Source organism: Paenirhodobacter sp. CAU 1674 (genome assembly GCF_029222945.1).
Lineage (GTDB): Bacteria > Pseudomonadota > Alphaproteobacteria > Rhodobacterales > Rhodobacteraceae > Rhodobacter.
In genome coordinates, this window is sequence record NZ_JARHUH010000013.1 from 1 (window position 1) to 44,577 (window position 44,577).

Below are 44,577 nucleotides of genomic sequence, written 5' to 3' on the forward strand. Positions count from 1 at the left end.
AATCCACGGTGTAAATCCCCCAACCCTCCCCTCTCGGAAAGGGCAAAAGTGGACGACTTTTACGCCGCCCGCGACACCACAACGGCGCCGCTACCGTGGCCGAGTATTGCTCCGCCGTTCACAGGGACGCATCCATGCCGCCATACTTCGCCCGCCATTTGTAAAACGCGGCGGTGCTCATCCCATGCTCACGGCACAGCTCGGCCACCGGCACACCGCCTTCGGCTTGCCGCAGGATAGCGATGATCTGCGCCTCAGTGTATCTGCTTGTCTTCATTCGAAATCTCCTCGTCCATCTTGCCGAGAAAATTCTACTTATGCAGCCCCTTACTTTCGGGGGGGATTACCCCCTCAAACTCGACGGCGAGGCCCGCCGGGCTGAAGGCGTCTCTCGCTTGCCAGTGCCCGGCGAGTTAGTTGACAAAGCTGCGCAGAATGCGGAGCTATCAGCTTCCATCCATTTCTTCTACGATGCCGTGATTGCGATAGGCATCAAGCATCATGCGCGTGTATTCGACCGTGCTTTGGGTCACGGTGCCCAAGCCGGGCCATGCGAACAGCGGATCCGTCCAAGAAACCTCAAGCTCAATCTCGATCCCAAGCAGTGCAGCCAGTTCAATTGCAGAGATCGGCTCCTTTTCTTCAGGCCAGTAGTGATCCTCGAAGGAAACAAGCACGTCGAGATCGTCATCCACCCAGATTTCCGCCAGACTCGCTCCCATGCGCTCACTGGCGTTGGTCGCATCCTCGAAGAGGGCTGCCCGGATCAAATGCGTCACCTGGTCCTTGTTCAGATCAAGTCTTGGCCGTGGATCGACGATAGAGACGATCGGCTCAATCGCTGGCCTTTCGCTGCGGGCCTGGACCGGCACTGGCCTTTGCTCGTTTGGCCCCAGCCAGAAAGCTTCTGGAAAAATGTTGATCGGGGATGCGCCGCAGCCGGGGCAATGCCAATGGTTTCTGGCGATTTGTGGGCCGGTGATTTCTGCGTCGCAGTGCAGGCAGTACCAGAGGCTTGATTCCTCCATCTCCAAGAATGGATGGCGCACTTTTCCCTCTGCATCGGGTTTCGTGGCGCGTCGTGGCCAATCGGAAAATCGTTGCGCCTTCACGCTCTGCATCAAGGCCTTGGCAGTTTGGACTGCCTCAGCTAGCAGCGCTCGATCGTTCATCGGGCTGTTCTGCGCGTGACTAATGTCGATCTCGACACGAGGTGCAGCCAAAGGGTTTTCTGGCAGCACTATTCGCCACCCATCACCTTCCATGCTAACGTCGCCAAGCATTGTTTTCAGCTCATACGAATGCCCCTTCACCTCTCCTCGCGTGATGGATTCGGGCCCCCCGAAGATATGGTCAAAGGTCGTGCCCTCGTGGGTCGTGATCCGTTCCACGAAGGCCTTGATAGTGGCGACTTGTGCTTCGGAGGGAGCCCACTCTCCTTTGGCGCTCCCCGCCAAAGCATTCCAATGGGGAAAGCCCAATCGATTGGCAACGAAGTCGAGTGCCAAGTGCTGCGGCTGAGCCGTCGCCCTCGCATAGCGCTTCGCCAGAGTTTTCAACGTTTTTAGCTTATCGTTCTTTGTCATGATCCATGTCCAAACTGGATCCGACTAGGTGCCCGCTGCTAATCAGACCCGCCATTGGCATGAAGTCTGCTGTTCGAAGTCAGGATCGCTGCAAAGCTTCGCGTGGCGGGCACACCGGCCTGCGAGTTAGGCCATACCCAACCTCCGCCATTTTCGAACGCTGGTCAACACCTATGAATTTCAGGGGCAGGGGCCCAACACCTAATGCGGTAGTTCGCTTGTTCGGATTGTCGCCTGCCACAGGAAGCTTAGTGGCAAAAAAGGAATACTACCGTGGCATTCCACAACGGGATAATTGGTCGGAGCGAGAGGATTCGAACCTCCGACCCCCTGCTCCCGAAGCAGGTGCGCTACCAGGCTGCGCTACGCTCCGACCGTGAGCGCGGAGTTACCGGGTCACCGCGGCTTTTGCAAGGGGTTATCTGAATTTTCCGTCACGCGCCGCATGCTCAGGTTCAAGGTGCGTTGCAACAGTGACGACCGGGGAGAGGTGGCCATCTCTACCCGGCCGCGGGTGCGCAAAACCGGGGTATTTTGCGAGACATCCCCGCGGCTTTCGCGGAACACGATATACATGCCTGAGGCGATCACCAGTGCCGCACCCAGCAGGGTCGGGGCGTCGAGCGTTTCGCCGAACAGCACCCGACCGTAGAACACCGCCCACAGGATCTGCGAATATTGCATGGGCGCGATGATCGCGGCCTCGCCTGCGCGGTAAGCCAGAATCATCAGGAAGGATGCGATCAGGCCAAAGCCCGCAACGACACCCAGCAGGCCTAGGTCGACCAGTTGCAGCGGTTGCCAGACGAAGGGCAGGGCGGCCCCCATTGCCAGGAAATTGCCCAGGAGTGGCGCCAGCAACAGCACCACAGAGCGTTCCTTATGGCCGATCTTGCGCACGGCAATGGCGGCAAAGGCCCCCGTGCCCGCCGAGGCCAGCGCCGCCAGATGTCCCAGCCCCAGAGCGGCCTGTCCGGGGCGTACCACGATCAGAACACCGATCAGCCCCAGCAGCACGGCGGCCCAGCGATGCAGGCCGACCTTCTCGCCCAGAACCGGGATTGCCAGGACCGTGATGAACAGCGGTGTGGCAAACAGGATCGGATAGACCTGCGCCAGCGGCAGGTTGACGAAGGCGAAAAACGCCAGAACCCCGCTGGCGACCGTCGCGGCCGAGCGGGCGATGACCCACCAGGGATGAACCGGGCGCAGGTTGCCCTCGTGGTGGTCGTTCAGAAGGATCAGCGAAATCGCCGGGAAGCTGAGCAACGACGCCATGAAGACGATCTGGATCGGCGAATAGGTATCGCCCAGCCCCTTCACCACGGCGTCGTGCGAGGCATAGATCGCCATTGCCAGCAGCGCATAGAGCGCGCCCTTGATGTTCGAATTCCGATGCGACATGGGCGCCTCCGTTACCGCCAACATATGGGGCGGGGTGGTGGGCCAACAAGCCAAAACAAAACGGCGCGGCAAAGATCCGCGCCGTTTCAACTATTTGCACAAAGCTTACGCCCGAGGGGCGCGCCGCGGGCAGATCACAGGCTCGCGTCGAGCGCCGCGATGATCTTGTCACCCATCTGCGCGGTCGAGACCGGGGTGCCGCCTTCGGGGCCCATCAGATCGGCAGTGCGCACGCCGTCCGACAGCACCTTCTCGATCGCGCTTTCCAGCCGGGTGGCCTCGTCGCCCTGATCGAAGCTGTAGCGCAGCGCCATGGCGAAGCTCAGGATGCAGGCGATCGGGTTGGCCTTGCCCTGACCCGCGATGTCGGGGGCCGAACCGTGCACGGGCTCGTACATCGCTTTCGGGCGACCGTTCTCCATCGGTGCCCCAAGCGAGGCCGAGGGCAGCATGCCCAGCGAGCCGGTCAGCATCGCCGCGCAATCCGACAGGATGTCGCCGAACAGGTTGTCGGTCACGATCACGTCGAACTGCTTGGGCCAGCGCACCAGCTGCATTGCGCCGTTGTCGGCATACATGTGCGACAGTTCGACCTCGGGGTATTCCGCGTCATGGATGCGCTGCACGACCTCGCGCCACAGAATGCCCGATTCCATGACGTTGGCCTTCTCCATCGAGCAGACCTTGTTGTTGCGGCGTTTCGCCAGCTCGAAGGCCGAGCGGGCGACGCGTTCGATTTCGCTTTCGGTATACCGCTGGGTGTTGATGCCCACACGCTCGCCGTTTTCTTCGAAGATCCCGCGCGGTTCTCCGAAATAGACGCCCGAGGTCAGTTCGCGCACGATCATAATGTCGAGACCGGCGACCACATCCTTCTTCAGCGACGAGAAGTCGGCCAGTGCGTCAAAGCACTGCGCGGGGCGCAGGTTGGCGAACAGGTCCATTTCCTTGCGCAGGCGCAGCAGGCCGCGCTCGGGCTTCACGCTGAAATCCAGCACGTCGTATTTCGGCCCGCCCACGGCGCCCAGCAGAACGGCGTCGGCCTCTTGCGCCTTGGCCATCGTTTCATCGGCCAGCGGCACGCCATGCACGTCATAGGCGGCACCGCCCACAAGGTCTTCGCTCACGTCGAACGCCAGCCCGCGCTTGTCGCCAAACCAGGTGATGATCTTCTTCACCTCGGCCATGACTTCGGGGCCGATGCCGTCGCCGGGAAGGATGAGGATAGAGGGGTTGGCCATGCGTTTTCTCCAACGAATATGGGTTGAAAGGGGCCTATCCAATGGGGGCCGCAGGGTCAAGCGTGGCGGCGCTCAGGGCAGGGTAATATCGACCCAGACAAGGTGGTGACGCGATGCGGCGGCGGTGCCCGGGTCCGCAGGCCAGACGACGCCAGCGTCGGCGACCGCCAGATCGCGCGAAGGCAGCACATAATCGACGCGCAGATTGCCGGGCGGATCATCGTAATCGGCGGTATCAAGCGCAGGGTCGCCCTGATGGCCCGGATCGGCGGCGGCGCGCCCGCCCGCGCTGGCGGGGCGTGGGTCTTGCAGCCGCGGATGCGTCAACAGGGCGACCAGCGCTTCCGACCGGCCCTCGCCATCGACCGGGTCCAGATTGGCATTGCCCAGCAGCACGAAGGGCCCCGCTGCCGGATGCCGGGACAGGCGCCCTTCCAGATAGCGCAGCCAGAGCGCTGCTTCGTCATGGTTACGCCGCCCGTTACGGTCTTCGGGCCCGTCGAACACGGGCGGCGTCGCGGCCCAGGTCCACAGATGCAGGCGTTGACCGTCGGGCAGCAGAACCGGCAGATCCCAATGCGCGGTGGTGGACAGGCGCTGCGCCGCCTCGGCCCAAGGCGACAGGTCCGCGCCCGCGATCAACGCATCGGGCAGATCGCGCCACAGCATCGCCGAGAAATCGCGTGCCTCGTCGGCCAGCAGCGGATAGCGCGACAGCACCGCCATGCCGTCTGCGCCGCTGAACCGGCCATAGCCCTGGGCGTCGCGCGGTTCTCCGGTGCGCCCGTTGCCGTCCATGTCTTGCCCGGTCGCCATGCCCGTATTGGGGCGCGATGCGAACAGATAGGGATAGCCCGCGCCTGCCGTTGCGAGCTGCGCCTCGAAAGCCCGCAGGGCGCGGCCCTCATAGTCCCAGTCGAAGCCGGTCAGCAGCAAAATATCGGGATCGGCCTGCGCGATCACCTGAACCGCCGCCGCGATCTGCGCATCCTTGCCCGATTGCAGATCGCGCCACAGCAGGCCGGGGCCCTGGCGGGTCAGTTCTGGATTCCAGGTGGCCATGCGCAGGGTCTCGGCACTGGCAGAGCTTGCGGCGCAGATCAGCGCCGCGATCAGGCCGGTGCGAAGTCGGAGATGTCGCTGTGGCGCCGCTTCTCTTCGATCATGTTGGCAATCCTCCCCATCGCGATCCCGCGCATGAAAAGGCTTGCCGGAAGAAATGCCCATGCCGTCACCGTCCAGATCAACGTGTGCGGCGCTTGCAGCGTCACCGGGGCAAAGCCCAGCGAAATCGCCTTGAGGGCCGCGGGAATAAGGAAGGGCAAAAGGAAGCCCAAAGCAACATTGAACCGCGCATCGCGGCGCAGGCGCGCGACCACATCGGCACCGGCGGTCGGCTCGAACGTCGGCAGGTTGACCCAGACGTTGAAGCTGCCCTGCGCATTGGGCCAGCCGAGCATGCGCATGATCAGGACGAAATACCCCAGCGTGATCAAAGAGATCATATAGGCCAGACCGCCAGCTGTGCGCACCTGCACCACATGCTCGGGGGTTGCCTCGGGTGGCAGCATCAGCACCAAAAGCCGCACCGGACTATAGGGCAAGTCGATCGAGCGCGCCATCGAACCGCCCAGCACCTCGACGAACCGGGTCAGCGTGCTTGGCGCGTCACCCGCCGCCACCACGGTCGACAGCAGGAAGACGGTCAGAAACAGCGAGGCGAAACGAATGCGGTTGAACGGCGGGGCATCGCGAAATTCGACCAGTCCGGGATAGACGGCCATGTATTCAAAGAATGTCAGCGCGCCGACGCACAGGGCGATCAGGGCCACGATCTGTGCGGTATCGGCGCTCAGGCTCGGAAGCATGAGCGACGGGGTCGCGATCAGTGTCACGACCAGAAACGCACGTGCCAACGCTCCGGTAAAGCGTGCAATCACAGCCCCATCCTTCAACTTGGCTGGTTCCGATACGTTGCCGGAGCCTTGTCCCAGTTTATATCCGTCAACTATGACGGCCTGCCTCATTCCTGCCATGATTTTTGCCCATCTGCAGCCGTTCTGGCAATCTTCGGTTAACCTTAGGGATTTCTTTCGGGCGTTTTGTGGAAGGAACTGGTGCGCGATTGCATCAATTTCAGCGCAAAAGTAAGGCCGCCCAGTGGGCGGCCCTAAATGTTGTAGATCAGAGGCTTAGCGCCACTACGGTCTCAGACCCAGGGACGCGACTGCGCGGCCTGTGCCTCGAACGTGTCGATGGCGGCCACTTTCTCCAGCGTCAGGCCGATGTCGTCCAGACCGTTCAGCAGGCAGTGCTTCTTGAACGGATCGACGTCGAACTTGATGACGGTGCCGTCCGAGGTGGTGATCTCTTGCGCTCCCAGATCGACGGTCATGCGCGCGTTGGCGCCTTTCTCGGCATCCTTCATCAGCAGATCGACCTGTTCCTGCGGCAGCACGATCGGCAGCATCCCGTTCTTGAACGAGTTGTTGAAGAAGATATCCGCGAACGAGGTCGAGACGATCGCCTTGATCCCGAAGTCGGCCAGCGCCCAGGGGGCATGCTCGCGCGACGATCCGCAACCGAAGTTGTCACCCGCGATCAGGATCTGGGCGTTGCGGTATTGCGGCTTGTTCAGAACGAAATCCGGGATCTCGTTGCCCTGCCGGTCATAGCGCATCTCGTCGAACAGGTTCACGCCAAGGCCCGACCGCTTGATCGTCTTGAGGAAGACCTTGGGAATGATCATGTCGGTGTCGATGTTGACCAGCGGCATGGGGGCGGCGATGCCCGTCACTTTGGTGAACTTTTCCATTGTCGTTGGCTCCTTACATCATTTCACGGACATCGGTCAGGTGACCGGTGATCGCCGCGGCGGCCGCCATCGCGGGGCTGACCAGGTGGGTGCGGCCCTTATAGCCCTGGCGCCCCTCGAAGTTGCGGTTCGAGGTCGAGGCGCAGCGCTCACCCTCGGACAGCTGGTCGGGGTTCATCGCCAGGCACATCGAGCACCCGGCCAGACGCCATTCGAAGCCGGCGTCGATGAAGATCTGGGCGATGCCTTCTTCCTCGGCCTGCAGGCGGACCAGACCCGACCCGGGCACGACCATCGCGCGCATGCCGTCCTTGATCTTCTTGCCCTTCAGGATTTCCGCCGCGGCGCGCAGGTCTTCGATGCGGCCGTTGGTGCAGGACCCGATGAACACGGTGTCGATCTGGATGTCGGTCAGCTTTTGGCCGGGGGTCAGACCCATGTAGTCGAGCGAGCGACGCGCCGCCTCGACCTTGCCGCCCTTGAAATCCTCGGGCGCGGGGACGACGCCGGAAATCGGCAGCACGTCCTCGGGGCTGGTGCCCCAGGTCACCACGGGCTCGATCTCTTCGCCCTTCAGCGTGACGACCTTGTCGAAATGCGCGCCTTCATCGGTGTAGAGCGTTTTCCACCAGTTCAGCGCGGCCTCGAACTGCGCGCCTTTGGGGGCGTGCGGGCGGCCCTTGACGTATTCAAAGGTTTTCTCGTCCGGCGCGATCAGGCCGGCGCGGGCGCCGCCCTCGATGGCCATGTTGCACACGGTCATGCGGCCTTCCATCGACAGATCGCGGATCGCTTCGCCGCAATATTCGATGACATAGCCGGTGCCGCCCGCGGTGCCGGTCGCGCCGATCACCGCCAGCGTGATGTCCTTGGCGGTGACACCCGGACGCAGCTTGCCGGTGATCTCCACCTTCATGTTCTTGGATTTCTTCTGGATCAGCGTTTGCGTGGCCAGAACGTGCTCGACCTCCGAGGTGCCGATGCCATGGGCCAGCGCGCCGAAGGCGCCATGCGTCGCGGTGTGGCTGTCGCCGCAGACCACGGTCATGCCCGGCAGGGTCCAGCCCTGTTCGGGGCCGACGATATGGACGATGCCCTGACGCACGTCGCTGACGGGGTAGTAGTTGATGCCGAAATCCTTGGCGTTCTTGTCGAGCGCCTCGACCTGAATGCGGCTTTCTTCATTGGCGATCACGCCCGACACGCGGTCCAGCGTGGTCGGCACGTTGTGGTCCGGCACGGCGATGGTCTTTTCGGGGGCGCGCACCTTGCGGCCCGCCATGCGCAGCCCTTCAAAGGCTTGCGGGCTGGTCACTTCGTGAACCAGGTGACGGTCGATATACAGCAGGCTGGTGCCGTCGGCGTCTTCGGACACGACGTGGGCGTCCCAGATTTTATCGTAAAGGGTCTTCGGAGCGGACATGGCTCTCACTTTCCAAGGATGGCTGTTCGGGTGGATGAGCGGTGGTGCGGATGCGCAAAGGCACCCCGCGCGTCACAGTCGCGCAAGGATGGAGCGGCTTTCGCCGTAGAAGCGCTCGCGCAGGCGGGCACGATCATCCATATCGAAAATTCGGCTCATGGCGCGCTAGATAAGCGGTTTGTCCGAGTCTCGCAAGCGCCGCGCGCGTCCTTGGGGTTGACAATCGGCGCGAACTGGCAGACCCGGACGGGAAATCCGCACCCGGTCGTTGAGATTTGACGACTCGGGTGTTACCTTTATTCCATGCCCTGCGCCGGGGCGGATGCGGCGCGTGGACCCCAGGAGGACAATGTCCTGTCTCATTTCTCAGTCGCGGCCGGTGATGCGGGCGCAAAGGTGGCACGCATGACGGCCGATATGACCGCCGGTGCCGAGGTGTCGAGCGACCAGATTCTGGAACGCATCATTGCCTCTCTCGAAGACGACAAAGCCGAGGATATCGTCACCATCGACCTGCGCGGGCGCTCGTCGATTGCCGATTACATGGTGATCTGTTCGGGGCGCAGCTCGCGTCAGGTCGGCGCCATCGCCGAAAAACTGACCGAGCGGCTGAAGGAAAGCTTCGGCCGTCTGTGCAAGATCGAGGGCAAGGATCAGGGCGACTGGGTGCTGATCGACACGGCCGATGTGATCGTGCATGTGTTCCGCCCTGAAGTGCGCGAATTCTATCAGCTTGAAAAGATGTGGATGCCTGCGGGCGGTCCCGTCTGATCCGACATGAAGGTCACGATTGCGGCGGTGGGGCGGTTGCGCAAAAGCCCCGAACTGACCCTGATCGAGGATTATCTGGAACGGTTTGGCAAGGCCGGTCGGGCGTTCGGGCTCGGGCCGGCCTTCGTCGTCGAGGTCGAGGACAAGAAGAACCTCGGCATGGAGGCAGAGGCCGCGCTGCTGGAACGCGCGCTGCCTGCGGGGGCCGTCATGGTCACGCTGGACGAACGCGGGGCGTTGCTGTCCTCGCCTGAATTCGCCGAAAAGCTGGCCGGTTGGCGCGATGGCGGCCGCGACGTGGCCTTCGTGATCGGCGGTGCGGATGGTATCGCGCCCGCCCTGCGCGCGAAGGCGGATTTCTCGATCTCGTTTGGCAAGATGGTCTGGCCGCATATGCTGGTGCGGGTGATGCTGGCCGAACAGATCTATCGCGCGGGGCAGATCCTGGCGGGCACGCCCTATCACCGGGTCTGAGGGGGGCTCAGATCCGGCGCAGGGCGGCTGCGGCCACCAGCGGCCCGGTAGCAACGCCGGTCGGCGACCCACCCGCGGGTTCATCGGTGATCGCCAGCGTCGCATTGGCGACCAGCGCGGTCAGTTCCGCGGGGATCGGCATTGCCGCCTGCCCCTGATGCGGCATCACGCCCAGCGAAATTGGCGCGCCATCGCCCTGAATGAGCCAAAGTTCGAAATCGCGCCCTTCGGCGGGGGCCGCGCCGCCCATCGACACGCGCATCTCGCCCGAGGCCTCGTCATACAGCGCGGCCAGGCGCACGCTGCCATCTTCGGACACCATGTCGGAAATCCACAGCGGGCCAGGCGCGGGCGGCATCGGCTGACCAAGCCACAGCACCGCGGCCAGCATGGCGGTGGCAAGCCCCGAAGCCCCGGCGAACCAGCCCCAGAGTGACGCCTTGCGCGCAGGCATTCCGAACAGCCGCCGCTCCACATCCGCCCAGACCCGGGCGGGCGGCGCGATCGGGCGCACCTCTTCGGCGAGCGGGTCGAAGCGGGCTTCCCAGCGGGCCACTTCGCGGGCGAAATCGGCATCGCGGTGAATGCGGCGCGTCACGTCCTGCCGTGTGGCCAGATCCAGCGTGCCCAGCACATATTCGCCGGCCAGGGCGATGTCGTCTTCGGTCAAGGGGTTGCGCGGGTCGGTCATGGCGACAGGCACTCCCGGAGTTGGAGCAGGCTGCGCCGCAGCCAGCTGCGCATCGTGTTCAGCGGCACGGCGAATCGCTCGGCCAGTTCCTGATAGCTGTCACCCTCGACATAGGCGCGGCGCACGGCTTCGGCACGGGCGGGTTCCAGCGTTTCCAGGCAGGTTTCGATCCGGCGTCCTTCGGAGCGGGTGATCGCCGCGGCCTCGGGGCCCGGCGTCGGGTCTGGCACGGCGTCCGCGGCCTCCAGCCCGACGGCGGCCGTGCGCCGTGCCCGCAGCCGGTCGATCGCGTGGTTGCGCGCGACCGCGTTCATCCAGGCCGTGGGGCTGGCGACGTCGGGAAGATAGCGATCGGCGTTGTTCCAGATCTTCACGAAAACCTCCTGCAGCGCGTCTTCGGCCTCTCGGCGGTCCTTCAGAAGACGCATGCAGATCGCAAAAAGTTTCGGGGACAGCGCGGAATAGAGCGCGGCAAAGGCCGCCCGGTCCTTCAGGGCAATCCGGGCCAGCAGGGCTGCAACCTCTTCCGTCTGGACTGCCATCTGACCTTTCGACGCCTCTTCGCGGGATTTTTCTGGCGCGTATGCAACCTTTTGTGCGGTTGCAACGTCTCTTCCACAGTAACAATGGCAGAGCGAGGCACAGGTGACAACCGAGGGATTGAATATCGCCGTGATCGGCAGCAGGATTTCACGTTCGCGGACGGGGGTTTGCATCCGTGCCCCGCGCCGTCTGACCTGGCCGCTGAAACCGGTGCGCGCCTTGCCCTGCGGCCCGGCGCTGCCCCTGACCCGGAGGTTCGCCCGATGATCCGCCCCCTGCTGGCACCGCTGGTGCTGATCCTGACAGTGGCCTTCGCGCTGTCGCCGCTGGCAAGCAATGGCTTCAACGGCTTTACCCCCGGCCAGTTTCCGGTGGTGCAGGACAGTTGGCCGGTGCAGCCGGTCGGTTGGGCGTTCTCGATCTGGGGGGTGATCTATCTGTGGCTGGCGGCCGGCGCGGTTTATGGGGTCATGCGCGCGCGGCACGATCCGCGCTGGCAAGCGATGCGCGCGCCGCTGGCGGCCAGCCTTCTGATCGGGGTGTTCTGGATCACGGTTGCAAATCTGCAGCCGCTGGCCGCCACCGTGATGATCATCTTCATGGCGGCGGGGGCGATTGCGGCACTTCTGCGCGCCCCCGATGGCATCTGGGCCGCGGGGCCGGTCGGGCTCTATGCCGGGTGGCTGACGGCGGCGACGGGCGTGGCGATAGCGGTCGTGCTGGGGGGCTATGGTGTGCTGTCGGCGCAGGCGGCGGCGCTGGTCCTGTTGGCGTTGATCCTGATCGTGGCGCTTGCGGTGCAATGGCAACGCCCGGGCGCACTCAGCTATGCATTCGGGGTCGGTTGGGCGTTGATGGGGGTGATCGTCGCCAATTTGAGCCCGGCAAATGTTCCCGTGGTCGGGCTTGCGGGCTTTGGCATCTTTGCGCTGGTGGCTTTGGTGGTTTGGAAAAGAAAGGTTTCGTGATGGGTTTGAAAGGCTTGATGATCGCGGCGGTAACGGTGTGGGCGACGCTCGCGGGCGCCCTAAGCGCGCAGGAGGCCGCGCCGGGCTTCATCTTCGAGTCGATCGACGGTGGCACGCTGGACACGGCGGACTGGCGCGGGCGGCCGGTGCTGGTGGTGAACACCGCCTCGATGTGCGGGTTCACGCCGCAACTGGAAGGCTTGCAGGACCTGCACGAAACCCTGGGGCCCAAAGGGTTGGTGGTGCTGGCGGTTCCGTCGAACGATTTCGCGCAGGAATACGACAGCGCCGCCAAGGTCAAGGAATTCTGTGCGCTGACCTATGGCATCACCCTGCCGATGACCGACATCACCCATGTGCGGGGCGCGCAGGCGCATCCGTTCTATCAGTGGCTGCGCGAAACGCAGGGCTTTGTGCCGATGTGGAACTTCAACAAGGTCCTGCTGGATGGCGAAGGTCAGGTGGTGGCGACCTGGGGCGCGCTGACCAAGCCGGAATCGTCTGCGATCCGCGCGGCCGTCGCACCGCTTCTGTCAGGCAGCTGAGATCTGGCGGGCGTTACGATTGCCTTTATGCCGACGGTCATGAAGATCACCGGATTGGAGAGGTAATAGGTGCCCGCATGGGCGCCGGATCATGCCTCAGAAATGCGCTTTCGGCTCGTCCGGTTTTCCGGCCGCGATCGCCAGCACGCCACCCAACAGGCAAAACCCGATCGGAAACATCGTAAAGACGCCGAAGCCGAAGGCGACATAGATCAGGCCTGCGGACAAGATCATCAAGACCCCGCCCCAAAGTGCGCGGACCTTGGCCATGGCGCCCCCGGCAATCGCCAGCAACGGGGCCAGAAAGCTCGCCGTGCGGATCAGTTGCGCATTGTCGACTTGTCCGAAGATCTCGCCGACCTCTGCATGGGTGTTGACCACTTCGGTGTAGCCATAGCTGAAAAACCCGACGAGCATGGCGATCAGCCCGCCAATTATGCCCAACATCAATGCCGCATTGCGCATTTGCCCACTTTCCGCCCCGTGGAGCATCGTTTCCGTCGTGTCCTGTCCCGAGATAGGCCCTGTTCCCCCGATCAATCAAGGGGTGCCGCGGTTGTGTTGCTCAGGTTTCGGATTTCAGCCAGTCGACGAAGGTCTTCGCCGCAGCGCTCATCGGGCCCGGTGGCCAGACGACATAATAGCCCAGGTTTTCGGTGTTCAACTCGTGGATCTTCACCAGCCAGCCGAGTTTCAGATCCTCTTCGATCAGGGCCTCTGTCTCCAGATGCAGACCGATGCCTTCGCGCGCAGCGGACAGGGCCAGTTCTTCGTTCGGGAAATCGGTGAATTTCAGCGCGGCGGGTTTCAGGCCGATGGATTCCAGCAGTTGCATCTGCTCGGGCCAGTCGCCTTCGCGAATCCAGGGCAGCATCGACATTTCGCGCAGCGACAGTTTCGTGCGCCCGCCCAGCAGTTCCGGCGCGGCCACAACGACCTGTGGCGCAGCGGTCAGAAATTCGGAATGCACGCCGCTCCAGCCGCCACTGCCGAACCGGATGCCAAGGCTGGCCCCGACCTCGCGCAGATCGACCGTGCGCGGTTCAGGCAGCAGCGAGAGCGCCACATCGGGGTGTTTCTTCCAGAACCGGGCCAATCGCGGCATTAGCCACTCGGCGGCGAAAGCGGGCGGCAGGGTCACGGTCAGCGGGCGTTCCGTCTTGTGCGCGCGCAGGCCTTCGACCGCGGTCTGGATCATCGTGAAACTGTCGGTCAGCACAGCGGCCAGCCGTTCGCCTTCGGGCGTCAGGTGCAGGCTGCGGCCCTCGCGCCAGACCAGTTCGGTGCCCAGATCCGCCTCCAGCGCGCGGACCTGCTGGGCCACGGCGGCATGCGTCACATTCAGCCCGCGCGCAGCGGCGCTGAACCCGCCTGCGCGGGCGGTCGCCGCAAAGGCCCGCAGCGCCGTCAGGGGCGGCATCTTGCGCCAGTCGATTTCACTCATCTGTTAGTTTTCCTAACATTCACGGTAAAATTCCTGACTCGCAAAATGGCGCGAGTCAACGCAAATAGGAAACAGAACAGTGATGTTGGAGATTGAAAATGTTCCGTATGCTTGGTGATGTGTTGACCCTTGCGATGGGCGGCTATGCCCCGCGCGCACCGAAAAAGGGCGAATACAAGTTCAGCCGCTGATCGCGGCAAGCAAGGTGTGGTGGCGCGCGGTGTAATCCGCGCGGACCTCGGCCGGGGGGCGCAGGCGGATCGTCAGCCCCCGGATCACCCCCGGATCGGGGCGGCCAAACAGCTTATCCGCTTCTTTCGTTGAAAATCCCGCGATCTGCTCGGCCTCCAGCCGGGCCGAGATGATGTCTGCCGCCTTGATTGCTTTCTTGATCGGCGCCGGCAGCGTGGCGGGCAAGCCGAAGCGCAGATGGACGGCGGCCGTCAGGCGGGCGTCCAGTTCGCCATAGCCGGGGCCGATCGTCGCTTTCACCGGGCTGATCATGTCGCCCAGCACATATTCGGGCGCATCGTGCAGCAGCGCGGCCAGTTGCCAGCGCGCACCGATCCCGGGGTTCTGGCGGCTGAAGATCTGTTCGACCAGAATTGAATGCTCGGCCACCGAATAGGGCCAGTCGCCCAGCGTCTGACCGTTCCAGCGCGCGACGAAAGCCAGCCCGTGGGCAATGTCCTCGATCTCTATGTCCATCGGTGTCGGGTCCAGCAGATCCAGCCTGCGCCCCGAAAGCATCCGCTGCCACGCGCGTTTCGTCATCACCCCTCCAGACCGGGTCCGTTCAGCGCCCCAGAGCTAGCCTCTGGGGGCGGGGCTGTAAACCGCAGGGAACCATATCGGCGCGGATTGCGTTGTCTGCTTGAACGCATCCAACGAAGAGGGCTGATCCATGCACCCGAAATCGCTGACCCTTGCTACCTTTGCAACCGCCGCCATGGCTTCTGTGGCCGTTTCGGTGATGGCGGCCACCACCGGGGTTGGCGCCGGTGACAATGCGGCGCCCGCCGCGCAGATGCAAACCGCAAGCGTGGGCGATTTTGCGGCCTATGGGCGCCCGATGGACGATATGGGCGGCGCTCCGCTGTATGGCGATCTGTCGGTTTTCGATACGATCACCGAGATCGGCGAGGCGCAGGCGGTCAACGTGCCCTATTGCGACCATCGCCCCGAATTGCTGACGACCCTGGCGCATGATTTCGGCGAACATCCGGTGACGCAGGCGCCGATGGACGATCACCGCCATGTCGAGCTGTGGGCCTCGGAAGTGATGGGCACCTGGACGGCGGTTTATGTGCGTGCCGACGGTGTGGCTTGCGTGATCAATTCGGGCGTCGACTGGACCCCGACCAGCGACCCCGTCGCAATGCTGGAAACCGTGACCGGTGCGGCCAGCAGCTGATCCCTAGTAGTGGCCACAGCCCCTTTCCGCGCCCCGGATCGCGTCATTGTCCATTAAGAGATGGAATGGTAAGGAGCCCCAACTGAGTATTGGGGAGCCGCATTATGGCCGATTACATCGTCAAGGACATCGCGCTTGCCGCCTATGGGCGCAAAGAACTCGACATTGCCGAAACCGAAATGCCGGGCCTGATGGCGCTGCGCGAGGAATTCGGCGCGGCGCAGCCGCTGAAAGGTGCGCGGATCGCGGGTTCGCTGCATATGACGATCCAGACCGCCGTGCTGATCGAGACGCTCAAGGCGCTGGGCGCGGATGTGCGCTGGGCGTCGTGCAACATCTTCTCGACCCAGGATCATGCGGCGGCGGCGATCGCGGCGGGCGGCACCCCGGTTTTCGCGATCAAGGGCGAAACGCTGGAAGAATACTGGACCTATACCGACAAGATCTTCCAGTTCGAGGAAGGCACCTGCAACATGATCCTCGACGATGGCGGGGATGCGACGCTCTATATCCTGCTGGGCGCGCGGGTCGAGGCGGGCGAAACCGATCTGATCGAAGTGCCGACCTCGGAAGAAGAGGTCTGCCTGTTCAACCAGATCAAGAAGCGTCTGGCGGCCAGCCCGGGCTGGTTCACGGCGCAGCGTGCCGCGATCAAGGGTGTGTCCGAGGAAACCACGACCGGCGTGCATCGCCTGTATGACCTGCACAAGAAGGGCCTGCTGCCCTTCCCGGCGATCAACGTGAACGACAGCGTCACCAAGTCGAAATTCGACAACAAATACGGCTGCAAGGAATCGCTGGTCGACGGCATCCGCCGCGCGACCGATGTGATGATGGCGGGCAAGGTCGCCGTGGTCTGCGGCTATGGCGATGTGGGCAAGGGCTCGGCCGCCAGCTTGCGCGGTGCCGGTGCGCGCGTGAAGGTGACCGAAGTCGATCCGATCTGCGCGCTGCAGGCCGCGATGGACGGGTTCGAGGTTGTCGTGCTGGAAGATGTGGTGGCGGATGCCGACATCTTCATCACCACGACCGGCAACAAGGACGTGATCCGCATCGAGCATATGCGCGAGATGAAGGACATGGCGATCGTCGGCAACATCGGCCATTTCGACAATGAAATTCAGGTCGCCGCGCTGAAGAACCACAAATGGACCAACGTCAAGGATCAGGTGGACATGATCGAGATGCCCTCGGGCGCGCGGATCATCCTGCTGTCCGAAGGCCGGCTTCTGAACCTGGGCAATGCCACCGGTCACCCGAGCTTCGTGATGTCGGCCAGCTTCACCAACCAGGTGCTGGCGCAGATGGAGCTGTGGACCAAGGGCGAGGAGTACCAGCCCGGCGTCTATATCCTGCCCAAGCATCTGGACGAGAAAGTGGCGCGCCTGCATCTGAAGAAGATCGGCGTCAAGCTGACCACGCTGCGCCCGGATCAGGCCGCCTATATCGGCGTGACGGTCGAAGGCCCCTTCAAGCCCGAGCATTACCGCTACTGATCTGTGCTTCGCTTACCACGGCGGCGGGATTTTCCGATCCCGCCGCCGTTTTGCTGTGATCTCCATTTGCAGATCCTTGGTCCCGCGATATCGTCCCGGCAGGTAAAATGCGCCGGGAAAAGGCGAGTGAGGGCAGTAAATGGAAACGTCGAAACGGGACCGCGTGCGCGGTAAATTGCTGGCTATGATGCCCAAAGGGGCGGTCTGCGCCGAGGTCGGTGTGTGGGAGGGCAACTTCTCGGAGCGCATCCTGAACGAATGCGAGCCCACCGCCCTGCACCTGATCGACCCCTGGCTCTATCAGCCGGAATTCGGCAACACCGGCTTCGGGCGCAAGAAGAACGAAGACCTGATGGAAGAGAAATACCTGTCGGTCGTCGAGAAGTTCAAGGATGACAGCCGCGTCACCATTCACCGGGCGATGTCGGATGTGGCGCTGGCCGCGATGCCCGATCACAGCCTCGACTGGATCTATCTGGACGGCAACCATAACGAGCCCTTCATCGGACAGGATCTGGAGATGAGCCTGCGCAAGGTGAAGCTGAACGGCATCATCTCGGGCGATGATTTCAACTGGCAAAGCGAACGCAGCGGGGCGCCGGTCAAGCGCGCGGTCGAGGCGGTCATGGGGCTCTTGGGCGGCCGGGCCGAACTGACGCTGCTGGCCAACCAGTATTTCATCCAGCTCCAGCGCGGCTAAGCCATTTGCCGCTTGCCCCTACGGCAGGGGGGAGGAAGGGCGCAGATTTCCCTTGGTTCTGCGTCGCCTTTCCTCTTACGCTTTGGTCCGACATGGGGCCCGCCCATGCATAAGCAAACCGGACAGGTGGGAGTGAGAAAATGGGTAAACGCGACGATCTGATCGCCAAATACGCGGACGATCTGCAAAACAAATGCGGTATGACGCCGGATATGGACCTGCTGACCAAGGTCACGGTCGGCTGCGGTCCGGCAATCTACAATGCGGATTCCTCGACGGTGGCGGCGGGTCAGCCGGCCGAGCTGGAAACCGTGAAGAACAATTTCCTTATCAAGAAACTCGGGCTTGCCGATGGCCCCGAGCTGATGGATGCGATCGACGCGGTGATCGAGACCTATGGCCGTTCGGAGCGCAACAAATACCGTGCCGTGGTCTATTACATGCTGACCAAGCATTTCGGCAAGGAAGCCGTCTACGGCTAAGCCGATCGGGCATCGGATCGCAACACGCCCGGGGTGGGTTGCCCCGGGCGTCTGCATGTCAGATCAGCGCCTTGATCCCGGCCACATGGGCGGGGCTGGCGGCGCGGGCATCGGCGGCCAGCGTGGCCACGGTGTCGGCCAGCGCCTCGGGGGCGACGATCCGGTCGATCAGCCCCCAGTCGCAGGCCTCTTCGGCCTCGATCTTCTGCCCTGCCATCAGGATTATCTTGCTGCGTGCCGGACCGATCAGCGCGGCCATCCGTTTCGGGTCCGAAGGCTGCGGCAGGAAGCCCAGCTTCATCACCGGGTAGAAGACCTTCGCGCCCGGCACGGCGATGCGCAGATCGCAGGCCAGAACCATGCCCATCGCGCCCCCCGCGAGCGTGCCGTTCAGCGCCGCGATGGTCAGGCAGGGCAGCGCCGCGATCGCGCCCGACAGCCGTTCCCAGACCGGATCGGTGGCAAGCCCGGCGCGCGCCTCGTCCAGATCGGCGCCCGCCGAAAACACCTTGCCCTCGCCGCGCAACACGAACACCCTCGCCTCTTCGCGCGCGGCGCGTTCGGCTATATCGGCAATCTCGCCCAGCATCGCCCGGGTCAGGGAGTTCGCCTTTTCGGGCCGGTCGATCGTTACCGTCCAAAGGCCATCGTCAATATCGAGCCGGATCATCTGCCTCTCCTGTCGCTGTCTGGTCACCCTTTCCTTACCTCCTAGCAAGCCAGCAAGCCCTTGACCATCGTGGCGCACCACGGGATGCTGCGCGCAACGATTTCAAACCGGAAGGGTAGGATGATGACTCGGTTGAAAACCGCAGGGCTGGGTGTGTGTTTTTCGCTTCTGGGAAGCACGGCGCTGTGGGCAGATGTGACTGCCGAACAGGTCTGGGACGCATGGTCGCAGCAATATGCGGCCTATGGCTACGACATGACCACGGCAGGGACCGAGAAATCCGGTGACACGCTGGTGGTCAGCGGGGTGCAGATGAAAAGCGAAACCCCCGAGGCCAGCTTCAACATGCTGATCCCCGAGGTGCGGCTGCGCGAGCTGGGCGACGGTACCGTCGAGGTGAGGGTTTCGCCCGAGATCAAGGCCGAGGCCGACGCGAAATCTGCCGAGGATGCCCAGATGCAGATGGCGATCAATATCCGTCAGGCCAATGCGGTGACCATCGTGTCGGGCACGCCCGAGAACCTGTCCTATGACGTGACCGCGCCCGAGATCGTGGTCGATCTGGATCAGACCGTGCTGGACGGTGAAAAGAATGTTCCGATCAAGCTCTGGCTGTCGATCAGCGGGGTTTCGGGCAAATATCAGGTGCAGGACGTCGCCGGGCAGAAGGTCGACTCCAATGTCGCGATTTCCGGCATCAAGATGACGGCCTCGGGCGCCGATCCCGACGGGAGCGGCACTTTCGCGCTGGATGGGCAGTTGGCCGATCTGAAACTGCAAAGCGCGATGGCGATGCCCGAGGGTGTGACGATGGAGGATATGCCCGCGGCCTTGGCGGCCGGGCTGTCGATGTCGATGAATGCAAGCTATGGCGCGTCGAGCTATTCGGTCGATGCCGAGGCACCCGAAGGCGCGACCAAACTGGCGGGGGCTGCGCAGAAAGGGCGTCTGAACTTTGCGCTCAGCCCCGAGGGCGTGGTTTATCAGGCGGCCAGTAATGGCACGACGATGGAAATGACCTCGCCGCAGTTGCCGATGCCGCTGAGTGCCGCGCTGGATCAGGTGAACGCCGATTTCGCGCTGCCGCTGTCGAAATCCGATGCGGCCCAGCCCTTCACCGGCAAGATCGGTCTGGTCGGGCTGACCGTCTCGGACGAGATCTGGGGCATGTTCGACCCGACCGCGCAGCTGCCGCGTGATCCGGCGACGCTGGTCATCGACCTGACCGGGAAGATGCGTCCGACGATGGATCTGTTCTCGCCCGAAAGCGCCGCGCAGCCGATGCCGCCGGTCGAGGTCGAGACGCTCGACATCAATCGCGTCCAGCTGACGCTGGCCGGTGCCGACCTGACCGGCAAGGGCGCGCTGACCTTCGACAATTCGATGGGCATGCCGATGCCGCTGGGTGCGATCGACCTGAAGCTGGTGGGCGCCAACGGCCTGATGGACAAGCTGGTGACGATGGGGCTGATGCCGCAGGATCAGGCGATGTTCGCGCGCATGATGATGGGGCTTTATGCCGTGCCTGCGGGCGAGGATGAGATGACGTCGAAGATCGAGTTCAAGGAAGGCGGCGAAATCCTCGCCAATGGCCAGCGCATCCAGTAAGGATGCATGAAACACGGGGCCGCCCGGCCAAACCGGGCGGTCTTTTCATTCAGGAGCCTTCATGTCCGACACGCGACTTTCCGATCTGACCGCTGCACTTCTGGCGGCCGCCACCAAGGCGGGTGCGCACGCCGCCGATGCGATTGCGGTAGATGGGCGCGCGGTGTCGATCGACGTGCGGGCGGGCGGGCTGGAACAGGCCGAACGTTCGGAAGGGGTCGAGATCGGGCTGCGTGTGCTGATCGGTGGGCGTCAGGCCTGTGTCTCGGCCTCCGATGTTTCGGCGCGTACCATTGCCGACATGGCCGAACGCGCGGTGGCGATGGCACGCGAGGCGCCCGAAGATCCCTATGCCGGGCTGGCCGACCCTGACCAGATCGCCCGGCACTGGGATAGCGCCGCGCTGGAACTGGAAGATACCAGCCCCGAACCTGCCGCCGCGGCGCTGGAACGTGATGCGCGCGAGGCCGAAGCCGCCGCGCTGGCCGTGGCGGGTGTGACGCAGGTGCAATCGGCATCGGCGTCCTATTCGCGCAGGCGTTTGCATATCGCCGCGACGAACGGGTTTTCGGGCGGATATGGGCGCAGCTCTCGTTCGGTGTCTGCCGTGGCAATCTCGGGCGAGGGCCTGTCGATGGAGCGTGACTGGGCCGCCGAGAGCCGCACCTTTCAGGCCGATCTGCCTGATGCCGCCTCGGTCGGTGCGCAGGCCGGGCAACGCGCGGTCGAACGTGCGCAGCCGCGGCGGCCGAAGACCGGCGCTTATCCGGTGTTGTTCGACGAACGCATCGCGGGCAGCCTGATCGGCCATCTGCTGGCGGCGATCAACGGCAGTGCGATTGCGCGCGGGGCGTCCTGGCTGCGCGACGGGATGGGCACGCAGGTTCTGCCTGCGGGGCTGTCGCTGACAGAAGAGCCGCACCGGCCGCGGATTTCCGGCTCGCGTCCCTTCGATGCCGAAGGCCTGCCGACCGCGCGGCGTGCGATCGTGTCCGAGGGCGTGCTGCAAAGCTGGACGCTCGATCTGGCGACCGCGCGCAAGCTGGGGCTGCAAAGCACCGCCAGCGCGTCGCGCGGGACATCCTCGCCGCCATCGCCCAGCGTGGGCAACGTGACGCTGACGCCGGGCAGTGCCACGCGCGACGATCTGATCGCACAGATGGGCACCGGGCTGCTGATCACGTCCTTCATCGGATCGACGATCAATCCGACCACCGGCGATTATTCTCGCGGTGCCTCGGGGTTCTGGGTCGAGAACGGGCAGATTGCCTATCCGGTCAACGAATGCACCGTGGCGGGCAACCTGCGCGAGATGCTGTTGCGGATCACGCCGGCCAATGACGCGCGCGCCCATCTGAGCCATCTGGTGCCCTCGCTGCTGATCGAGGGGCTGACGCTTGCAGGCCAGTAACCCCGCGACCGATCTGACGCTGCTGACCGATGCCGCGCGGGCCGCAGGGGACATTGCCCTGCGTTACTGGCAGAAATCGCCCGAGGCCTGGGACAAGGGCGCGGGCGCCGGGCCCGTATCGGAGGCGGATCTGGCGGTCAATGACATGCTGGAGGCCGAGTTGCGCGCGGCCAGGCCCGATTATGGCTGGCTGTCCGAAGAAAGCGCGGATAGTGCCGCGCGGCTGGCGGCCGAACGGGTGTTCATCGTCGATCCGATTGATGGCACGCGGGCGTTTCTGGCCAATGAGGGCGGGTTCGCGCATGCCATCGCCGTGGCCGAGGCCGGGCGGATCGTGGCCGGGGTCGTGCATCTGCCCGCGCTGGGGCTGACCTATACCGCCACGTCTGACGGGCCTGCCTTGCTGAACGGGGCGCCGATTGCGCCCTCGACGGTCGCCGCGCTCGAGGGAAGCACGGTGCTGACCTCGAGGCTGTCCGACGATCCGCATCACTGGCTTGGCGGGGCGGTGCCGGGCTACAAACGCAGTTTCCGCTCGTCCCTAGCCTGGCGTCTGTGCCTGGTGGCGGACGGGCAGTTCGACGCGACGATTTCGCTGCGCCCCGCGTGGGAATGGGACATCGCCGCGGCCAGCCTGATTGCCGAACGCGCGGGGGCCCGTGCCACCGACCGGCTGGGGGCCGGGCTGCAGTTCAATGCGCCGACGGCGCAGGCCAACGGTCTGGTCGTGGCCGGGCCCAGCCTGCATTCCGACTATATTGCGCGGCTTGCGCGTTGGCCGGGCACGGGCTGAGGCCAGCCAAAATCCGGGTCGTTCCTTACGATTTCTAAAGACTCTGCGCCTAGCGTTCCCCAGAGCAAGAATTGCGTATCGGGGGCGAATCCCATGGCGACCGTGTGGCGTCTTATCTTTGGTGTCTGTCTGACCATGTCACTTGCTGCGGGTATGGGCCCTGCGCAGGCGGCCACCGCGCGGTTATCGCAGATGTGCGAAAACGCGGCGGTCGAGGCATCGCGCCGTTCAGGTGTGCCGGTCTCGGTGCTCAAGGCGATCTCGCTGACCGAAACGGGGCGCAAGGTGGACGGGGCTTTCAAACCCTGGCCCTGGACCGTCAACATGGAAGGCGCGGGCCATTGGTTCGATACGCTGGACGAGGCGCGCGCCTATGTCTTCAAGGAGTTCAAGCGCGGCGCGCGCAGCTTTGATGTGGGCTGCTTTCAGATCAATTACAAATGGCACAATCAGGGCTTTTCCTCGATCGACGAAATGTTCGACCCGCTTGCGAATGCGCTTTACGCTGCGAAGTTCCTGTCTGACCTTTATGCGGAAAAGGGCTCGTGGAAGGCCGCCGCAGGGGCCTATCATTCGCGCACGCGGGAACATGCCGAACGCTATGCCGCGCGGTTTTCCGATCTGCGCAACCGCTATCTGACCGAAGATGGCATGGCGCATGCGGATCCGGCGCTATCGCCCGCCGGTGTCATCCCCGAGATTCCCGATATCGTGCTGGCCGCCAATGGCCCAGAGGCCGCGCCAAGGCCGCCACGGCAAAACAATTACCCGTTGTTGCAGCGTAAAAGCGACACAAGGCCCCCGCTTGGGGCCGCCCCGGGTGCCAGTCTGTTTGCCATTGCCCTGCGCCGAACCGAGGTCGAATGATGCCGCGTCTCACCCTTGCGACGGTGTTTCAGCCGACGATCCTGTTGTCGCTGGCGCTGATGGCGGTGATCGTAATGATGATCCTGCCGGTGCCTGCCTGGGTGCTGGACGTGGGGCTTGCGACCTCGTTCGCCATTGCGATCCTGATCTTCACCGTCACCCTGTTCATCGAGCGGCCGCTCGATTTTTCCGCATTCCCGACCGTTTTGCTGGCCTCGCTGATGCTGCGGCTGTCGCTCAACGTCTCGTCCACCAAGCTGATTATCGGGCAGGGGCACACGGGCACGGGGGCGGCGGGAGATGTGATCGAGGGGTTCGCCAATTTCATCATGGGCGGTTCGGTTCTGATCGGGCTGGTGGTGTTCGGCGTGATCCTGATTGTGAACTTCATCGTCATCACCAAGGGCGCGGGCCGGATGGCCGAGGTGGGGGCGCGCTTTGCGCTTGACGCGATGCCGGGCAAGCAGCTGGCCATCGACAGCGATATGAACGCGGGCGCCATCGACCACGCCGAGGCGCGTGCGCGGCGCGAAAAGGAGCAGGCCGAGACGACCTTCTTCGGGTCGCTCGACGGGGCGTCGAAATTCGTCAAGGGCGACGCGGTGGCCGGCCTGCTGATCACCATGCTCAATCTGGTGATGGGGCTGATTATCGGCACCATGGTGCATGGCATGCCGGTCGGGCGCGCGCTGGAAACCTATGCGATCCTGACGGTCGGTGACGGTCTGGTCAGCCAGATCCCCGCGGTGATCATCTCGATTGCCTCGGCGATCCTGCTGTCGCGTGGCGGCGCCAAGGGATCGGCCGACCATGATCTGTTCCAGCAGCTGGGCAAATATCCGCCTGCACTGGCGACGGTGGCGGTGCTGATGGCGCTGTTCGCGCTGGTGCCCGGGCTGCCGTTCGTGCCCTTCATCATGGGGGCGCTGGTGCTGGGCGGCTCGGCGCTCTTGTTGTTTCGGGCCGAACAGAAACGGCTGCGGCGGGAGGCGATGAAGATGCCCGCGCCGGTCGAGACGGCGAAGCGCAAGTCGATGGGCGATGTGCTGGATCTTGATGATATACACGTCGAATTCGCGCCTGATCTGGTGGCGATGGCGCTGGACCCGGCAACAGGGCTGGACGCGCGGATTTCCAACATGCGCAACCATGTCGCGGCCAATTACGGGCTGATCCTGCCGGAAATCCGCCTGACCGACGATGGCGCGCTGGAGCCGGGCAGCTATCGCATTCGCATTCAGGGGGTCGAACAGGCCCGCGACCGGCTGCACCCCGAACGGGTTCTGGCGCTGATCGCCGACAATCGCGACATCCTGCCCGATGGTGAGGATGTGCGCGAGCCGGTCTATGGGGCGCCTGCACGCTGGCTGCCGTCGTCGATGCAGGAAGAGGCGGCGCTGTCGGGGTCCACCGTCGTTGGCCCGACCGAGGTTCTGGCGACGCATCTGCTGGAGGTCATCAAACGCAATTTCGGGCGGCTGATGACGCTGCGCGCATTGCGGCGCCTGCTGGAAGAGATCTGCAACCTTTCGGACAGCGGCCGGGCCGATGCGAACCGCCGGATTCTGGATGAACTGGTGCCAGACAAGGTGCCGGTCGATCTGTTGCTGGCGGTGCTGCGGCTGCTGCTGGAAGAACGGGTCTCGATCCGCAATCTGCTGCTGATCGTCGAGGCGATCGCCGAGGTGCGCAATCTGCAATCCCCCGAGGCGATCTGCGAGCATGTGCGCCAGAGGCTGGGCTTTCAGCTGGTCGCCGAATTCCGGCGCGACGATGGCACGCTGCCGCTGATTCAGTTGGCCCCCGAGTGGGAAGAAACCTTCAGCACCTACCAGATCACCGGCGAGCGCGGGCAGACCGATGTCGCCCTGCCGCCCGACCGGTTCAACAAACTGGCCAGCAATGTCGCCGACAAGATCGCCCGGGCAGGCGAGGCCGGGATCTTTCCGGCGATTGTCACCTCGACCCGCAGGCGGCGGTTTCTGAAAACCGTGCTGGGGGCGAAGGGAATATCCGCCCCGGTTTTGAGCTTTGAAGAGATCGGCCTGGATGCGCGGCCTTCGATGGTTGGGGTCGTTCCGGCATGATGCAGGCCCTTGCCGATCTGCTGGATGCGTCCCGTGGCCTGCTGTTCCTGGGCTTTGTGGTGTTCCTGAGGGTCGGGGGCGCAATGGCGGTGCTGCCCGCTTTTGGCGAGCAGATCGTGCCCGCCCGCGTCAGGCTCGGCCTGGCGATCGCCTTTACGGCCATCGTTGCTGCTCCCGTGGCCGCGCAGTTGCAGGCGCTGCAGCTTGACCGGCTGCCGCCGCTGTGGCTGGCGTCCGAGATCGCCGTCGGATTGCTGATCGGGCTGATGCTGCGGCTTTTCGTGATTGCGTTGCAGGTCGCGGGGACGATCGCGGCACAGGCGACATCGTTGTCGCAGCTGTTCGGCGGCACCAGCGGCGAGCCACAACCCGCGATCGGTCATCTGATGGTGATGGGGGGGCTTGCGATCGCGGTGAGCCTTGGGCTGCATGTGCAACTGGCGCGGCTCCTGATTGGCTCTTATCAGGCGCTGCCGCCCAGTCAGTTCCCGGATGCCGAACTGGTGCGCAGTTGGGGGCTGTCCGGGGTAAGCCGGACGTTTGCCCTGGGGTTTTCGATTGCGGCGCCGTTCGTTGTGGCGGGGCTGATCTATAACGTCGCGCTCGGGGCGATCAACCGGGCGATGCCGCAATTGATGGTCGCTTTCGTCGGTGCGCCCGCCCTGACGGCGGGAGGGCTTGTGCTGTTGGCGATCGCGCTGCCGACGGGCTTGTCCGTATGGCACGAAGCTTTTGCGGGCTTTCTGGAAAATCCCTTTGTGGTGACGCCATGAGTGAAGACGACGATAGCGAAAAGGAGTTTGAGCCTAGTCCGCACAAGCTCGAGGAGGCCCGCAGAAAGGGTGATCTGGTCAAATCCGCCGAGATCACGGTTGCGGCAACTTACGGGGGCTTTGTTCTGGCGGCGGTCGGACTGGGCGCTGCCAGCCTGCAAGGGTTCGGTGCTCAGGCCATGGTTCTGCTGGAGCAATCGGACACCCTGTCCGAACAGCTGTTCGGTGGCGGCACGGCAATCGAGGGCCGTATCCTCGCGGGGGTCGCGCTGGCCACGGCACCATGGTTTCTGGTGCCGATGCTGGCCGTTCTGCTGGCGCTATGGGCGCAACGGGCGGTCGTGGTCGCGCCGGAAAAGATTGTGCCCAAGTTCAGCCGGATTAATCCCGTCGCCAATGCGGGGCAGAAATTCGGGCGCACGGGATTGTTCGAGTTTCTGAAAAGCTTTCTGAAGCTTGGTGTGATTTCGATCATTCTGGCAGGTTTCCTGCTTGACCGGATCGACCGGATTCTGGTGACCCAGCGGCTGGAACCGCAGATGGCAGTGGGTGCGCTGCTGCAGATGATCGTCGAATTTCTGTTGCTGATCATCCTGCTGTCCGGGGGATTTGGTGCGGTCGATTATCTGTGGCAGCGGTCGCAATTCCTGCGGCGCAACCGGATGAGCCGCAAAGAGCTGATGGATGAGATGAAGCAATCCGAAGGCGACCCGCATATGAAGGCGCAGCGGCGCCAGAAGGGCATCGAGATCGTGACCAGGCAGATGATCGCGGATGTGGCCAAGGCCGATGTCGTGATCGTCAACCCGACCCATTATGCCGTTGCGCTGCAATGGGCACGCGGCAGCGGGCGCGCGCCGGTCTGTCTGGCCAAGGGCGTGGACGAGGTGGCGGCGCGCATCCGGGCTGTGGCAATGGAAAACGGCGTGCCGCTGCATTCCGATCCACCGACGGCGCGCGCGCTTCATGCGACACTCGAGGTCGGGCAAGAGATCCGGCCCGAACATTACAAACCGGTGGCCGCGGCCATCCGCTTTGCCGAAAAGATGCGCCGCCGTATGCGCGAACGTGGGGGGGCATGATGCAGATCAGGCAATTGGCGCAGCTGCGCGAACTGGCCGAACTGAAGAAAGAGGTGGAACTGTCCCGCCTTTCCCGCGTCGTGGCGGCCAAAACGGCGCTGGACCGGCAAGAGCAAGCCTTGCAACAGGCAGAACAGGCCGCGCGTCACGAGGGGCTTGCCTCGCCCCTTGCCGGGCAGATGGCGGAAACCTTCGCGATCTGGACGCTGCGCCGCAGGGAAGAGGTTGCGCGGGATCTGGCGGCGCTTGCCCCTCTGATCGCGGCACAGCGCGCGATCGCGGCCCAGGCGCTCGGGCGCACGGATGTGTTGCAACAATTGGAGAGCCGCCAGAAACTGGCGGCTCCGGGCCGACGGCCGAAGGGCTGATTACCGGGTGTCCTGGCGCACGATGTCGGACACCAGCACGCCGGTCACGACATTCCCCAGAACCGAGCGAGAGGCCTCCAGCAGGGCTTTGCGCAGGGTCTCCATATTGGCGGTGTCGGTGAATGCGCCCTTGAAGCCGCCCGCGTTCGCATGATCGAACATCACCTGCAGAAGGTTGTCGCGCAGCTTGGGTTCGGCGGCATAGACCTTTTCGGTGGCGCCGACTTTCACCTCCAGGCTGAGCGACAGGATCACCAGCGCCGTCACCTGGCCATTTTCCACGATTGGAATGACAAACTGATTGTTCAGTTTGACGTATTCGGCCGTCGGTTCGCCCTCGGCCGGGGGGTCAGTCTCCTGCGCCGCAGGGGCCGCGCCTTCACCGCAGGGGTTTTCAGCCAGCGCCTCTTCCGGCGGGGGGCGCAGGAAATACCCGGCGCCTCCTCCTGCGGTCAGACCGATCAGGGCCAGCAGAACTGGAATGAGCTTTTTCATCGGGGCCCCCTTCAGAACGGCAGCAGGACGTCGGCGACCTGCTGGCCGATCCGGGGTTGCTGCACATCGGTGATCTGTCCGCGCCCTCCATAGGAAATGCGCGCGCCGGCGATCTTGTCATAGGTGATTTCATTCTGGCGGCTGACGTCTTCGGGGCGGACGTAGCCGGTGACGATCAGTTCGCGCACCTCGAAGTTGACGCGCACCTCCTGGCTGCCCTGAATCCGCAAGACGCCATTGGGCAGGCGGTCAAGGATCGTCGCGGCCACCCGCAGGGTCATCTTTTCCTTGCGCGCGACCGATCCGTTGCCCTGATAGCTGGAACTCGAATTCGTCGCATAGGCGTCGGCCATGCTGGCGCCCTCGGGCAGGTGGCGGTCCAGACGCTGTGGGATGCCCAGCATCGACGGGATGCCCATCGAATCTGCGCCGGTCCGGCTGCGCCCGGTGCTGTTAGAGATTTCGGCTTTCTCGTCGATCTCGATCACGACGGTCAGGATGTCACCGCGCTGCGCGGCCCGCCGGTCGCCCAGAAGCGAGCCGCGCGTGCCCGACCAGAGCGAGGCATCCACCGTGCCTGCCTGACCCGGTAATTGTTCGGGCATCGGGGTGCTGGTCATCGCGAAGAACTCGTTGCCGGTTTCGACGGGGGTGAAGTCGGGCGCCTTGCCGACTTCGCCAAGCCGCTGGCAGGCGAAAAGAGAGGTGCTGAGCAGCAGCAGGATAAGAGCGCGCATGGGGGTGTCTTTCATTGTCTGGACACGAAGGCGGTTCCGTCCGCGGCGATCGTGGCCATCACGGTGGATTTGGAGGCGATGTTCATCACCCTGATCGTGTCGCCGACCGCGGCCCGTTCAAGCGCGCGCCCTTCGGTCTGAATCCGCAGGCCGCTTTGTTGATAGGCAAGGGTAACGGTCTGATTGCGTGAAATGATCGTCGGCGCACCAAGGTCATCAAGATGCAGCGGACGGCCGGGATAGATGGTGACCCGGGTTTCCAGCCCGATGGCATCGTCGGGATGGGACAATGCACCGGGCATCTCTCCATCTTCGACCACCACATCGCTGATGCTGATGACTGTCTGGGCGGGCAGGGTCCGAGCCGCCAGGACGACTTCGGCATGCGCTGCCATCGCGGTGCCAAGCAGTGCCACCAGGGCCGGGATGCAGGCGGTTCGCATCACCGCACCTGCGTTGTCGCACCGAGCATCTGATCTGCGGCGGTGATGACCTTGGCGTTCAGCTCGTATCCCCGCTGGGCTTTGATCAGTTCGGTGATCTCGCGCACGGGATCGACCGAGCTTTCCTCCAGATAGCCCTGCCGCAGAGTGCCCAGCCCGTTTTCGCCCGGGGTCGAGACTTGCGCAGGCCCTGAGGCGCCGGTTTCCAGAAACAGGTTGGAGCCCATCGCCTCGAGCCCCTTTTCATTGGTGAAGCCCGCCAGCGTGAACTGCCCCAAGAGGGTCGGTTGCACGACATTGTCGAAATAGGCATAGACCTCTCCCGCGGCATTGATCGCCAGGGTGCGCGCGTCTGCTGGGATCGTGATGCCCGGCACCACGGAGTAACCATCCGAGGTCACGATCTCGCCATCGGCCGAGCGTTTCAGGCCGCCGTCGCGGGTATAGGCCGAGATACCGGAGGGCAGCGTGACCTCCAGATACCCCAGCCCCTCGATCGCCAGATCCAGATCGCCGCCGGTGGAGGTGAGCGAGCCCTGCGCAAGGGTGACGGTGACCGAGGTCGGCCGCACGCCCAGACCAAGCTGCACCCCGGCGGGCACGACGGTGCCGTCGTTCGCGGTGATCGTGCCGGGGCGGGTCATCTGCTGATAATGCAGATCGGCGAATTCGGCGCGACGGGCGTTGTAGCCGGTGGTGGACATGTTGGCGAGGTTGTTCGAGATGACCTCGACCCGCATTTGCTGGGCGCTCATCCCGGTTGCCGCAATCTGCAATGCACGCATTGGAAAACCTCCTATCGGCCAAGCGTCGAGATGACGCTGCGGATTCGTTCGTCTTCACGGTCCAGGAAGGTCTGACCCATCTCATAGGCGCGCTGGACCTCGATCATCCGCGCGATTTCCGACACCGGTTCCACGTTGGAACCTTCGACGAAGCCCTGCAGCAGGACCGCGCCTTCGGCGGGCACCGTGCCAGCCTCGGCCACGAAGCGGGTGCCACCGGTATGCACCAACCCGTTCGGATCGGCGAGCATATAGACCCCCACCTGTGCGATCGGCCTGCCGCCGGCAGATAGGGTGCCGTCCTGCGCCATCGACACCGGGCCCTGATCGGTTGGCACGAAAATCGGCGTGCCCCCGGCATCCAGCAGACGATGGCCGTCGGGCGTTACCAGCTCCCCCTCGGCCGAGGGGGTGAAACTGCCCGCCCGCGACAGCTGATTGCCTTGCGGGGTTTCGATCATGAAATACCCTTCACCCTCGATCGCGAAATCGAAGGCGCCGCCGGTTTGCGACAACGGGCCCTGGGCGTCGTTGATATTGCGGCCATGGGCGTAGGCCATCGACATCGACGGCGCCTCACCATCAAGCGCCGCGACATGTTCCGAGAAGATCACGCCTTCGCGGCGGAATCCGCTGGTCGAGATGTTCGCGATGTTGTTGGCAACCGTCCGCATCTCCTGCATCAGGCCGGATTGCCGCGACAGCGTGGCGTAGATGGCATTATCCATGGGTTAGCTCCCGGCGATCAGGGGAATGATCCGCGTCGTGAAAAAATCGACGAGGGTTTCGGACATGAAGGACATCGACACCCAGAACACGATCAGCATGGCGCCGACCTTGGGCACGAAGGTGAGCGTCATCTCCTGTACCGAGGTCAGGGCCTGGAACAGGCCGATGGTGATGCCCGCAACAAGCGCCACTGTCAGCATGGGGGCCGCAATCATCACGGCGATCCACAGGCCCTGACGCATGGTGTCGAAGAAGATGACCTCCTGCATCGTCACACCGGCATGCGCAGGATTTCCTGATAGGCCTCGACCACCTTGTCGCGCACGGTGACCGCAGTTTCGATCGCCAGTTGCGATTGCGCCAGCGCCTGCACCAGGGTGTGCGGGTCGGCCCCGCCGAGCATCGCGGCGCGGGCCGTTTCCTCGCCGTTCTGCAGTGCTTCGGCAAAGCTCGACGCGATCGTGCCAAGGGGGGATTGCCCAGGCCCGGCCTCTGTCGCCTGCGGGGCGGTTGCGGTGCGGGCCTGGGCGTAGCTTTGGGTCGCAAACGATGTTTTCATGTCCATTCTGGACCTCCATCAATCAGCGGCGAAGCAGGTCGAGCAGAGCCGACGACATTTGCCGTGTCTGATCGAACATGCGAAGATTCGCCTCGTAGCTGCGCTGCGCTTCGCGCGCGTCAGCGATTTCGACCACCAGATCGACATTCGAGCCGTCGTAGTAGCCGCTCTCATCGGCCAGCGGGTTGCCCGGATCATAGATCCGCGACAGTTCCGTCTGGTCGAGTTCCACCGGGCCAAGCTGCACCGCGCCCGTGCTGCGGCCACCGGCCACGACTTCTTCGAAAGCCGTGGTCTTGCGGTGGTAGCCGGGGGTATCGGCATTGGCGATATTTTCGGAGACATGGCGCAACCGCTCGGACTGAGCCTTCATGCCCGAGGCAGAGAGCGCAAGCGTGCTGGAAAAATCGCTCATGGTCAGCCCCTGCCAATGCTGGTGCGCAGAAGGCCCAGCGAGGTTTTATAGATTGTCAGGGCAAGGTCGTGCTGGCGTTTGATATCCGCCCCTTTCACCATCTCGTCTTCGAGGGACACCGAATTGCCGTTGGGCGAGGTCGCCGAGCTGTCGGTCTGCGTGGTCACGCGGGCCTCGAAACCCCCGGTCGCGCCGATATGGCCCGCGCGGCTGGTGCGCAGCGGGGTGTGGGCTTCTGTCTGATAGGTGTCGGCAAAAGAAGTGACGTCCTTGGCCTTGTAGCCAGGGGTATCGGCATTCGCGATATTTTGCGTCACGGCAGACTGTCGGAGCGCGGCATGGCGGGCCATGGACTGCGCGATTTGCATGATTTCGAGTTTTTCGAACATCGGGGTTTCTCCTCCGAGCTATCAACCAAGGCTTAAGAGAGATTCGTTTAGAAATCGTTTCGAGGAACACAGGAGGCCAGAATGGCATTCGCGGAATTCGATCTGTTGCGGGCGGAAATCTCGGATCTGGGGCTGGCGCGCCCGGTCGGAAGGGTGGCCGAAGTGGGGCGGGGCACGATCGAGGTGTCGGGTCTGTCGGTATGTGCAAGTCTTGGGGATCGCGCGAAAATTCGCTGCCAGTCAGGGCGCGAGATCGGCGCCGAGGTGTTGTCTCTGCGCCAGGATATGGTCACGCTCCTGGCCGATGGTGCGGTCGAGGGAATCGCCATTCGCGATCAGGTGGAACTGCTGGGCCAGGCCCGAATCGCCCCGCATGACAGTTGGGTCGGGCGGATCGTCGATGCCTTCGGTCGGCCGCTGGATGGCCGCCCGCTGCTGCGAGGCGCGCAGGAGCGTGACCTGCGCGCGCCGCCGCCCGCCGCGGCGCAACGGCAGCGGCTGGGCGCGCGTATCGAGACCGGGACGGCGGTGTTCAACACCTTGCTGCCGCTGGTCCGGGGGCAGCGGATCGGCTTGTTTGCAGGCTCTGGTGTCGGAAAATCCTCGCTGCTGGCGAAATTCGCGCGCGGGGTCAGCGCGGATGTCGTGGTGATCGCGCTGATCGGGGAACGCGGGCGCGAGCTGCGCGAATTCGTGGAAAAGGTGCTGGGGCCCGAGGGGATGGCGCGCTCGGTAATCGTGGCGGCGACATCGGATCAATCGCCGCTGGTGCGGCGACGCTGCGCCTGGGCGGCGATGAGCGTGGCGGAACATTTCCGCGATCAGGGCAAGCATGTGCTGTTTCTGGCCGATAGCGTGACGCGTTTTGCCGAGGCACATCGCGAGGTCGCGCTGGCGGGGGGCGAACCGCCGAGCTTGCGGGGCTTCCCGCCCTCGACCTCGCATCAGATCATGTCGCTTGCCGAGCGGGCCGGGCCGGGGCTGGAGGGCAGCGGCGATATAACGGCGGTGTTTTCGGTGCTGGTGGCGGGGTCCGACATGGAGGAGCCGATCGCCGATATTCTGCGCGGTGTGCTGGATGGGCATGTCGTGCTGGATCGGCGGATTGCCGAACGTGGCCGGTTTCCGGCGGTCGATTTGTTGCGCTCGGTCTCGCGTTCGTTGCCTGATGCGGCCAGCGCGGCCGAGAATACGCTGATCGCCACGGCGCGGCGGCTGCTGGGTGCCTATGACCGGGCCGAGATGATGATTCAGGCAGGGCTTTATGCAGCAGGCTCTGACCCGACGATTGACGCAGCGATCAGGGTCTGGCCCGGGCTTGATGAGTTTCTGGCACAGGATGAACCGGAAAATACGCAGGCAAGTTTTGCGCGGATGGCTCAGGTGCTTGCGGTTGGCGGTTAACGGGTTGCCCTTGGCGCCCATCGCGATATCTGTGGGGAAAGGGGGCCCCATGCGCGAAAGTGATAAAATTGAAGCGGCCGTCAGCCGGGCCGAACGGACCGGGCTGGGGCACGTTCCCGATCCGGCCGATCCGCGGGCGTTCCGGTCTGCGCTGGCGCGGTTTGCGACCGGGGTGACGGTGGTCACCGCCCCCGATGCCGACAGCGGCGCGCCGCTGGGCATTACCGTGAACAGTTTTGCGTCGGTCTCGCTCGACCCGGCGCTGGTGCTGTGGTCGGCCGCGCGATCGTCGTTGCGGCACCGGCATTTTTCGGCCGCCCCGGCCTTTGCGATCCATGTCCTGCGTTTCGATCAGGCCGATCTGGCGGATCGGTTCACCCGCAATGGTGCCGGGTTCGACGGGCTGAGCCATACGCTGAACGTCGCACAGGTGCCGCTGCTGGAGGGCACGCTGGCGCGGTTCGAATGCCAGACCGAGGCCACCCACGAAGGCGGCGATCACACCATCATCATTGGCCGGGTCACCCGCTTTTCCACCGCGACCGAGGGCGAACCGCTGGTCTTCGCGCATGGCCAATACGGTCGTTTCCTGCCCGGGCGTTAATCGAGCCGGGCAATCCGGTCTGCCAGCAGGGCGACGGCCTGCGACTGCGCCTGCGCGATGGCCGCCGGGTTTGCCGCCTTGCCGTCCGGCGTGGCAATCGGCACGGCCAGATCGAAGCGGCGCACCAGATCACGCCCGCCCGCCATGCCGGCCGGTGTGACGTAATAAACCCCGGTCAGCTGCACCACGCCGTCCGCGCGTGCCAGGAACTGTTCGACACGCACCTCGATCCGGCGGCTGGGTTCATCGGCCAAGGGCCAGGGTTCGGCGATTACCGTGGCGCCCGACAGGGCCGAGATTTGCCGCGCCAGTGCCAGCGTGACCGCACGCGGCGGGTCATCGGCCCAGACGTTGTCGGGGGTCGAGCGCAGCGCGCCATCGGGCGTCTGCCAGGCGATTTCCTGCCCCGAGGCATATTGCGGCAAGGACACCTCGCGCAGTTCGGCCCGGCCCAGCCGGTCGGGCAGGGTTTTCGTCGCGGGCGCCGGGTCGATCATGTAGCGCCCGGTGGCTTCGGGGTCCGAACAGGCGGCCAGCGCGGTCAGCGCGCCAATCAGGATCAGGGGGCGGAGCTGGATCATGGCTCTCTCCGGTCAGCGGCCCAGAATGAAGGCGCGCGGGTTGCGTTCGATCATGCGTGCCAGCGACCCGAAGGCCGCAGTGGCCCGGCGCAACTCGCGCATGGAATTCAGGACTTCGGCATTGAAGGCCGAGCGGTCGCCATAAGAGGCCACCAGCCCTTCGGCGGTGGTGACCAGTTCTTCAAGCTTGCGCGTCAGCGCGGGCAACCGATCGGAGGCGCCGGCAATGGCCGTGGCCGCATCCTGCGCCGCGACCAGTGTGCCATTCAGCTTTTCGGCGGCTCCGCCTGCGCGCAATTCGTCCAGCAGCGCGGCGGTCTGCTCCAGCGTATCCGACAGCGCCCGGGGCAGCCGCTCGGCATCTTCCGAGCCCAGCATGCCGCGCACATCGCCCAGAATTCCGTCGATCTTGGCGCCGATCTCGCCCAGCGGCATTTCGGCCACGGCCTGTGCCGCCTCGTCGGTGGATTTCAGCGTGTCGCCCAGCCCTTCAATTTCATACAGAACACTTGATGCGGCCTCGGTCACGCCGTCGATTGCGGCGATGGTCTTGTCTGCGGCCCCTCCGGCATTGAGCCCGTCCACCAGCGTGCGCAGCTCGGCCAGCAAGCCGTTCAGCTCGCCGGGCACGGCGCGCGTGTCCTCGCTTTCGGCGACGGCCGAAATGCCGTCCAGGGTGCGGATCGCCGAATTCATCAGCTGCTCGATCGGCAGCGCGTCGATCCGCTTGAAGATCCCCTCGGCCGAGGCGGCCAGGTCATTGGTCGCGGCAGGCGCCGTGGGCAGGATCGGATAGGGCTCGGCGGTCAGGTTCATTACCTGCGCAGGCACATCGGGCACATCCGTCAGTTCGACGATCAATGTCGAACCCAGCAGGCCGACCCCCGCAATCCTTGCACGCAGCCCGTTCTCGACTTCGCCCGCCAGGAATTCGGTGACGACCTCATTGTCGGTGTCACGCGCCAGGCCAAGCCGTTCGGGCGACAGCGCGATGATGACCTGTTGTTGGGCGTAGCGCGTGCCCAGAGAATCGGTCTGCACCTTGATCGACAGATCGGTCACCTCGCCCGCCTCGACCCCGCGGAACTGCACCTTGGCCCCGCGCTCCAGCCCCTTGATCGCGTCGTCGAACAGCAGGGTGAAGCGCGGCGGGTCGATCAGATCATTACCGAAGATCGACGCCTTGGCGGCATCGGCACTGGGATAGAGCCGGTAGGGAAAGCCGTTCTGCACAAAGGTGCCGCCGGTCGAAAGCGTATCGAATTCGATCCCGCCCTGCACCAGCGAGGCCAGCGAACGCATGTTCAGCGTGACCCCGGTCGCATCCAGCGATACCGAAATGCCCGAGGTATCCCAGAAACGGGTCGTGGTGGTCAGGCGGCGGTCATGCGGCGCCTCGATAAACGCATCGACGGTGACGCCGGCGTCGCTGTCGTTCAGCCGCAGGTTCTGGATCCGGCCCACAGTGACACCGCGAAACAGAATCGGTGCGCCTTCGGCCAGGCCGCCCGCATCTTCGGCGCGCAGCTCGACCCAAGTGCCCTTGCTTGGATCGGGGGCGACGGGCGGCTTGTCGAGGCCCTGGAAGGTTCGCGCTTCGCCCTTCTGTTCGGCATCCCAATACCCTTCGATGAAGGTGCCCGACAGCACCGTGTCGAGCCGCGAGATCCCCTGCGCCGAAACCTGCGGGCGCACCAGCCAGAAGTTCGCCTCGGAATCGATATAGGGTGCGACGTGCTTGTCCACCCGCACGCCGATCCGCACCGAGGTCAGGTCTGGGCTGAAGCCCACTGTCTCGACCGTGCCGACATCGACTTCGCGAAATTTCAGCGGGGTCTCGCCCGGGCGGATGCCGGTTGCATCGGCGAAGTCGATCTCGATCAGAACGCCGCGGTCCGAATAGGCTTTCCAGGCCACACCCAGCGTAAGCGCCAGTGCCAGCAGCGGGACCAGCCAGATCACCGACAGCTGGGTCCAGATCGGGTTGGGCGCAGGAGAGGCCCTGAGTTCGGCGGGGTGCAGATCGTCGGTCATGGGTCTTTCGCTTGTGCGGGGCCCCGCCAGATCAGCCGGGGATCAAAACTTTGGGCCGAGAGCATGGTGAATGCAACCGAGAGCGCGAAGGACGCCGCCGCCGGGCCCGGATGGATCGAGGCAACCGCCCCCAATTGCACCAGTGCCGACAGAATTGCCACAACGAATACGTCGATCATCGACCAGCGGCCGATGAATTCGACCACTTCATACAGATGCAGATGCGGGTGAGAGCCCGCGCGGCGTTCATGCCCGACAGACAATGCCAGATAGGCGATGGCGAAGAACTTGGCGATCGGGATGATGATAGAGGCCAGAAACACCACGCCCGCCACCAGATAGTTGTGATGCGCGACCAGTTCGACCACACCGCCCAGAATGGTGTTTTGCTGGCTGGAACCCAGCGTGGCGGTGCGCAGCATCGGATAAAGGTTGGCGGGGATATAAAAGATCAGCCCGGCCAGCCACCAGGCCCAGACCCGCTGCAATCCCGCCGTGCTGACCGGGTGCAGCCTTGCGCCGCAGCGTCCGCAGGTCAGGGTGCCCTCGGGCCAGACCCGGCCACAGCGGGTGCAGCCCGTCAGTCCCGCGTCGCGTGCGGTCAACACGGTCTCGGGGGCGCTCAGGATTGTTCGATCGCGCGCCATATCGTCCATTTGCTCATGAAGGCGTTTTTCAGCGCGGTCACGATGATCAGGGCGCAGAAGGCCCAGAAGGCGGGCCCCAGCGATACGCTGGCCAGGCCAGCGACCTTCACCAGGGCTACGGCCGTGCCGATGATGAAGATCTCGGCCATCGACCAGGGCTGCAACTCTTCGGCCAGACGAAAGGCGCGCGCGGCATGGCGCCAGGCCGGGCGCCCGTTCGCCAGGGGCCAGAGGGTATAGATCAGCGCCGCAAAGCGCAGTGTCGGCATCGCGACGATCACCAGCAGGACGGCCAGCGACAGGGGGGCCAGAATCCCTTCGGAAAAGGCCATCGCGGCTTCGAAAACCGAACTGGCATGCGACAGCCCCTTGGCCGAGATCGTCAGGAAGGGAAAGAAGACCGCCCCGACCATCAGGATCATCGCCGTGAAGGCCAGCGCGATCACATGCAGAAACGACCGCGTGCGTGGCGTCACAAGCAAGGTGCCGCAACGCACGCAGGCGGCGCGCTCGGTCTCGCCCAGAACCGTTGCATGATGCAGGGCATCGCAGCAGGGGCAGGCAATCAACTGGTCAAGGGGCACGGGCGGAACTGGCATGCGGGTAACATAATGCTGCCCCGAGGTTCTGTAAAGGCCGGCGATAAATGCAGCGTATTTTACCCTTTAAGCGCACATTAATGCCGCAGTGCTAGATCTGGTTTCGGGTGAAGATGAGGTGGTGGAATGGGCGCGCGCGACAACGCGGCTCCAGTCATCATCAAGCGCAAGAAGGTTGTCGGTGGCGACGGGCACCATGGCGGGGCATGGAAAGTGGCCTATGCCGATTTCGTGACCGCCATGATGGCCTTCTTCCTGCTGATGTGGCTGTTGAACGCAACGACAGAGAAACAACGCAAGGGGATTGCGGATTATTTCAATCCGACGATTCCGATCAACCGGATCTCCGGGGGGGGCGAAGGGGCCTTCGGGGGGGATTCCGTCTTCTCCGAAGATCAGATTGCGCAGACCGGGACCGGCGCCGCCGGTCACAAACCGACCGAGGAGCGGCAGGCCAAGGGGCAGAGCGGCACCGATACATCCAAGGACAAGGAAACGGCCCAGTTCGAAAAGATGGCGCGTGATATCGAGAAATCCCTGACCGGAACCGGCGGTGAGTCGATGGTCAGTCAGCAACTGGCGCGCCATGTCGTGACGCGGGTGACCGACGAAGGCCTTATCGTCGAGTTTTTCGATCTTGATGACGAGCCTTTGTTTCTGGATGACGGGATCGAACCGGCGCCGGTCACGCGCGCAATTGCGGCCATGCTGGTGCGGGTTTTTGGCCTTGTTCAGAACGGGATAGCCCTGAACGGGCATACGCGCTCCTACCCGGAAATGCTGCGCGAAAATCCGGTTTGGGACTTGTCGATGCAGCGGGCGCAAGCGATGCGGGTTCTGCTTGAGCAAGAGGGTTTGCCGCGGGAGCGGATTCAGCGCGTCACCGGATTCGCCGACCGCAAGCCGGCGGCGCAGGCAACGATGTCGGTGCGCAACAATCGTCTGGAAATGATCTTGTTGCGCAGTCAGCTATGACGGGATTGCCGAGTAATCCTGCGCATTTTATCTGTTAGGAGGATCTTAAGGGCCCGTGCTGCAATCTGACCTCTGAACAAGGGACGCAGCAGCAGAAAGGCGCTTTCATGTCCATTTCCTCTTCGCTCAATGCGGGGGTCGCCGGTCTTGCGGCAAATGCCACCCGCCTCGCGACGATTTCCGACAATATCGCGAACTCGGGGACCTATGGCTACAAAAGGGCCACCGCCGATTTCGAAAGCATGGTGATCAGCAGCGCCAGCAATGCAGGCGTGTATTCCGCCGGGGGGGTGCGGGCCTCTACCGCCCGCCTGATCGACGAACGCGGGTCTCTCGTGTCGACGACGAATGCGATGGATATCGCCGTGTCGGGGCGTGGTTTCCTGCCGGTGATTCCCAGCGTTGCACTCGACAATGTCAGTGGCGATCAGCCTTTGATGATGACCACGACGGGCTCGTTCCACACCGACAGCGAAGGTGTGCTGCGCACGGATTCCGGCTTGGTTCTGCTGGGGTGGCCCGCCAATGCGGATGGCACCATTCCGACCTTGCCGCGCGACACGATGGCCGGGCTGGAGCCGGTGGTCATCAACGCCAACCAGACGGCTGGCGACCCGACGACGGTGATGAACCTCGGCGTGAACCTGCCCGCCGTCGCGACGGATGCGAGCGCGAGTGGCGAGGCATTGCCGCTGTCGGTCGAGTATTTCGGCAATCTCGGCACCTCCGAGACACTCGACATCACCTTCACGCCGACGGTTCCCGCGACGGGCTCGTCCAACACCTGGACCATGGTGATCCGCGATTCTGCCACGCTGGACGATACGCTGACGGCCGCCGATGAAAGTATCATCGGCGAATATACCCTGACCTTCGACGACAGCCGGGGCGCCGGGGGGACGCTGTCCTCGGTCACGCTGGTTTCCGGCGGCGCCTATGACGCGGCTACCGGCACCCTGGACCTGACGGTCGCGGGCGGTCCGATGACGATGACGATCGGCAAGATCGGCGACACCAACGGGCTGACCCAGCTGTCCGACAGTTTCGCGCCAACGTCGATCACCAAGGATGGCTCGCCGGTCGGTAATCTGACCGGGGTCGAGATTGACGAGGACGGCTATATCAAGGCGACCTATGACACCGGCTTCATTCGCACGGTCTATCAGATCCCCCTGGTTGATGTGCCAAACCCGAATGGGCTGACGACGCTCGACAATCAGACCTTCCAGGTGTCATCGACCTCCGGTTCGTTCTTCCTGTGGGATGCTGGTGACGGCCCAACCGGCTCGGTCGAAGGCTATGCCCGCGAGGGTTCTGCGGTCGATGTCGCACAAGAGTTGACCAATCTGATCCAGACGCAGCGCGCCTATTCCTCGAATGCGAAGGTCATCCAGACCGTGGACGAAATGCTGCAAGAGACGACCAACATCAAACGCTGACCCCTGCCGGGCCTGCGCGGAGGATGACCGATGACGATTTCCAGTTCACTTGCCAATGCCTTGTCGGGTCTGACCGCCGCGGCCCGGATGGCCGACGTGGTTGCCTCGAATACCGCAAATGCAATGACAGAGGGCTACGCCCGCCGGGAGTTGTCTCTCGTGGCCAAATCCCTTGGGGGCGAAGGTGCGGGGGTCAAGGTCGTCGGGGTTTCACGCATCGTCAATGCGGTCGTCCTGCAAGACCGGCGGCTTGCGGATGCGGCCGCCGGAAATTCCACGATCCGGGCGGATTTCTATAACCGTATCGAGACGCTGATGGGCGATCCGGAAAGCTCCGGCTCGCTGTCGGCCCGGTTGGCGGATTTCGATTCAGCTCTGATTGAAGCGTCGAGTCTGCCGGAAAGCGATGCACGCCTGGCCGCTGTCGTTTCCGCGGCTGCGAGCGTGGCAGATCATCTGAATATGCTGTCGGATGACATTGCGCAGATCCGAATGCAAGCCGACGACTCGATTGAAAAACAGGTCGACGTCCTGAATGCGTCCCTCAAGCAGGTGGATGAGTTGAACGCGGAAATCCTGGCCGAGCGAAGCGCCGGACATGATGCAACTGCCCTGATGGATCAGCGACAGTCGCTGGTTGACAAGATTTCGGAGATTGTCCCGGTCCGCCAGGTTGATCGTGATCGCGATCAGATTGCACTCTACACCACTGGCGGCGCGATCTTGTTGGAGGGGAATCCGGTCGAGATCGGGTTTTCGCCGGTGGGTGTGATCACGGCGGACATGACACAGGCTTCCGGCGCCCTGTCCGGCCTGACGCTGAATGGCAAACCGGTTTCCAGCGCGGACAGCGTGGTTCTGGGGGGCGGGACGCTTGGCGCACTGTTTGCCGTGCGTGACGAACTCGCGCCACGGGTGCAAAGCGAACTGGATGCCTTCGCGCGCGATCTGATCGCGCGTTTCGCAGATCCTGCCGTCGACCCGACGCTCAACAGTGGCGATGCGGGTTTGTTTACGGATGGCGGTGCGGCGTTTGATCCACTTGATGAGGTCGGCGTTGCCGGTCGTATTTCTCTCAATGCCTTGGTCGACCCGTCTGCCGGCGGGGACCTGTGGCATCTGCGCGACGGTCTCGGGGCCGTCGCGGCCGGTCCGGTTGGCAACTCGACGCTTCTTAACGCTCTGAACGATGCGATGACTGAAAATCGCGCACCGCTATCGGGGTCTTTCAGCGGCAGCCAAAGGTCGTCATCCGGGTTTGCCGCCGAAATGCTGTCGTCGATTTCCAGTACGCGGCAGTCTGCCGAATCGACGGAAAGTTACCACTCTGCCCGACAGGAAACCCTGACCCAGATGAGCCTTGCAGATGGTGTCGACACGGATTTCGAGCTTGAGATGCTGTTGCGCGTAGAGCAGGCCTATGCCGCCAACGCCAAGGTCATCAAGGCGATTGACGAACTCATTCAGCAGATATTGGGGTTGTAAGATGAATTATGTTTCCGTCGGAGACATGGCCCAAGCCTATCAGATGCGGCGCCACAATGTTCAGCTCAAGACGACCATGACGCAGCTGACCGAAGAGGTCGTGACAGGTGTCAAAAGCGATCTCGGCCGTGCGGTCGGGGGGGACTTCACCGCGCTGGCCGCAATTGATCGTTCGCTGAACACGCTTGACGCCTATAGTCGCGTCACGACCGAGGCGCAGCTTTTCGCGGGCACGATGCAGACGGCCCTTGATGTCATTCAGACGCTTGCGACAGAAATCGGCCCAAGTCTGATTTCTGCTGCAACGAACTCCAGCCCTACCCTTGTGGCGACCACGACGAGTGATGCGGTCCAGAGGTTTGAAGCCGCGATATCTGCGCTGAACACGAATGTCGCGGGGCGATACATCTTTTCCGGGAACGCTGTCGATACCAAGCCGCTGGCTTCAGCGGATGAAATTCTTGCGGCGCTTGGCACTGTGATCGCGTCAGAAGTGACCGCGGCAGGCATGGTTTCCGCCGTAGAAGCCTGGTTTTCCGCGCCTTCCGGATCGGGTGGCTTTGGGGATCTGGCCTATCTGGGCAGCACGGTACCGCCTGGGCCGATGAGGGTTGCCGAAGGTGAGGCTGTAGAGCTGAACGTGACCGCAGAAAATGCGACGATCCGCGATGCGCTTATGGGCTTTGCCCTGGCGGCCCTTGTGTCCGCAGAAATGGTCCCGGCTGGAAACGATGTGCGCTCTGAACTGACCGAAGCCGCTGGCGAACGGCTTGTTGCGGCGGACAGCAATCTGACGGTTCTGCGGGCAAAAATAGGGGCCGCCGAAGGCCGGATCGCTGATGCGGAGGTGGAGAACAGAAATCAGTCAGCAAGCCTCAGTCTGGTTCGCAGCGCGTTGATTTCGGCTGATCCCTATGACACGGCGACGGCGCTCGAGGCCGTGAATACCCAGATCGAGACGCTTTATACGTTGACCTCCCGGCTCTCGGCCCTGACGCTTGCGGACTATCTGTGATGAAAATTCTTCTGACGGTCGCCTTGATATGCTTTGCCATGGCCGCAAGTGCGGCGCCGATCCGCATTAAGGATCTGGTCGAATTCGATGGGGTGCGGGGTAATGATCTTGTCGGCTATGGGTTGGTTGTCGGCTTGAACGGGACGGGCGACGGTCTTCGCAACGCACCTTTTACCGAAGAGATTATGTCCAATATTCTGGAAAGGCTCGGGGTGAATGTCACCGGAGAGCAGTTCCGGCCCAAGAATGTGGCGGCCGTCCTGGTAACGGCCTCGCTCCCGGCATTCGCACGGGCTGGCAGTCAGCTTGACGTGACAGTTTCGGCGATCGGCGATGCCAAGAGCCTGCTCGGGGGCACATTGGTAATGACACCTCTGAACGCCGCAGACGGAGAGATTTATGCTGTCGCGCAAGGGGCGATTATTGCAGGGGGGGCTTCTGTTGAAGGCGTTGGCGCATCGGTTGTGCAAGGTGTTCCGACTTCGGGAGGTATCCCTTCGGGCGCCCGAGTGGAACGAGAAATATCCTTCGATTTCAATGGCCTGCAAACCATACGCTTGGCTCTGCGCACGCCTGATTTTACGACCGCCGGGCGCATCGAGCAAGCCGTCAACCGCGAGTTTGGCAAGCGCGTCGCGACGATGAACGACGCCGGGACGATCTCGTTGAACGTGATATCGGCAGGGATGCGGTCAGCCGCGCACATGATCGGGCGGATCGAAAATCTCAGCATCGAGCCCGAACAGCGGGCACGGGTCGTTGTGGATCAGCGATCTGGCACGATCGTGATGGGCCAGGATGTCCGGATTTCGCGTGTTGCCGTGAGCCAGGGTAACCTTACCCTTCGGGTCGAAGAGGCGCCCATCGCTGTGCAACCCAACCCATTTTCGCAAGGTGAAACGGTCGTTGTTCCTCGGACAACTGCAACAATCGAAGAAAATGCAGGCATTTACATGGCGGAGGTGGCCGATAACAGTTCGCTGTCAGATGTGGTTGCGGGCCTGAATGCTTTGGGAGTGAACCCGCGGGATATGATCGACATTTTGAAAAGCGTCCACGCCGCGGGTGCATTGCATGCAGAATTCGTCGTGAATTGATGGCGGACCAATCCGGGGTATGACGGATTTCGTCATACCACATTCTGTCCGCCATGCCCGCCCGTGGGGGGCATGGCACCATGGGGGGGAGGGTGCGCTGGTTCTGTAACCATCCGGTCTGTCGCTGTCTGGTTTACGGCTGGGCGTTTATTAGCATTCCTCTGGCGCGCGCGATGCTTTTGTGCCGATGCTGGCTGCGCTGGTTGCGGGGCGGGCTTCGGGGGTGGGTCTGGCGCAGATGGTCGCCGATTTGCCCGCCCGGTTTACGGCCTCGGACCGCCTGACGGAAATCCCGCCCGGGAGAAGTGCGGATTTCCTGGCGCAGCTCGGTGGCAATATGGCGCACTGCGTGGATTTTCTGGCGCAGCTCGGCACCGTGGCGGCCTGTGATCGCACGGATGGGCTGCGGATGACGCTGACGAATGGGCGGATCGTTCATCTGCGCGCGTCGGGCAATGCACCGGAGTTCCGCGTCTATACCGAGGCCGA

At 63.6% G+C, this 44,577-nt stretch carries 49 protein-coding genes, 1 tRNA gene and 2 pseudogenes; 24 read left to right on the forward strand and 28 right to left on the reverse strand.

The annotated features are described in order from the left end of the window. Nucleotides 1-121 precede the first annotated feature (121 nt). From P2G62_RS15950 to leuC, 9 genes and pseudogenes are all read right to left on the reverse strand, one after another. Nucleotides 122-277: pseudogene (locus tag P2G62_RS15950) on the reverse strand (transposase); the annotation flags it as partial. 169 nt (nt 278-446) lie between these two features. Further along, the gene (locus P2G62_RS15955) at nt 447-1,586 is read right to left on the reverse strand and encodes a hypothetical protein (protein WP_275735880.1); all 1,140 of its coding nucleotides are present in this window, start codon (nt 1,584-1,586) and stop codon (nt 447-449) included. A gap of 296 nt (nt 1,587-1,882) precedes the next feature. Further along, nucleotides 1,883-1,959 (reverse strand) — tRNA-Pro (locus P2G62_RS15960). 23 nt (nt 1,960-1,982) lie between these two features. Further along, nucleotides 1,983-2,990 carry a DMT family transporter gene (locus tag P2G62_RS15965; protein WP_275735881.1) on the reverse strand — a complete coding sequence of 336 codons (1,008 nt, stop codon included), beginning with the start codon at nt 2,988-2,990 and terminating at the stop codon, nt 1,983-1,985. 134 nt (nt 2,991-3,124) lie between these two features. After that, entirely contained in the window at nt 3,125-4,231 is a 1,107-nt protein-coding gene (leuB, locus tag P2G62_RS15970) for a 3-isopropylmalate dehydrogenase (RefSeq protein WP_275735882.1), read from the reverse strand. A gap of 72 nt (nt 4,232-4,303) precedes the next feature. Beyond that, nucleotides 4,304-5,293, reverse strand: a complete 990-nt coding sequence (locus tag P2G62_RS15975; protein ID WP_275735883.1) for an endonuclease/exonuclease/phosphatase family protein — start codon at nt 5,291-5,293, stop codon at nt 4,304-4,306. 50 nt (nt 5,294-5,343) lie between these two features. Beyond that, nucleotides 5,344-6,171, reverse strand: coding sequence for a hypothetical protein (locus P2G62_RS15980; RefSeq protein ID WP_275735884.1), 828 nt, complete (start codon nt 6,169-6,171; stop codon nt 5,344-5,346). A 269-nt stretch (nt 6,172-6,440) separates the two neighbouring features. After that, complete coding sequence (leuD, locus tag P2G62_RS15985) at nt 6,441-7,046, reverse strand: 3-isopropylmalate dehydratase small subunit (RefSeq protein WP_275735885.1); 606 nt, start codon at nt 7,044-7,046, stop codon at nt 6,441-6,443. Nucleotides 7,047-7,059: 13 nt separating this feature from the next. Further along, the gene (leuC, locus tag P2G62_RS15990) at nt 7,060-8,469 is read right to left on the reverse strand and encodes a 3-isopropylmalate dehydratase large subunit (RefSeq protein ID WP_275735886.1); all 1,410 of its coding nucleotides are present in this window, start codon (nt 8,467-8,469) and stop codon (nt 7,060-7,062) included. A 405-nt stretch (nt 8,470-8,874) separates the two neighbouring features. Here leuC and rsfS point away from each other — a divergent pair, with 405 nt between their 5' ends. Together rsfS and rlmH are read left to right on the forward strand one after the other, a co-directional pair. Next, nucleotides 8,875-9,240, forward strand: coding sequence for a ribosome silencing factor (rsfS, locus tag P2G62_RS15995; protein WP_275735887.1), 366 nt, complete (start codon nt 8,875-8,877; stop codon nt 9,238-9,240). A 6-nt stretch (nt 9,241-9,246) separates the two neighbouring features. Next, nucleotides 9,247-9,714, forward strand: a complete 468-nt coding sequence (gene rlmH / locus P2G62_RS16000) for a 23S rRNA (pseudouridine(1915)-N(3))-methyltransferase RlmH (protein ID WP_275735888.1) — start codon at nt 9,247-9,249, stop codon at nt 9,712-9,714. Nucleotides 9,715-9,721: 7 nt separating this feature from the next. Here rlmH and P2G62_RS16005 read toward each other — a convergent pair whose 3' ends face one another. Both P2G62_RS16005 and P2G62_RS16010 read right to left on the reverse strand, forming a co-directional pair. Beyond that, a complete protein-coding gene (locus P2G62_RS16005; protein WP_275735889.1) occupies nt 9,722-10,405 on the reverse strand; it encodes an anti-sigma factor in 684 nt (227 codons plus the stop codon). Next, nucleotides 10,402-10,947, reverse strand: coding sequence for a sigma-70 family RNA polymerase sigma factor (locus P2G62_RS16010; protein ID WP_275735890.1), 546 nt, complete (start codon nt 10,945-10,947; stop codon nt 10,402-10,404). Before P2G62_RS16010 ends, P2G62_RS16005 begins: the two co-directional genes overlap by 4 nt. 264 nt (nt 10,948-11,211) lie before the next feature. Between P2G62_RS16010 and P2G62_RS16015 the strand changes: the two genes are divergently transcribed. Together P2G62_RS16015 and P2G62_RS16020 are read left to right on the forward strand one after the other, a co-directional pair. Next, nucleotides 11,212-11,916 carry a hypothetical protein gene (locus P2G62_RS16015; RefSeq protein WP_345799278.1) on the forward strand — a complete coding sequence of 235 codons (705 nt, stop codon included), beginning with the start codon at nt 11,212-11,214 and terminating at the stop codon, nt 11,914-11,916. After that, nucleotides 11,916-12,461: a glutathione peroxidase gene (locus P2G62_RS16020; protein ID WP_275735928.1), complete on the forward strand. Its 546-nt coding sequence runs from the start codon at nt 11,916-11,918 to the stop codon at nt 12,459-12,461. Before P2G62_RS16015 ends, P2G62_RS16020 begins: the two co-directional genes overlap by 1 nt. A gap of 96 nt (nt 12,462-12,557) precedes the next feature. Here the strand turns inward: P2G62_RS16020 and P2G62_RS16025 are convergent, their stop codons facing one another. From P2G62_RS16025 to P2G62_RS16035, 3 genes are all read right to left on the reverse strand, one after another. Continuing rightward, entirely contained in the window at nt 12,558-12,926 is a 369-nt protein-coding gene (locus P2G62_RS16025; RefSeq protein WP_275735891.1) for a hypothetical protein, read from the reverse strand. Nucleotides 12,927-13,026: 100 nt separating this feature from the next. Continuing rightward, nucleotides 13,027-13,905, reverse strand: coding sequence for a LysR family transcriptional regulator (locus P2G62_RS16030; RefSeq protein WP_275735892.1), 879 nt, complete (start codon nt 13,903-13,905; stop codon nt 13,027-13,029). A gap of 180 nt (nt 13,906-14,085) precedes the next feature. After that, the gene (locus P2G62_RS16035) at nt 14,086-14,679 is read right to left on the reverse strand and encodes an HD family hydrolase (RefSeq protein ID WP_275735893.1); all 594 of its coding nucleotides are present in this window, start codon (nt 14,677-14,679) and stop codon (nt 14,086-14,088) included. Nucleotides 14,680-14,809: 130 nt separating this feature from the next. Here P2G62_RS16035 and P2G62_RS16040 point away from each other — a divergent pair, with 130 nt between their 5' ends. The 4 genes from P2G62_RS16040 to P2G62_RS16055 all read left to right on the forward strand — a co-directional run bounded on the left by P2G62_RS16040 (nt 14,810) and on the right by P2G62_RS16055 (nt 17,997). Further along, nucleotides 14,810-15,319: a hypothetical protein gene (locus P2G62_RS16040; RefSeq protein WP_275735894.1), complete on the forward strand. Its 510-nt coding sequence runs from the start codon at nt 14,810-14,812 to the stop codon at nt 15,317-15,319. 104 nt (nt 15,320-15,423) lie between these two features. Further along, entirely contained in the window at nt 15,424-16,815 is a 1,392-nt protein-coding gene (gene ahcY / locus P2G62_RS16045; RefSeq protein WP_275735895.1) for an adenosylhomocysteinase, read from the forward strand. A 139-nt stretch (nt 16,816-16,954) separates the two neighbouring features. Further along, the gene (locus P2G62_RS16050; RefSeq protein ID WP_275735896.1) at nt 16,955-17,515 is read left to right on the forward strand and encodes a class I SAM-dependent methyltransferase; all 561 of its coding nucleotides are present in this window, start codon (nt 16,955-16,957) and stop codon (nt 17,513-17,515) included. A gap of 140 nt (nt 17,516-17,655) precedes the next feature. Further along, nucleotides 17,656-17,997 (forward strand): DUF2853 family protein, encoded by a 342-nt coding sequence (locus P2G62_RS16055; protein ID WP_275735897.1) that lies wholly within the window; start codon nt 17,656-17,658, stop codon nt 17,995-17,997. 58 nt (nt 17,998-18,055) lie between these two features. Here the strand turns inward: P2G62_RS16055 and P2G62_RS16060 are convergent, their stop codons facing one another. Continuing rightward, nucleotides 18,056-18,667, reverse strand: coding sequence for an enoyl-CoA hydratase/isomerase family protein (locus P2G62_RS16060; RefSeq protein ID WP_275735898.1), 612 nt, complete (start codon nt 18,665-18,667; stop codon nt 18,056-18,058). Nucleotides 18,668-18,790: 123 nt separating this feature from the next. Between P2G62_RS16060 and P2G62_RS16065 the strand changes: the two genes are divergently transcribed. From P2G62_RS16065 to P2G62_RS16100, 8 genes are all read left to right on the forward strand, one after another. Further along, nucleotides 18,791-20,275, forward strand: coding sequence for a DUF2125 domain-containing protein (locus P2G62_RS16065; RefSeq protein ID WP_275735899.1), 1,485 nt, complete (start codon nt 18,791-18,793; stop codon nt 20,273-20,275). A gap of 61 nt (nt 20,276-20,336) precedes the next feature. Further along, complete coding sequence (locus tag P2G62_RS16070) at nt 20,337-21,686, forward strand: TldD/PmbA family protein (RefSeq protein ID WP_275735900.1); 1,350 nt, start codon at nt 20,337-20,339, stop codon at nt 21,684-21,686. After that, complete coding sequence (locus P2G62_RS16075; RefSeq protein WP_275735901.1) at nt 21,673-22,479, forward strand: 3'(2'),5'-bisphosphate nucleotidase CysQ; 807 nt, start codon at nt 21,673-21,675, stop codon at nt 22,477-22,479. The genes P2G62_RS16070 and P2G62_RS16075 overlap by 14 nt, the downstream gene beginning before the upstream one ends. A 93-nt stretch (nt 22,480-22,572) precedes the next feature. Beyond that, nucleotides 22,573-23,346 carry a transglycosylase SLT domain-containing protein gene (locus P2G62_RS16080; RefSeq protein WP_275735902.1) on the forward strand — a complete coding sequence of 258 codons (774 nt, stop codon included), beginning with the start codon at nt 22,573-22,575 and terminating at the stop codon, nt 23,344-23,346. Next, a complete protein-coding gene (gene flhA, locus P2G62_RS16085) occupies nt 23,346-25,433 on the forward strand; it encodes a flagellar biosynthesis protein FlhA (RefSeq protein WP_275735903.1) in 2,088 nt (695 codons plus the stop codon). Before P2G62_RS16080 ends, flhA begins: the two co-directional genes overlap by 1 nt. Continuing rightward, entirely contained in the window at nt 25,430-26,206 is a 777-nt protein-coding gene (locus P2G62_RS16090; RefSeq protein WP_275735904.1) for a flagellar biosynthetic protein FliR, read from the forward strand. The genes flhA and P2G62_RS16090 overlap by 4 nt, the downstream gene beginning before the upstream one ends. After that, a complete protein-coding gene (locus tag P2G62_RS16095) occupies nt 26,203-27,288 on the forward strand; it encodes a flagellar type III secretion system protein FlhB (RefSeq protein ID WP_275735905.1) in 1,086 nt (361 codons plus the stop codon). Before P2G62_RS16090 ends, P2G62_RS16095 begins: the two co-directional genes overlap by 4 nt. After that, nucleotides 27,288-27,656, forward strand: a complete 369-nt coding sequence (locus P2G62_RS16100) for a hypothetical protein (RefSeq protein WP_275735906.1) — start codon at nt 27,288-27,290, stop codon at nt 27,654-27,656. The genes P2G62_RS16095 and P2G62_RS16100 overlap by 1 nt, the downstream gene beginning before the upstream one ends. On the opposite strand, the gene P2G62_RS16105 is transcribed toward P2G62_RS16100, so the two are convergent. The 9 genes from P2G62_RS16105 to P2G62_RS16145 are packed head-to-tail and all read right to left on the reverse strand — an operon-like array spanning nt 27,657 to nt 32,208. Continuing rightward, complete coding sequence (locus tag P2G62_RS16105) at nt 27,657-28,151, reverse strand: flagellar basal body-associated FliL family protein (protein WP_275735907.1); 495 nt, start codon at nt 28,149-28,151, stop codon at nt 27,657-27,659. It lies immediately after the preceding gene. An 11-nt stretch (nt 28,152-28,162) separates the two neighbouring features. After that, nucleotides 28,163-28,888, reverse strand: coding sequence for a flagellar basal body L-ring protein FlgH (gene flgH, locus P2G62_RS16110; RefSeq protein WP_275735908.1), 726 nt, complete (start codon nt 28,886-28,888; stop codon nt 28,163-28,165). 11 nt (nt 28,889-28,899) lie between these two features. Continuing rightward, nucleotides 28,900-29,331: a flagellar basal body P-ring formation chaperone FlgA gene (gene flgA, locus P2G62_RS16115; protein WP_275735909.1), complete on the reverse strand. Its 432-nt coding sequence runs from the start codon at nt 29,329-29,331 to the stop codon at nt 28,900-28,902. Next, the gene (flgG, locus tag P2G62_RS16120; protein WP_275735910.1) at nt 29,331-30,116 is read right to left on the reverse strand and encodes a flagellar basal-body rod protein FlgG; all 786 of its coding nucleotides are present in this window, start codon (nt 30,114-30,116) and stop codon (nt 29,331-29,333) included. The genes flgA and flgG overlap by 1 nt, the downstream gene beginning before the upstream one ends. A gap of 11 nt (nt 30,117-30,127) precedes the next feature. Continuing rightward, nucleotides 30,128-30,844, reverse strand: coding sequence for a flagellar hook-basal body complex protein (locus P2G62_RS16125; protein ID WP_275735911.1), 717 nt, complete (start codon nt 30,842-30,844; stop codon nt 30,128-30,130). Between the two features lie 3 nt (nt 30,845-30,847). Continuing rightward, nucleotides 30,848-31,114, reverse strand: a complete 267-nt coding sequence (locus tag P2G62_RS16130) for a flagellar biosynthetic protein FliQ (protein WP_275735912.1) — start codon at nt 31,112-31,114, stop codon at nt 30,848-30,850. Between the two features lie 2 nt (nt 31,115-31,116). Then, nucleotides 31,117-31,410, reverse strand: coding sequence for a flagellar hook-basal body complex protein FliE (fliE, locus tag P2G62_RS16135; protein WP_275735913.1), 294 nt, complete (start codon nt 31,408-31,410; stop codon nt 31,117-31,119). Nucleotides 31,411-31,426: 16 nt separating this feature from the next. Then, nucleotides 31,427-31,819, reverse strand: a complete 393-nt coding sequence (flgC, locus tag P2G62_RS16140; protein WP_275735914.1) for a flagellar basal body rod protein FlgC — start codon at nt 31,817-31,819, stop codon at nt 31,427-31,429. Between the two features lie 2 nt (nt 31,820-31,821). After that, nucleotides 31,822-32,208 carry a FlgB family protein gene (locus tag P2G62_RS16145; RefSeq protein WP_275735915.1) on the reverse strand — a complete coding sequence of 129 codons (387 nt, stop codon included), beginning with the start codon at nt 32,206-32,208 and terminating at the stop codon, nt 31,822-31,824. 81 nt (nt 32,209-32,289) lie between these two features. Here P2G62_RS16145 and P2G62_RS16150 point away from each other — a divergent pair, with 81 nt between their 5' ends. Together P2G62_RS16150 and P2G62_RS16155 are read left to right on the forward strand one after the other, a co-directional pair. Continuing rightward, the gene (locus P2G62_RS16150; RefSeq protein ID WP_275735916.1) at nt 32,290-33,612 is read left to right on the forward strand and encodes a FliI/YscN family ATPase; all 1,323 of its coding nucleotides are present in this window, start codon (nt 32,290-32,292) and stop codon (nt 33,610-33,612) included. Between the two features lie 49 nt (nt 33,613-33,661). Continuing rightward, nucleotides 33,662-34,216: a flavin reductase family protein gene (locus P2G62_RS16155; RefSeq protein WP_275735917.1), complete on the forward strand. Its 555-nt coding sequence runs from the start codon at nt 33,662-33,664 to the stop codon at nt 34,214-34,216. Here P2G62_RS16155 and P2G62_RS16160 read toward each other — a convergent pair. From P2G62_RS16160 to P2G62_RS16175, 4 genes are read right to left on the reverse strand one after another with little or no spacing between them, the layout of a single operon-like run. Further along, the gene (locus tag P2G62_RS16160) at nt 34,213-34,797 is read right to left on the reverse strand and encodes a PqiC family protein (protein ID WP_275735918.1); all 585 of its coding nucleotides are present in this window, start codon (nt 34,795-34,797) and stop codon (nt 34,213-34,215) included. The two genes, P2G62_RS16155 and P2G62_RS16160, sit on opposite strands and share 4 nt — an antisense overlap. Before the next feature lie 12 nt (nt 34,798-34,809). Next, nucleotides 34,810-36,831: an MlaD family protein gene (locus tag P2G62_RS16165; protein ID WP_275735919.1), complete on the reverse strand. Its 2,022-nt coding sequence runs from the start codon at nt 36,829-36,831 to the stop codon at nt 34,810-34,812. Further along, complete coding sequence (locus tag P2G62_RS16170; RefSeq protein ID WP_275735920.1) at nt 36,828-37,478, reverse strand: paraquat-inducible protein A; 651 nt, start codon at nt 37,476-37,478, stop codon at nt 36,828-36,830. Before P2G62_RS16170 ends, P2G62_RS16165 begins: the two co-directional genes overlap by 4 nt. Continuing rightward, entirely contained in the window at nt 37,454-38,077 is a 624-nt protein-coding gene (locus P2G62_RS16175; RefSeq protein WP_275735921.1) for a paraquat-inducible protein A, read from the reverse strand. The genes P2G62_RS16170 and P2G62_RS16175 overlap by 25 nt, the downstream gene beginning before the upstream one ends. Before the next feature lie 126 nt (nt 38,078-38,203). Here P2G62_RS16175 and P2G62_RS16180 point away from each other — a divergent pair, with 126 nt between their 5' ends. The 6 genes and pseudogenes from P2G62_RS16180 to P2G62_RS16205 form a co-directional block, all read left to right on the forward strand. Next, complete coding sequence (locus P2G62_RS16180; protein ID WP_275735922.1) at nt 38,204-39,052, forward strand: flagellar motor protein MotB; 849 nt, start codon at nt 38,204-38,206, stop codon at nt 39,050-39,052. Nucleotides 39,053-39,159: 107 nt separating this feature from the next. Further along, nucleotides 39,160-40,491 (forward strand): flagellar hook-basal body complex protein, encoded by a 1,332-nt coding sequence (locus P2G62_RS16185; RefSeq protein ID WP_275735923.1) that lies wholly within the window; start codon nt 39,160-39,162, stop codon nt 40,489-40,491. A gap of 30 nt (nt 40,492-40,521) precedes the next feature. Then, entirely contained in the window at nt 40,522-41,976 is a 1,455-nt protein-coding gene (gene flgK / locus P2G62_RS16190) for a flagellar hook-associated protein FlgK (RefSeq protein ID WP_275735924.1), read from the forward strand. A 25-nt stretch (nt 41,977-42,001) separates the two neighbouring features. After that, the gene (locus P2G62_RS16195; protein WP_275735925.1) at nt 42,002-42,991 is read left to right on the forward strand and encodes a flagellin; all 990 of its coding nucleotides are present in this window, start codon (nt 42,002-42,004) and stop codon (nt 42,989-42,991) included. After that, nucleotides 42,991-44,088 carry a flagellar basal body P-ring protein FlgI gene (locus P2G62_RS16200; protein ID WP_275735926.1) on the forward strand — a complete coding sequence of 366 codons (1,098 nt, stop codon included), beginning with the start codon at nt 42,991-42,993 and terminating at the stop codon, nt 44,086-44,088. Before P2G62_RS16195 ends, P2G62_RS16200 begins: the two co-directional genes overlap by 1 nt. Before the next feature lie 187 nt (nt 44,089-44,275). Beyond that, nucleotides 44,276-44,577: pseudogene (locus P2G62_RS16205) on the forward strand (phosphomannomutase); the annotation flags it as partial.

Bases quoted from the DNA above. Each gene is read 5' to 3' on its own strand.
- P2G62_RS16050 (WP_275735896.1), top strand. From the start codon at position 16,955: ATGGAAACGTCGAAACGGGACCGCGTGCGCGGTAAATTGCTGGCTATG.
- leuD (WP_275735885.1), bottom strand. From the start codon at position 7,046: ATGGAAAAGTTCACCAAAGTGACGGGCATCGCCGCCCCCATGCCGCTG.
- P2G62_RS16165 (WP_275735919.1), bottom strand. From the start codon at position 36,831: ATGACCGACGATCTGCACCCCGCCGAACTCAGGGCCTCTCCTGCGCCC.
- rsfS (WP_275735887.1), top strand. From the start codon at position 8,875: ATGACGGCCGATATGACCGCCGGTGCCGAGGTGTCGAGCGACCAGATT.
- P2G62_RS16195 (WP_275735925.1), top strand. From the start codon at position 42,002: ATGGCCCAAGCCTATCAGATGCGGCGCCACAATGTTCAGCTCAAGACG.
- P2G62_RS16010 (WP_275735890.1), bottom strand. From the start codon at position 10,947: ATGGCAGTCCAGACGGAAGAGGTTGCAGCCCTGCTGGCCCGGATTGCC.
- P2G62_RS16090 (WP_275735904.1), top strand. From the start codon at position 25,430: ATGATGCAGGCCCTTGCCGATCTGCTGGATGCGTCCCGTGGCCTGCTG.
- P2G62_RS15975 (WP_275735883.1), bottom strand. From the start codon at position 5,293: ATGGCCACCTGGAATCCAGAACTGACCCGCCAGGGCCCCGGCCTGCTG.
- P2G62_RS16070 (WP_275735900.1), top strand. From the start codon at position 20,337: ATGTCCGACACGCGACTTTCCGATCTGACCGCTGCACTTCTGGCGGCC.
- P2G62_RS16150 (WP_275735916.1), top strand. From the start codon at position 32,290: ATGGCATTCGCGGAATTCGATCTGTTGCGGGCGGAAATCTCGGATCTG.
- P2G62_RS16060 (WP_275735898.1), bottom strand. From the start codon at position 18,667: ATGATCCGGCTCGATATTGACGATGGCCTTTGGACGGTAACGATCGAC.
- fliE (WP_275735913.1), bottom strand. From the start codon at position 31,410: ATGGACATGAAAACATCGTTTGCGACCCAAAGCTACGCCCAGGCCCGC.
- flgH (WP_275735908.1), bottom strand. From the start codon at position 28,888: ATGCGCGCTCTTATCCTGCTGCTGCTCAGCACCTCTCTTTTCGCCTGC.
- P2G62_RS16180 (WP_275735922.1), top strand. From the start codon at position 38,204: ATGGGCGCGCGCGACAACGCGGCTCCAGTCATCATCAAGCGCAAGAAG.
- P2G62_RS16005 (WP_275735889.1), bottom strand. From the start codon at position 10,405: ATGACCGACCCGCGCAACCCCTTGACCGAAGACGACATCGCCCTGGCC.
- P2G62_RS16160 (WP_275735918.1), bottom strand. From the start codon at position 34,797: ATGATCCAGCTCCGCCCCCTGATCCTGATTGGCGCGCTGACCGCGCTG.
- P2G62_RS16025 (WP_275735891.1), bottom strand. From the start codon at position 12,926: ATGCGCAATGCGGCATTGATGTTGGGCATAATTGGCGGGCTGATCGCC.
- P2G62_RS16035 (WP_275735893.1), bottom strand. From the start codon at position 14,679: ATGACGAAACGCGCGTGGCAGCGGATGCTTTCGGGGCGCAGGCTGGAT.
- flhA (WP_275735903.1), top strand. From the start codon at position 23,346: ATGCCGCGTCTCACCCTTGCGACGGTGTTTCAGCCGACGATCCTGTTG.
- P2G62_RS16040 (WP_275735894.1), top strand. From the start codon at position 14,810: ATGCACCCGAAATCGCTGACCCTTGCTACCTTTGCAACCGCCGCCATG.
- P2G62_RS16105 (WP_275735907.1), bottom strand. From the start codon at position 28,151: ATGAAAAAGCTCATTCCAGTTCTGCTGGCCCTGATCGGTCTGACCGCA.
- P2G62_RS16080 (WP_275735902.1), top strand. From the start codon at position 22,573: ATGGCGACCGTGTGGCGTCTTATCTTTGGTGTCTGTCTGACCATGTCA.
- leuC (WP_275735886.1), bottom strand. From the start codon at position 8,469: ATGTCCGCTCCGAAGACCCTTTACGATAAAATCTGGGACGCCCACGTC.
- P2G62_RS16095 (WP_275735905.1), top strand. From the start codon at position 26,203: ATGAGTGAAGACGACGATAGCGAAAAGGAGTTTGAGCCTAGTCCGCAC.
- P2G62_RS16185 (WP_275735923.1), top strand. From the start codon at position 39,160: ATGTCCATTTCCTCTTCGCTCAATGCGGGGGTCGCCGGTCTTGCGGCA.
- P2G62_RS16170 (WP_275735920.1), bottom strand. From the start codon at position 37,478: ATGGCGCGCGATCGAACAATCCTGAGCGCCCCCGAGACCGTGTTGACC.
- P2G62_RS15955 (WP_275735880.1), bottom strand. From the start codon at position 1,586: ATGACAAAGAACGATAAGCTAAAAACGTTGAAAACTCTGGCGAAGCGC.
- leuB (WP_275735882.1), bottom strand. From the start codon at position 4,231: ATGGCCAACCCCTCTATCCTCATCCTTCCCGGCGACGGCATCGGCCCC.
- P2G62_RS16100 (WP_275735906.1), top strand. From the start codon at position 27,288: ATGCAGATCAGGCAATTGGCGCAGCTGCGCGAACTGGCCGAACTGAAG.
- P2G62_RS16055 (WP_275735897.1), top strand. From the start codon at position 17,656: ATGGGTAAACGCGACGATCTGATCGCCAAATACGCGGACGATCTGCAA.
- P2G62_RS15965 (WP_275735881.1), bottom strand. From the start codon at position 2,990: ATGTCGCATCGGAATTCGAACATCAAGGGCGCGCTCTATGCGCTGCTG.
- P2G62_RS16030 (WP_275735892.1), bottom strand. From the start codon at position 13,905: ATGAGTGAAATCGACTGGCGCAAGATGCCGCCCCTGACGGCGCTGCGG.
- P2G62_RS16020 (WP_275735928.1), top strand. From the start codon at position 11,916: ATGGGTTTGAAAGGCTTGATGATCGCGGCGGTAACGGTGTGGGCGACG.
- P2G62_RS16175 (WP_275735921.1), bottom strand. From the start codon at position 38,077: ATGCCAGTTCCGCCCGTGCCCCTTGACCAGTTGATTGCCTGCCCCTGC.
- flgG (WP_275735910.1), bottom strand. From the start codon at position 30,116: ATGCGTGCATTGCAGATTGCGGCAACCGGGATGAGCGCCCAGCAAATG.
- rlmH (WP_275735888.1), top strand. From the start codon at position 9,247: ATGAAGGTCACGATTGCGGCGGTGGGGCGGTTGCGCAAAAGCCCCGAA.
- flgC (WP_275735914.1), bottom strand. From the start codon at position 31,819: ATGAGCGATTTTTCCAGCACGCTTGCGCTCTCTGCCTCGGGCATGAAG.
- P2G62_RS16155 (WP_275735917.1), top strand. From the start codon at position 33,662: ATGCGCGAAAGTGATAAAATTGAAGCGGCCGTCAGCCGGGCCGAACGG.
- flgK (WP_275735924.1), top strand. From the start codon at position 40,522: ATGACGATTTCCAGTTCACTTGCCAATGCCTTGTCGGGTCTGACCGCC.
- ahcY (WP_275735895.1), top strand. From the start codon at position 15,424: ATGGCCGATTACATCGTCAAGGACATCGCGCTTGCCGCCTATGGGCGC.
- P2G62_RS16130 (WP_275735912.1), bottom strand. From the start codon at position 31,114: ATGCAGGAGGTCATCTTCTTCGACACCATGCGTCAGGGCCTGTGGATC.
- P2G62_RS16125 (WP_275735911.1), bottom strand. From the start codon at position 30,844: ATGGATAATGCCATCTACGCCACGCTGTCGCGGCAATCCGGCCTGATG.
- P2G62_RS16015 (WP_345799278.1), top strand. From the start codon at position 11,212: ATGATCCGCCCCCTGCTGGCACCGCTGGTGCTGATCCTGACAGTGGCC.
- P2G62_RS16145 (WP_275735915.1), bottom strand. From the start codon at position 32,208: ATGTTCGAAAAACTCGAAATCATGCAAATCGCGCAGTCCATGGCCCGC.
- P2G62_RS16200 (WP_275735926.1), top strand. From the start codon at position 42,991: ATGAAAATTCTTCTGACGGTCGCCTTGATATGCTTTGCCATGGCCGCA.
- P2G62_RS16065 (WP_275735899.1), top strand. From the start codon at position 18,791: ATGACTCGGTTGAAAACCGCAGGGCTGGGTGTGTGTTTTTCGCTTCTG.
- flgA (WP_275735909.1), bottom strand. From the start codon at position 29,331: ATGCGAACCGCCTGCATCCCGGCCCTGGTGGCACTGCTTGGCACCGCG.